The organism is Streptomyces sp. NPDC021080 (assembly GCF_044333225.1).
In the GTDB taxonomy this organism is placed as follows: Bacteria; Actinomycetota; Actinomycetes; order Streptomycetales; family Streptomycetaceae; genus Streptomyces.
Map to the genome: position 1 here is coordinate 1 of NZ_JBIRQM010000018.1, position 57379 is coordinate 57379.

A 57379-nucleotide genomic window follows, 5' to 3' on the forward strand; every position below is an offset into this window, starting at 1 on the left:
CTTCGGTCTTGCGTTTCCGACTCTATCAGACCGTTTCCGTATCCGATTTCCTCGGTGCTTTCCAGGTTCCCGCTTCCGCGTTTCCCTTTCCGGCGGCTCCGACTCTATCAGATCCTTTCGGGCCTGACTCCCAGTCAGCGGGATTTGCCTTCCGGCCTTTCGGCGCTTTCGCGTTTCGGGCCTTTCGACATTCACTACGTTAGCCGATTCCCTCGGCGACTCATAATCGAGTTCCACGGGTTCGAATTCGGACATGCAGGCATGCCGAATAAACCCCCGCTGCGGGGAAGTCGTAGGTAGTGGGTTGGCCGCTCTCGGCTGCTGGCTGAACGCCGTAACCGGTTCAAGCGGCTCGGGCTACATTACGGATCCCCCAGGGGCGCGTCAAGTTGAACGGCGGCGGGGCGCGGGGGTCTATAAGGACCCGCTGTCGGGTCGTCGGCGATCCGGAAACGCCGGGGGTGGACGCCTCCGTCGCCGGACACCCTGGCACTCGGACCGTTGCGTACCTGGTCGGAGGGCACGGGAGTGCTCCTCAGCAGGGTCAGGGGCGAGCCTCGGGGCGGCAGGTGTCCGCTCCGTCGAGCGACCGGTCCACCCCCAGGGCCGTCACGAGGCACGCCGGCCCTTTGGCCAGTTCCTTGTCGTATCAGGCCGAGAGTCGACGTTTGCGGGCGAGATCCGTGTCCTCGGTGACCTCGCCGACCCGGATCGGGACTCCAGCGGCTCAGGCTCCGCCGGGCTGCTCGGCTCTGGGACTCAGCCGGTACGCCGAGACCGTCGGATCACCGGCGAGGTAGAAGCGGTACTGCCAGTCGTGGGCTCTGCTCACTCCCACCCGAGGGCCGACCCGGATGAGGGCGGCGGGTACCGGCTCGCCTTCGGACAGAGCGACCGAGTCGCTCGTCAGCAGGTTCGTGCCGTTGTGCTCTGCCGTGATGCCGAGCGCCTGGCAGAAGTTCCCCGGACCCCGCGCAAGGCGTGGACTCTCGACGTTCGCGCCTCTCCGCTCGCGTGCCAGGTCTTCCCCTTGGACGACCCTGCCCGCGCGGATGAGCACGGCCGAGGCGATGCCGTCTGTTCCGGTGACGATATTGGCGCACCAGTGGAGGCCGTGGGACCGGTAGACGTACAGGTGTCCCGCAGGTCCGAACATGACCGCGTTCCGGGGTGTCCTGCCTCGGTAGGCGTGGGAGGCGGGGTCGGCCGTACCGGAATAGGCCTCGGTCTCCGTGATGGCGATGCTGACGGTTCCCTCGGGTGTCTCGTGGGTGAGGACGGCGCCGAGCAGCTTGGGGGCGACCTTTTCGGCAGGGTGAGCGAGATACGTGACGTTCATGCCGACCTACCTGACACGGTGCAGGTGAAGTAGACGTGCACACGACCGGGCGGACCGTCCGAGGTGAGGCGGGCGAGGAGGCGTTCCGGCAGGTCGGGGGCGGCCTCCAGGACAGGGCGGTCGAAGAGGTCCCGCGTCAGGGGCGTACGGTCAGGGGCCGCGATCATGGCGTACGAGCGTAGTCCCTCCGGCCTCACCCGCGCGGTGGAGCCCGGAACCGTTCGGAGCGGTCCGGACGGATGCGTGCCCGCGGGGTGGTCAGGGGTCCTCTCCCTTGTAAGGGTGAGGACGCGGAACCGGTCGGGGCCGGATCGCGTTTGTAGGGATCAAGGGATCCAGACAGGCAGAGACGAACAGGCATTGCCTGGGGAGGAAGTGACGACATGGGGTTCAAGCGGCTGCTTGCGAGCCTGGGGGCCGGTGGGGCTTCGGTGGAGACGGTGCTGACCGAGGCCAACACCGTTCCGGGCGGCGTCGTCCAGGGTGAGGTGCGGATCCAGGGTGGTTCGGTCGACCAGGCGATCGAGGGTCTGTCGGTCGGCCTGCAGGCCAGGGTCGAGGTCGAGGGCCACGACGACCAGGAGTACAAGCAGGACATCGAGTTCACGAAGCTGCGGCTCGGCGGGGCGTTCCACCTGCAGGCGGGTGCCGTGCACACGGTCCCGTTCGGCCTGGAGATTCCGTGGGAGACGCCGATCACCATGATCGACGGGCAGAGCCTGCGCGGGATGAACATCGGTGTGACCACCGAGCTGGAGATCGCCCGCGCCATCGACTCGGGAGACCTCGACCCGATCAACGTGCACCCGCTGCCGGCGCAGAAGGCGATTCTCGACGCCTTCATCCAGCTGGGCTTCCGCTTCAAGAACGCGGACATGGAGAAGGGCCACATCCGGAACACCCGTCAGCGGCTGCCGTTCTACCAGGAGATCGAGTTCTACCCGCCGTCGCAGTACCGCGGGCTGAACCAGGTGGAGCTGAGCTTCGTCGCGGACGACCGCGCGATGGACGTCATCCTGGAGATGGACAAGAAGCCGGGCATCTTCAGCGAGGGCAGCGACTCGTACCGCTCCTTCGAGGTGGGTCTGCACGACTTCCACGGCACCGACTGGGCCGGATACCTGAACCACTGGCTGTCGGAGGTCGGCAGCAAGCGCAGCTGGTTCTAGGCTCGACGCACGGATTCCGCCGTTCAGGAGGTACTGACGTGACCGAGCTCAAGAGGCCGCCGCTCCCGCACGACTTCCATCCGCCGGTGCCGGCGTTCACCCTCGCCAGCGAGGATGTCGAGCCGGGCGCGGTGCTGAAGGACGCGCAGGTCTACGCGGCCGGGAACACCTCGCCGCAGCTGAGCTGGGAGGGCTTTCCGCCGGAGACCAAGAGCTTCGCCGTGACGTGCTTCGATCCGGACGCCCCGACGGGGAGCGGATTCTGGCACTGGGTGCTGTTCGACGTCCCGGCCTCGGTGACGGAGCTGCCCACGGGCGCCGGCAGCGGCAAGTTCGAGGGTCTGCCCGACGGCGCCGTCCAGGTGCGCAACGACTACGGGTCCCGGGACTTCGGCGGCGCCGCGCCGCCGGCCGGGGATCCCGCGCACCGGTACGTCTTCACGGTGTACGCCGTGGACCAGGAGAAGCTCGGTCCCGACGCGGAGGTGTCGCCCGCCGTGGTGGGCTTCAATCTGCGGTTCCACACGCTGGCGCGCGCCCAGTTGATCGGTGAGTACGCCGCTCCCGCCGCAGACTGACGTTCGCCGAACGTTTGCCCGCCCCTGGTCATGGAATTGATCAGGGGCGGGCACTTTTTTATTGCGTTGTCCATCTCGGCGTGCCCGGCCAGAGTTGATCCCAGCCCGCCGCAGGTGGGCCGGTGCGCAATAGGAGGTGGGCTGGATGCGGGACACGCTGGTACTGAACGCGAGCTTCGAGCCGTTGTCGACGGTGACGTTGAACCGAGCCGTCGTTCTGGTGCTGCAGGACAAGGCCGTCGTTGAGCAGGCCCACCCCGAACTGCGCATGCGCGGTGCCGCGCTGGACATACCCGTGCCCCGGGTGATCAGGCTCTGCCGGTACGTCCGGGTGCCGTTCCGAAGACAAGCACCGTGGTCGAGGCGGGGTGTGCTGGTACGCGACCGGCACCGGTGCGCCTACTGCGGGCGCAGGGCCACGACCGTGGACCACGTGGTACCGCGTGCTCAGGGCGGTCAGGACTCCTGGCTGAACACCGTGGCCTCCTGCGCCGAGGACAATCACCGCAAGGCCGACCGTACCCCGGAGCAGGCCCAGATGCCCTTGCTGCGGCAGCCGTTCGAGCCGACGCCCGCGGACGCCATGCTGCTCGCGCTCGGCCAGGACGACTTCGACGCGCTGCCGGAGTGGCTGGCCCAGCCGGCCGCGTAGTCCGTACGACGATGGGGCCCGTCTCCCGTGGGAGACGGGCCCCATCGTCGTACGCCTTCGATCCAGGCCTCAGTCCGTGATGGACGGCTTCTCGCGGCGCTGGTTGCCGCCGCCGGAGCCTCCCGAGGAACCGCCGTTGCCCGAACCGCCGCCCAGGCCGCCGAAGTTGCCCATGGCTCCGCTGAGGCCCTTGAGTGCGTCGCCGATCTCGCTGGGCACGATCCAGAGCTTGTTGGCGTCGCCCTCGGCGATCTTCGGGAGCATCTGGAGGTACTGGTACGACAGGAGCTTCTGGTCCGGGTCTCCGGCGTGGATGGCCTCGAAGACCGTACGGACGGCCTGGGCCTCGCCCTCGGCGCGCAGGGCCGCGGCCTTGGCCTCACCCTCGGCGCGCAGGATCGCGGACTGCTTCTCGCCCTCGGCGGTGAGGATCTGGGACTGGCGGATGCCTTCGGCCGTGAGGATCGCGGCGCGCTTGTCGCGGTCGGCGCGCATCTGCTTCTCCATCGAGTCCTGGATGGAGGTGGGCGGTTCGATCGCCTTGAGCTCGACGCGGTTGACGCGGATGCCCCACTTGCCGGTGGCCTCGTCGAGGACTCCGCGCAGGGCCGCGTTGATCTCCTCGCGGGAGGTCAGGGTCCGCTCCAGGTCCATGCCGCCGATGATGTTGCGCAGTGTGGTGACGGTGAGCTGCTCGATCGCCTGGATGTAGCTGGCGACCTCGTACGTCGCGGCTCGCGCGTCGGTGACCTGGTAGTAGATGACCGTGTCGATGTTGACGACCAGGTTGTCCTGGGTGATCACCGGCTGCGGCGGGAACGGTACGACCTGTTCACGCAGGTCGATGCGGTTGCGGATCGAGTCTATGAACGGGACGACGATGTTGAGGCCGGCGTTCAGCGTGCGCGTGTAGCGGCCGAACCGCTCGACGATGGCCGCGCTGGCCTGCGGGATGACCTGGATGGTCTTGATCAGGGCGATGAAGACCAGCACCACCAGAATGATCAGGACGATGATGATCGGTTCCATCGATGCTCCCCGTACCCTTCTCCACTCGGCAATTCCGAAAGATCTTATGGGTGTTGAAGATCTTGCTGGACGAGTCTGACAGAACGTCGCCTGCCACGTGGGGCGTTCGGTTCACTTGCGTTGTACGAGGTCACATCACGATCGCCGTGGCTCCGTCGATGTCCACGACATCCACTTCCTGGCCCACCTCGTAGGCCTGTGCGCCGTCGAGGGCGCGCGCGGACCAGATCTCTCCGCCGAGCTTGATGCGGCCGCCGCCCGAACTGTCCACGCGCTCAAGGACGATGGCCTGCTTGCCCTTCAACGCCTCTATTCCGGTGGCGAGTTCGGGGCGTTGGGCACGGTGCCGGGCCGCGATGGGGCGTACGACGGCGATGAGCGCGACCGACACGACCGCGAAGACGAGCACCTGGAGGACGACACCGCCGCCGAGGCCCGCGGCGACCGCCGCGGCGACGGCGCCGACGGAGAGCATGCCGAACTCCGGCATCGCGGTCACGACGAGCGGGATGCCGAGTCCGGCCGCCCCGATCAGCCACCACACCCATCCGTTGATGTCGTTCACACGGTCATGGTAGGACCGCGCTCCCCCCGGCGGACAGAGCGCGCGATCAAGTCGGGTACGCCGGGTGACGGGGGTGCGTCCGCGCGCCGTGCCGGTTTCAGGCCATCGGGAGGCCCTGCGCGGTCCAGCGGTCGCCGACCTGCTCGACGACGAGGGGGAGGCCGAAGCAGAGGGAGAGGTTGCGCGAGGTGAGCTCGAGCTCGAGCGGGCCGGCGGCGAGCACCTTGCCCTGGCGGATCATCAGGACGTGGGTGAAGCCGGGGGCGATCTCCTCGACGTGGTGCGTGACCATGATCATGGAAGGGGCGATCGGGTCGCGGGCGAGCCGGCCGAGGCGGCGTACGAGGTCCTCGCGGCCGCCGAGGTCGAGGCCGGCCGCGGGCTCGTCGAGGAGCAGCAGCTCGGGGTCGGTCATCAGGGCGCGGGCGATCAGGGTGCGCTTGCGCTCGCCCTCGGAGAGGGTGCCGAACCTGCGCTCCAGGTAGTCGCTCATGCCGAGGCGGTCGAGGAAGGCGCGGGCGCGCTGCTCGTCGATGTCCTCGTAGTCCTCGTGCCAGCCGGCGGTCATGCCGTACGCGGCGGTGAGGACCGTCTGCAGGACGGTCTGGCCCTTGGGGAGCTTCTCGGCCATCGCGATACCGGCGATGCCGATCCGCGGGCGCAGCTCGAAGACGTCGACGTGGCCGAGGGTCTCACCGAGGATCGTGGCGGTGCCCGCACTGGGGAAGAGGTAGCTGGAGGCGACGTTCAGGAGGGTCGTCTTCCCGGCGCCGTTGGGGCCGAGGATGACCCAGCGCTCCCCCTCCTTGACCGACCAGGAGACCTGGTCCACCAGAGCCCGGCCCTCGCGGACCACTGATACGTCCACCAGTTCCAGCACATCGCTCATGAGCGCGTTGTCTCCCATTGCAGTCTTGGTCGTCGCTTACGTCTGTGGACGAAGCCCCCAGGGAAAACCTACGCCACCGGTCGGCCACACCGACCCATCGGCCGGTCCTTAGGGTGGGGGCATGCTCTCGGAACCACGCTCAGGACAGCTGGCAGCATGGGGAAATGCCCTATTGGCCGGACTTGTTTCTCCGGATGACGCCGTGCTCGCCGTCGTCGGGGACGACGCGGTGCACCGGGTCGAGGGGTTGCCCGGCGAGTCGGGGCCCGTCGGGCTGACGCTCGCCCTCGGCCGACTGCGCAGACTCGGGGTGACCGGACTGCGGGTCGCGCTGCCCGCGCCCGGGCATCCGCTCGGGCTCAGCGGGCCGCCCGAGTTCAACGCGCGCGCCCTCGACGCCGAGGAGGCCGTGGTGTGCCACGGCGCGGCGCTGGGGCTCGTGCCCGAGGTGCACGAGGCCGGACCCGCCGGTGATGTCCACGTCGAGGTCGTCTGGCACTGCCTCGCCGTGCGCGAGGCGCCGCCCGCCGACGTGCCCTCGCTCGGGGAGGCCGAGCGGGAGCTGGCGGAGGCGCTCCACGAGGCGACACAGGTGCTGTCACGGCTGGACGTCGCCGGGTCGGGGCCGGTCGCGGCGGCGGCGATCGACGCGTACCGGGCGCGGGCGGAGCGGGGGCGGGAGGTGCTGGCTCCCGGGTACCCGCCGCGCGCGGTACGCGTGCTGGAGCTGGCTCAGCGGGTCGGGACGCTGATCTCGGTGGCGTACGAGAGCGGGCACGGCGGCGCGGTGAGCGCGTCGGAGATGGCCGCTCGGGCCGAGGCCCTGCGGCCGGTGGAGCGGACGGCCCGGCGGGCGCAGGTGGCCGCGTACAACGCGTTCGTGGAGGAACGCGAACGCGGGACGCGCTGAGGTTGCGCGGGGTGCACTGAGGTTACGCGGGGCGCGGGGGCGCTCGCGCCGGCGTCACCGGGTTCGGTCCGGTTCGGGTCCGGTGGGTGGGTCGGGGCCGTGCCGGTACATCCGCCCGTCGCCGTTGGACGAGAGGTGACCGTCGGTGGCGACGGGCATGTGATGTACCGGCACGGCCCCTCCCGCGCGTACCCGGCTGCGGGTGCATCGGTGGTGGCGGAGAGGGCGGCCCCCGGCACATGGGTGCGTACCCGGCTGTGGGTGATTCGGTGGTCGCGGAGAAGGCGGCCCCTGACACGTGGATGCGTGCCCGGCTGTGGGTGATTCGGTGGTGGCGGAGAGGGCGGCCCCCGGCACGTGGATGCATGTCTGGCTGCGGGTGGGTCGTGGTCGGTGTCATGGCCCTCTCGCGGCCTTCCGGTCGCGCGCGTCTCAGTCCCGGCCGGGGAAAGTTCAGCCCCTCCGGCGTTTGAGGAGCGGGGTCCGGGGCGGAGCCCCGGGATTCGGGTCGGGTAGGGGCGGAGGGGGCGAAAACGCTTGGGCTGGGGGGCGCTCCGGCCTCGGGAGCGTTCGGGGCAGGCGGGCGGTGCCGGGAAATGCGGAAGGGCCCCGCGAAACGTTTCCGTTCGCGGGGCCCTTCCGGGTGGGGTGGCTCAGCCGTTGACGCCCGTGTTGCCGAACGTCGGGTTCAGAAGGCCGGCGAGGTTGGCGGTGTTGCCCACGACGTTGACGGGGACGTGGACGGGGATCTGCGCGACGTTGCCCGAGCCGACGCCCGGCGAGTGCGCCGCCGCGCCTTCGGCGCCCGAGTCGGCGACAGCTGCACCGGCACAAGCGCCCGCGGCGATTCCGGCGACGGTGACGGCCAGGGCGGCCTTCTTGGCGATGTTCATGGAAAGTGTTCCTCCTGCGTTCACGGATCCGACCCTGCCGCGGGTCGCACGCTGAGCAACGCCGGGGAGCCGTGGACGGCACGGGGAGGCCGTACCGATTGCCCCGTCCGGTTCAGTCCGCGGACGATCCGACAAGCCGACCGGCCCCCCGGAAACTCCCTGGAGGGCCGGTGGTCGCGATCGCCGCGACGGGGACCTCAGTGGTTGAGGCCGAGGTTGCCGAAGGCCGGGTTCAGGGCGCCGATGACGTTCACGCTGTTGCCGACCACGTTCACCGGGACGTCGACCGGGGCCTGGACGAGGTTGCCGGAGACGACGCCCGGGGAGCCCACGGCCTTGCCGCCCGCCGACGCGCCGTCCGCCGCCGAGGCCATCCCCGCGCCGGCGGCGACGAGGCCGCCCGCCACCATCGCGACAGCCGTGAACTTCTTCAGGTTCTTCACTTGCGAAACCCCTCCTCGCGAACACCGCGGCGGACCGCCGCGGCGCACTGGAGAACGGCCCGGTCCCCCGAAGGATGCGCCATCCGGGTGACATACACACGACGGTATGAATCTCATCCCGGAGTCGAACCCTCCGAGTTGACGGTCAGTCCGCGATCCCGTGCCGTACGGCCCAGAGGGCAGCCTGGGTGCGGTCGGCGAGGTCGAGCTTCATCAGGATGTTCGAGACGTGGGTCTTCACCGTCTTCTCGGACAGGACGAGGGCGCGGGCGATCTCCCGGTTGGACCGTCCGTCCGCGATCAGGCCGAGCACCTCCCGCTCCCGTTCCGTGAGCGAAACGCCTCTCGACTGGACCGAGTTGGCCTCTTCCTGGGACAACAGGGCGTTCGCCACCTCGGACTGCAGGACGACGTGCCCCGCGTGGACCGAACGGATGGCTCCGGCCAGCGCGTCCGGGTCCACGTCCTTGTAGACGTACCCGGCGGCGCCCGCGCGCAGTGCCGGCACCACCGTGCGCTGCTCGGTGAAGCTGGTGACGATCAGCACGCGGGCGGGGTTGGCGAGTTCGCGGAGCTTGCGCAGCGCGTCGATGCCGTCCATCCCCGGCATCTTGACGTCCATGAGGACGATGTCCGGCTTCAGTTCCTCGGCGCGGGCGACGCCTTCGGACCCGTCGGACGCCTCGCCGACGACCTCGATGTCGTCCTGCACCTCGAGGAAGGTACGCAGTCCCCGGCGGACGACCTGGTGGTCGTCGACGAGCAGCACCTTGATTGCGTCAGCCACCAGGGACCTCCATCTCGATCACGGTGCCCTTCCCGGGCGCCGACTCCACGGTGAGTGTGCCGCCGACCCCGCTCGCCCGGTCCCGCATGGACACCAGGCCGAGATGGCGGCCGGCGCTGCGTATCGCGGTGGGGTCGAAGCCGCCGCCGTCGTCGCGGACGTGCAGGACGGCGCCGGGGCCGCGCCGGTCCAGGGTGACGTCGACGCGGGTGGCGCCGGAGTGCCGCAGCGCGTTGTGCAGGGCCTCCTGGGAGACCCGCAGCACGGCCTCCTCCTGGGAGGCGGGCAGGGCCCGTACGCCGTGGCTGGAGAAGGTCACGCGCGCGGAGTGGGCGCGGTCGAGGACCTGGATCTGGGTGCGCAGGGTGGCGACGAGACCGTCCTCGTCGAGGGCCGCGGGGCGCAACTCGACGACGGCGGCGCGCAGTTCCTCGGTGGCCTCCGCGGCGAGCGCGGCCACGTGCTGGAGTTCGCCCTTGGCGCGGGAGGGGTCGCGGTCGACGAGGGTGGCGGCGGCCTGCGCGGTCAGGCGCAGGGAGAACAGCTTCTGGCTGACGGCGTCGTGCAGTTCGTGCGCGAGCCGGGAGCGTTCCTCGGCGATGGTGAGTTCGCGGCTGCGTTCGTAGAGCCGGGCGTTGGTCAGGGCGATCGCCGCGTGCTGGGCGAGGATGGTGAGGAGTTCCTCGTCGTCCTCGGTGAAGCCGCAGCGACCGTCCGGCCGGGGACACGGCGGTTCCCCCTCGGGCCGCATCTTGTTCGCGAGGAAGAGGGCGCCGATGATCTCGTCGCCGTCGCGGATGGGCAGGCCGAGGAAGTCGGACATGTCGGGGTGGGCCGCGGGCCAGCCCTCGAAGCGGGGGTCCGTGCGCACGTCGGCCAGGCGCTCGGGTCGGGCCTCGCGCAGCATCGCGGCGAGGATGCCGTGCTGGCGCGGGAGCGGTCCGATGGCCTTCCACTGCGCGTCGCTGACCCCGTCGACGACGAACTGGGCGAAGCCTCCGTGGTCGTCGGGCACGCCCAGGGCCGCGTACTGCGCGTCGAGCAGTTCGCGGGCCGAAGCGACGATCGTCTTGAGGACGTCGCGCACTTCGAGATGCCTGCTCATGGCCAGCAGCGCGGAGCTCACCGCGTACAGGCCCGACCGGGGTCCGTGACTCATGGACCCAAACTACCGGTGGGGTGTGACAGCGCGTATCGGCCGCCGGCCCCGCTCGCCGGGCCATTGGGCCTAGGACGAAGGGCCCCTGATCATTGCGGCCCGCGCACGAGGCGCCCGGGCGGGCCGCGTTCCTACGGTGAGGGCAGCCGCCGGGAAGGCGGTCCGAGCGAGGGGACGGTTGTCATGCCGGTAGCGATCATCACAGGGGCCTCGAAGGGACTGGGGAGGGCACTCGGCGCGGCGCTGGCCGGGCGCGGCTGGGATCTGGTGCTCGACGCCAGGACGGCCGGGGTGCTGGAGGAGACCGCGGCGGCACTCTCCGCGTACGGGACACGGGTGGAGGCGCTGCCCGGGGACGTGACGGACGCCGGGCATCGTGCGGAGCTGGTGGCGGCGGCCCGGAAGCTGGGTGGTGTCGATCTGCTCGTGAACAACGCGAGCGCGTTGGGCGCGGAGCCGCTGGTGCGCCTGGAGGAGCTGGGGCTGGAGGGTCTGCGGCGGGCCCTGGAGGTCAATGTGGTCGCCGCACTGGGTCTGGTTCAGGAGGCGCTGCCGCTGCTGAGGGCGGCCCGGGCGGGCGCGGTCGTCTGCGTCAGTTCGGACGCCGCCGCCGAGGCGTACGAGACCTGGGGCGGCTACGGGGCCTCGAAAGCCGCGCTCGACCAGCTCTCGGCGGTGCTCGGTGAGGAGGAGCCCGGTCTGCGGGTGTGGGCGGTGGACCCGGGGGACATGGCGACGGACCTCTATACGGCGGCCGTACCGGAGGACGACGGTCCGCGGCCGGCGCCGGACCACGCGGCTTCGGCCTTCCTGCGGCTGCTCGACGAGCGGCCGGCCGGCGGGCGCTACACGGCTTCGGACCTGCTGGAGGAGCGGTGACCACGGCGACGGGGGTTTCCCGGGCCGGGCGCCGCAGGGAGTGGGGAAGCGTTCCGGAGGAGCTGTCGGCACGGGTGCCCGCCGAACAGCGCGGTCCCGGCCGGGACCGGGATTCCGTACGGCTGCTGGTGTCGCGCGGGACCGAGGTGTCGCATCACGCGTTCGTGGAGCTGCCCCGGCTGCTGAAGGCCGGGGACCTGCTGATCGTGAACACCTCACCCACGCTGGCGGCGGCCGTGGACGGACGGATCGGGCACGCGCGCGTGGTGGTGCACTTCTCCACGCACGGGGACGACGGCCGGTGGGCGGTCGAGCTGCGGGACCCCGACGGAAGGGGAACCACGCGCGCGCGCGCGGGCGGACCCGCGGGGGTGGTGGTGCGCCTGCCCGGTGACGTGCGCCTCGTCCTGGAGGAGCCGCTGACCCCGCGGGGGCCCCGGCTGTGGTGGGGGCGGGCGCCGGACGCGGACGTGCCGGGGCTGCTGCGGCGGTACGGGCGGCCCATCCGCTACTCCTACACCGAGCGGGACCAGCCGCTGTCGGTGTACCAGACGGTGTTCGCGCTGCCGTCGGACGACGGGGCGGGGAGCGCGGAGATGCCGAGCGCGGCGCGCCCCTTCACCCCGCGCCTGGTGGCGGAGCTGGTGAGCCGGGGTGTGCAGTTCGCGCCGGTCACCCTGCACACGGGGGTGGCCTCGGCCGAGGCGCACGAGCCTCCTTGCCCGGAGCGGTACGAGGTTCCGGCGGTGTCGGCCCGGCTCATCAACGCGGCGCGGGCCGGCGGAGGCCGGATCGTCGCGGTCGGTACGACGGCGGTGCGGGCCGTGGAGTCCGCGGCCGGGGAGGACGGGCTGGTCGCGGCGGCGAAGGGATGGACCGGACTCGTGGTGACGCCGGAGCGGGGTGTGCGGGCCGTCGACGGACTGCTGACCGGGCTGCACGAACCGGAGGCCTCGCATCTGCTGATGCTGGAGGCGGTCGCGGGAGAGGCGGCGGTGGACCGGGGCTACGCCGAGGCCCTGCGCAGGCGCTACCTCTGGCACGAGTTCGGCGACGTGCACCTCATCCTCCCCGGGAACGAACCTCACTCTGAGCATTGCGTCAGCAACTCCACGTCAGAATGATCAAGGGCCCCTGTGAGCCCTCGCATAGGGTCCAGGTCACGTACGAAGGTGCATAGGAGATAAAAGGGACAAGATGACCAGGGAAGACGTGCCAGTCTGCCCCGATTTGCCCCATCTGTGTCTACTGCCTGACTTCGTAGGTCACACCTTTGCCAGAGCATTTTGCGACCGCTAAGAATTGCTCATGTCGCTCAGCGCCTCGGGTTCTCCCCCGAGGCGTTTGTTCCGGAAACACAGTCCCCCACCGGGACGAAGAGCGACCTCCGCGCTATTCGAAGAGGTCTATCAGTCATGCTCAAGAACATTGCCGCTCGTGGTCGTAGTCCGAAGCTGACGAAGGTCCACAAGCTCTCGGTCGCCGGTGTGGCCACCCTCGGTGCCGCCACCCTCGCGTTCTCCCTCGCGCCCGGCGGCTCCCACACCACCACCGACGCCGCCGCCAACGCGGCGCCGGTCGCCTACACCGGGCAGCAGATCAAGGGCGTCGAGGCCGGCGTCGCCGGTACCAGCGGCGCCGAGCTGAAGGCGCAGACGATCGCCGCCGAGCACAAGGCGGCGGACTCCGCGGCTGCGGCGAAGGCCGCGGCGAAGAAGAAGGCCGCCAACGCGGCGGCCGCCGCCAAGAAGAAGGCCGCCGCCCAGGCCGCCGCGAAGAAGAAGGCCGCCGCGTCGCGCGCCAAGGCCGCCGCCGCGAGCCGCTCCACGCAGCGCATCAAGATGCAGACCGTCGCCGCGAAGACGTACGCCAACAACCTCGACGGCTGGATCCGCCAGTCCCTCGACATCATGAAGGCGCACGGCATCCCGGGCACCTACCACGGGCTGCACAAGAACATCATGCGTGAGTCCTCGGGCAACCCGATGGCCATCAACGACTGGGACATCAACGCCATCAACGGCATCCCCTCGAAGGGCCTGCTCCAGGTCATCCCGCCGACGTTCAAGGCCTACCACGTGGCCGGCACCTCGTGGGACATCTACAACCCCGTCGCCAACATCACCGCCGCCGCCAACTACGCGGCCGACAAGTACGGTTCCATGGACAACGTGAACAGCGCGTACTGAGGACTCAGCGCGGAGTTCCCACACAGACGCCGAAGGGCGGCACCCCGGTCGGGGGTGCCGCCCTCGCGTCGTTCCCGGGCGTCTACTTGCGCATGACCTCGGGCTCGTGGCGGCGCAGGAAGCGGGCCACGAAGATGCCGCAGACGACACCGAGGACGACCAGCGCGATCATGTCTACGGTCCAGGCCCCGGCCGTGTGGTTCCACAGCGGGTCCGTGCTCGTCGGATCGTCCTGGTTCGGGAAGATGTTGTTCAGGTCCAGCGTCGCCCCGGACGCGGCCACCGCCCAGCGGGCCGGCATCAGGTACGAGAACTGGTTGACACCCACCGTGCCGTTCAGGATGAACAGACAGCCGGTGAAGACCACCTGGACGATCGCGAACATGACCAGGAGCGGCATGGTCTTCTCCGCGGTCTTCACCAGCGAAGAGATGATCAGGCCGAACATCATCGACACGAAGCCCAGAGCCATGATCGGCAGCGTGAGCTCGACCTTGGGCAGGCTCTTGAGGATCAGTCCCTCGGAGGGGACCTCGCGGCTGCCGAAGCCGATGGCACCGACCAGCGCGCCCTGCAGCATGGTGATCACGCCGAGGACGATCACCTTGGACATCAGGTACGCCGAGCGCGACAGGCCCGTCGCCCGCTCCCGCTCGTAGATCACCCGCTCCTTGATCAGCTCACGGACCGAGTTGGCGGCACCCGCGAAGCAGGCGCCGACCGCGAGGATCAGCAGCACGGTCGTGGCGGTGCCGTTCGGGACGTGTACCCCGCTCCTCGGGTTCACCGGGTTGACCAGCAGCGTCTTGTCCGGATCGATGAGCAGGCTCACCGCGCCGAGCACCGCCGGCAGGATCACCGTCAGCGCGAGGAAGCCCTTGTCGGACGCGATGACCGACACGTACCGCCGGATGAGAGTGACGAGCTGGGAACCCCAGCCCTGCGGCTTCGGCGGCTTCATCGCCTGCGGGGGCGGCATCTGCGTCGACTGCGGAGCCACCGCGTCGATGTCCGCCGCGTACATCTGGTAGTGCTGCGAGCCCTTCCAGCGGCCCGCCCAGTCGTAGTCGCGGTAGTTCTCGAACGCGGAGAACACGTCGGCCCAGGTCTCGTAGCCGAAGAAGTTCAGCGCCTCCTCCGGCGGACCGAAGTAGGCGACGGCGCCGCCGGGCGCCATCACGAGGAGCTTGTCGCAGATCGCGAGCTCCGCCACCGAGTGCGTGACGACCAGGACCGTACGGCCGTCGTCGGCGAGGCCGCGCAGCAGCTGCATGACGTCGCGGTCCATGCCCGGGTCGAGGCCGGAGGTCGGCTCGTCCAGGAAGATCAGCGACGGCTTGGTGAGCAGCTCCAGAGCCACCGAGACGCGCTTGCGCTGGCCACCGGAGAGGGAGGTGACCTTCTTCTCCTTGTGGATGTCCAGCTTCAGCTCGCGCAGCACCTCGTCTATCCGCGCATCGCGCTCCTCGCCCGTGGTGTCGGCGGGGAAGCGCAGCTTGGCCGCGTACTTGAGGGCCTTCTTGACGGTCAGCTCCTTGTGCAGGATGTCGTCCTGCGGGACCAGACCGATGCGCTGGCGCAGCTCGGCGAACTGCTTGTAGAGGTTGCGGTTGTCGTAGAGGACGTCGCCCTGGTTGGCGGGGCGGTAGCCCGTGAGCGCCTTCAGGAGCGTCGACTTGCCGGAACCCGACGGGCCGATGACCGCGACGAGCGACTTCTCGGGCACGCCGAAGGAGACGTCCTTGAGGATCTGCTTGCCGCCGTCGACGGTGACCGTCAGGTGGCGGGCCGAGAACGAGACCTCACCGGTGTCGACGAACTCCTCGAGCCGGTCGCCGACCAGGCGGAACGTCGAGTGACCGACACCGACGATGTCGTGCGGGCCGAGCAGCGCGGAGCCGCCCTTGGCGATCGGCATACCGTTGACGTACGTGCCGTTGTGCGAGCCGAGATCGCGGATCTCGAACCGGCCGTCCGGCGTCGCGTGGAACTCGGCGTGGTGGCGCGAGACCTGGAGGTCGGAGACCACCAGCTCGTTCTCCAGCGCACGGCCGATCCGCATCACGCGGCCCAGCGAGAACTGGTGGAACGTCGTCGGGCTGCGATCGCCGTAGACCGGCGGTGCCCCCGCGCCGCCACCGGGTCCCTGCTGCTGCGGAATGCCGCCCGAATGCTGCGCGCCCTGCGGGGTCTCCGACGCCTGCGGCGTCGGCGGCTGGGCCCAGCCGGGGCCGGCGCCCTGCGCCGCGTACGGCTGCTGCGCCACCGGGGCCGCGGCACCGGCCACGCTCAGACGCGGACCGTCGGTCGCGTTCCCGAGATGCACGGCCGAACCGGGACCGATCTCCAACTGGTGGATCCGCTGACCCTGTACGAACGTGCCGTTGGTGCTCCCATGGTCGTCGATGACCCAACTGCGGCCGTTCCAGCTGATCGTGGCGTGGCGCCAGGAGACCCTGGCGTCATCGAGCACGATGTCCCCCTGCGGATCACGTCCGAGGGTGTGAGGCCTGGACGCGTCGAGCGTCCAGGTCCGTCCATTCAATTCCAGTACGAGTTCCGGCACTCCAGCCCCACTGAGTTGTCCCCCGAGTTACCCCCATCACAGGGAGTCTAGGGATGTCGAACATCGTGGGGAACTATTTCAGTTCAGGCCCCCTGACCGAAAGTCGGGCCTTGTGAACGATGACAACAGGCGGGTTGTCCGCATCCGTTGACGGGGTTGAAAACGGCCCGGAGAGTGGTAATCCCACACGAGGGGGACATTCGCGGGAACACCGCGGCGCGGATCGGGGGGTCTGGCGATGAGCATCGGGACCACGCACCACGGCGGCGGCACCGGGAGCGTGCCGTGGGGGGATGTGCTGTTGTCCGCGATCGCCTCCGTGAGCTGGGCGTTGATCGGGATGGCGGGTACCGCCGCGCTCGGTCTGCACCTGCTCGGGGCGGACGCGGCGGCCTCGCTCGGCCCCATGACCGCCGCCGTCGTGGCTCTCGGGGCGGGCGGCTCGGTGACACCGTCCGGCAACGTCTCCGCCTTCGGGCTGCAGGGAGCCCAGGCGCACACCGCCATCCAGATCACGCCGCTGGGTGTCTCCCTGGTCGGCGCCCTGCTGCTGTCGTGGTTCTTTCTACGCTCCCTGCGCGGGGCGGGAGTTGCCGTCACGCCGGCCGAACTCCTGGCGCGGGCAGGCGCGGTCGTCGGCCTGTTCGTGGCGACACTGGGCGGGCTCGCCTGGGCCGGACACGACGTCATCACGATCGACGGCGACAAGCTGGGGCTCGGCAAGGGCACGGGCGGTGGCGGCGGGCTCGGTTCCATCACGGACAAACTCCCGGGCGGTCTCGGGGACCTCGGCGGGCTGCTGCCCGACAAGATCGGAAACCTGGTGAAGGCGAAGGCCGCCGTGGGGTTCTCCGTCGACACCGTGCCGACCCTGCTCGGCGGAGCCGCGTGGGCCGCCTCGGTCCTGCTCATCGCGCTGCTGGCCTCCCGGCGCACGCCGTTGCCGCACGGCTGGGACGCCGTGCACCGCGCGGTCCGCCCCGCCGTCTCCTCGCTCGTCGCCGTCCTGCTGGTCGCCGTTCTCGCCGGGTTCGCGGCGGCCGCGTACGCGTCGGTCGGTGACGCCCACCCGAAGCGGATCGCGGGCGCGGCGCTGCTCGGCGCGCCCAACGGGGTGTGGCTCGCCGTCCCGCTCGGGCTCTTCGTCCCCTGGGACGGCAAGGCCACCGGAGAGCTCGCCAAACTGCTGCCCGACCCCCTCGACAAGCTGCTGACCGTCGACGCCTCCCGGCCCGTCACCCTCGGGCGGCTCGCCGAACTCGACGGCCGTGTATGGCTGTTGGCGCTCGCCGCCGCCCTGATGATGCTGTACGCGGGTGTCCTGACGGCCGCGCGTACGCCATTCGTACGGGGTGGGAGTGCAGCGGCAGGCGGAGTGCCGGGGGCCCCGGACGTACGGGGCGACAGTGCTCTGCGGTTCGCCGGGCGCTGCGCGCTTCGGCTGGGGGTTGTGACCGCGCTGGCCCTGCCGCTGCTCGCGTGGCTGACGGAGGTGTCGGTGGACGCCTCGCTGTCCGTGCTCGGATTCGACGCGTTCGGAGCGGGGATCGAGTTGCGGGGGCGCCTGGGGGTGGCGCTGGTGCTGGGTGCGCTGTGGGGGGTGGGGGCCGGGGGTGTGGGGGCACTGCTGGCTTGGGTCTGCGGGGCTGCGGGGGTGCGGGTTGCGGGGGCGGGCCGTGTGGGGGTGGGCGGTGCGGGGGTGGGGGCTGCTGGAGTGGCACGGGGTGACGTGCGGGGTTCGGGGCCGGGGGCTCATGTGGGGGTTGGGGCCGGTGACGGTGGGGCCGGTGACGGTGGGGCGGCCGGGCCGTATCGGCCTCGGGGGTCGTACCGGGCGCCGAATCCTGACACCAATCCGTATCTGAAGGTGCCGGACGAGGTGCGCGAGCCGGAGGACCGGAGGGCGGGGCCGGGTGGGGCTCGTCCTGGGGCCCCGGGTGATGTGTACGGGGCTCCCACCATGGTGGGGCCGATCGGGCCGTCGTCGAAGCGGAGGCCGGACGGGCCGCCGCCGTTGCCTCCTCCCCCGCCGCCGGTTCCGCCCTCGCCGGGCGAGGGGCCGCCTTCTCCGCGTCGGCCTCGGCGCTGAGGGTGCAGTGCGGTTCGGTTCCTGCCGGTGGGTGAGTCGGGGCCGTGCCGGTACATCCGCCCGCATCCGAACGGATCCCACCGGCGTCGAGACATGGACGCGGGTTCCGATCCGTCCGGCCTGCGGGCATCTGATGTACCGGCACGGCCCCTCCCGCGCGTGCCCGACCGCGGGTGCATCGGGGTGGCCGGTCAGCCGCCTTCGCCGGATCCCGGCTGCGGGTGCAATTTTCGACCCCTCCGGCGTTCGAGGAGCGGGGGCTGGGGCGGAGCCCCAGGGGTGATGGGGGTCCCCCCTGGTCGAGCGAAGCCGAGACCTTGGGGGAGGGTAGGGGCGGAGGGGGCGAAGAGCAGGTTGGGGGCGTGCGCGGCACGTGGGCGGGGGCGAACCGAAGGGTGCGGTGCGGGGGTGGTGGCCGTCCCCGGCCGGTGGGGTGGACGTTCGTCACCTCCGGGTCCCCGGGGCGTCACCCAGTGTTCCGTGTCCGCCAGGCGGACCGGGCGGGCGGGAGGCACTGGGTGCCGGATACGGTGGGAAATACCATGAGCGCTTCACATACCCCTGATGTGCCCACTCTTCTTGTCAAGATCTTCGGCAAGGACCGGCCGGGCATCACCGCCGGACTCTTCGACACCCTCGCCGCCTACTCCGTCGACGTGGTCGACATCGAGCAGGTCGTCACCCGCGGCCGGATGGTGCTGTGCGCGCTCGTGACCGAGCCGCCCGCAGGCCTCGAAGGTGATCTTCGGTCGACCGTCCACAGCTGGGCGGAATCGATGAAGATGCAGGCGGAGATCATCTCCGGCCTCGGCGACAACCGTCCGCGCGGCCTGGGACGTTCGCTGGTCACGGTGCTCGGACATCCCCTCACCGCGGAGTCGACGGCCGCCATCGCCGCGCGGATCACCAAGACCGGCGGCAACATCGACCGCATCTTCCGCCTGGCCAAGTACCCGGTGACCGCGGTCGAGTTCGCGGTGTCCGGTACGGAGACCGAGGAGCTGCGCACCGCGCTGGTGACCGAGGCCTCGGCACTCGGTGTCGACATCGCGGTCGTGGCCGCGGGCCTGCACCGGCGGGCCCAGCGTCTGGTCGTGATGGACGTGGACTCCACGCTCATCCAGGACGAGGTGATCGAGCTCTTCGCCGCGCACGCCGGGTGCGAGGCCGAGGTCGCGGAGGTCACGGCGGCCGCGATGCGCGGTGAGCTGGACTTCGAGCAGTCCCTGCACGCGCGTGTGGCGCTCCTCGAAGGGCTGGACGCGTCGGTGGTGCACAAGGTGCGCGAGGAGGTGCGGCTGACGCCGGGCGCGCGGACCCTGATCCGTACGCTGAAGCGGCTCGGCTTCCAAGTCGGTGTCGTCTCCGGCGGGTTCACCCAGGTCACCGACGATCTGAAGGAGCGGCTCGGGCTCGACTTCGCCCAGGCCAACACGCTGGAGATCGTCGACGGGAAGCTGACCGGCCGGGTCACCGGCGAGATCGTGGACCGGGCGGGCAAGGCGCGGCTGCTGCGCCGGTTCGCCGCCGAGGCCGGGGTTCCGCTGGCCCAGACCGTGGCGATCGGCGACGGCGCCAACGACCTCGACATGCTGAACGCCGCCGGCCTCGGGGTCGCCTTCAACGCCAAGCCGGTCGTACGGCAGGCCGCGCACACCGCGGTGAACTTCCCGTTCCTGGACACGGTCCTCTATCTGCTGGGCGTCACCCGTGAAGAGGTCGAGGCCGCCGACATGCACGAGGACGACGGCCCCCGCTGAGGGACGGTCCCGTGACGGACGGGGGCCCGGCACCGCCACGGTGCCGGGCCCCCGTCCGTCGTCGGAGCGGGTTCACTCGGTCGGCGCCCAGTAGTCGGTCAGGTCGGCCGTTCCGGGCTCCAGGGACTTCCAGGGGCCGTCGAAGGAGAGGACCGCGAAGGCGGCGGTGTGGAAGCCGTGGGCGTTCATCCGGGACCGGGTGTCGCCCTCGGCGCTGCCCGCCAGAACTTCGGTCAGGCCGTGCACGCCCGGGTTGTGACCGATCAGGATCACGCTGTGCGCGTCGTCCGGGATTTCGTTGAGCAGGGCGATCAGCTCGCCGGGCGAGGCTTCGTAGATCCGCTCCTCGTAGACCGTTTTCGGCCGGTGCGGGAGTTCCTGGACAGCGTGCTTCCATGTCTCTCGGGTCCGGATCGCGGTGGAGCAGAGGGCCAGGTCCAGGGGGATGCCACTGTCGGCCAGCCTGCGTCCGGCGACGGCGGCGTCCATGCGGCCCCGGTCGGCGAGCGGCCGCTCATGGTCGGACATCTGTGGCCAGTCGGCTTTCGCATGCCGGAAGAGGACGATCCTGCGGGGTTCTGCGACGCTCATGCGTCCCAGCTTCGCACGAAACATGCCATGGGGCGCAGGGAGTTGATGCGGTCCCCCGACGGGGGTGACGCCCTGCCCCGTCAGGGGTGATGGCGTCCGCCTCGGGGGTGTGGGGCCGGGCTCCCGGGTGTGCGGCGGCGGGTCGGGCTCCGCGGGTCACGGGGCGTTGTGCAGGACCACTTGCTGGACGCGCTCGAGCACATGGGTGATCGCCGGATCGCCGGTCGCCGCGTGTGCGTCCGCCGGGTTGAGGATCATGAGCAGCAGGGTGACGAAGGCCAGCGTGGGCAGGGCGAGGGCCCACCAGGGCAGCCGGATGTCGACGCGGCCCGTGGTCGCCGGGTGGGGCCGGGTGTGCGTAGGGGCCGACATGCCGCCTCCGTGGGTCTTCGAGTGGTCCCCGGACCGCGGGTCGCGGTCACGATTCGAAGCTACGGAATCCGCCGCCCTCGGCCCATCCGGTGATCCACCCACTTGACCCTGACACTCACCCCCTAGGGGATGGGGGGTTATCCCCACCTCCGGGCCCGAAGGCCCGCCGACGCCGTGGACTGCGGGTCCTGGAGGGGCGTACGGGGTGGGGAACGCACGGTGGGCACCACGCGGTGGAAGGGTGGTCGGCGTGCCGCTCTCGGGTGCGGGGCTTCGCCGGTCACGGGGACACGGGAGGGCAGGCGCGGGCTTCGCCGGTCACGGGGACGGGCGCGCGGCCTCATCGGTCACGGGGACGCCACGGACGCGATGATGCCGATGATCACCGTGATGGCCAGCATCGCGCCGAGCACGATCAGCAGCTTCTTCTGGCCGTTCTGGGGGTTCGGGTCGAGCACAGGCATGCGGCCAGTCTCGCATCCCCCGTCCGCCGTGCCGCCGCCGGGGCCCGTCACCCGGCGGCCTCGTCCTCCACCGTACGGTCGCGGCCCGCCAGGATGCCGACCCCGATCTGCGGGATCATCAGCCCGGCCATCAGCGCGAGCGGCAGGCCCCAGCCTCCGCCGTGCTGGTAGAGCACGCCCACGAGCAGCGGGCCCGGGATCGAGATCAGATAGCCGGTGCTCTGGGCGAACGCCGACAGCTTGGCCACACCCGCGCCGGTCCTGGCCCGCATGCCGACCATGGTCAGTGCCAGCGGGAAGGCGCAGTTGGAGATGCCGAGCAGCAGGGCCCAGGCCCAGGCACCCGCCGCCGGGGCCAGATACAGGCCCGCGTACCCGGCGAGTCCGCACAGGCCGAGGACGACCACGATGGGCCCTTGCCGGGGCAGGCGGGTGGCGAGGCGCGGGATGACGAAGGCCAGCGGCACGCCCATCACCATGGTGACGGCGAGGAGCAGTCCCGCGGTGCCGGCGGCGACGCCCGCGTCGCGGAAGATCTGTGCCATCCAGCCCATCGTGATGTAGGCGGCGGTGGCCTGGAGGCCGAAGAAGAAGGCGAGGGCCCAGGCGGTACGGCTGCGGGTGATGCGCAGGCCGTCGCCGTCGCGTTCGTGACGGGTGACGGCGGCGGCGAACGGCTCCGGGGCACCGGCGGGGGCTGCCGTGGCGGGGGGCACGCGGTCGCCGGTGCGGGGCGTGCCGGACGCGGCCGGTTCACGGTCGCCGGCTCCTCGCACGCGTACCAGCAGGACCCACGGCAGGACGGCGGCCGCCGCGAGGCCCGCCCACACCACGAGGCCGGAACGCCAGTCGCCGCCCAGGGCGTCGGTCATGGGGACGGTCGCCGCGGCGGCGGCCGACGTGCCGAGTGCGAGGGCCATCGAGTAGAGGCCCGTCATCGAGCCGACCTTGTCGGGGAACCAGCGCTTGACGATCACGGGCATCAGGACGTTGCTGACGGCGATGCCCATGAGGGCGAGCGCGCTGGCGGCCAGGAAACCGGCCGTACCGCCGATGTACGGGCGCACGGCCAGGCCCGCCGTGATGGCCGCCATGCCCGCGCAGACGACGGCGGCGGGCCCGAAGCGGCGGGCGAGCCGCGGTGCCGTCACGCCGAAGACGGCGAAGCACAGGGGCGGTACGGAGGTGAGCAGTCCGGCGACGCTGCCGCTCATGCCCAGGCCGTCGCGCACCTCTTCGAGGAGGGCGCCGAGGCTGGTGATGGCCGGGCGCAGGTTGAGGGCGGCCAGGACGATGCCGGCGACCACGAGCCGGGTCGTCCACGCGCGCGTGGCGGGCGTTTCGGGTGCCGTGCTCCCGGTGGAGCGGTCTGCCGGCAAGGACGGCGTCGGCGTGCGGGTTTCCTCGGGAGCCATGAGCCCCATCATAGAATCATGGGATGATTGGCTGTCCAATCCTGCTGCGTTAATCTCCGGAATCTCCGGCCCCGCGCGAACGATCACACCCGGGCCCGTACGAAGGACCGTCATGCCGCTGAGCCATCCCCGCCGTTCGGCCCTGTCCGAGCAGGTCATCGCCGAGCTGCGGAACCAGATCACCTCGGGCGAGTGGCCGGTGGGCTCCCGGATCCCCACCGAGCCGGAACTCGTCGACCAGCTCGGCGTCGCCCGCAACACCGTGCGCGAGGCGGTCCGGGCGCTCGCCCACAACGGGCTGCTGGACATCCGGCAGGGGTCGGGAACGTACGTCGTGGCGACCAGCGAGCTGGCGGGCGTGATGCACCGCCGGTTCGCGGACGCCGACCCGCGGCACATCGCCGAGCTGCGGTCCACGCTGGAGTCGAGCGCCGCGCGACTGGCCGCCGAGCGGCGCACCGAGCGTGATCTCAAGCAGTTGGAGGCGCTCCTCGTCCGCCGGGAGGAGGCCTGGGAGTCGGGCGACGCGGAGGCCTTCGTGACCGCCGACGCGACCTTCCACCTGGCGGTGGTGGCCGCGTCCCGCAACGACGTCATGACGGCGATGTACGCGGACCTGGGCGAGGTGCTGCGCGACTGGCTGCGCGTGGACGTCGGCAAGGAGCTGACGCCGGAGTCGTACATGGACCATGCCCTGCTCGTCGACGCGATCAGGGCGGGCGACGCGGACGCGGCGGCCGCGGAGGCGGCGAGCTATCCCTTCCAGTGCCGGCCCGGGCCGGGGACCGGCCGGGAGCAGGAGTGAGGTCCGCGGCCCGGGCCGCGGACCTCACTCCTCGTGGGTGATCCAGGCCGCGCGGACCTCCTTCCAGCAGCGGCCGGTCAGCCGGACCGTCATCGCCGGTCCGACCTCGATCGGGGCGCTGTCGCTGTCGATGTCCCACCAGCGGGCGCATTCGACGTGCAGAGCGACGCGGTCGGTGCCCACATAGGGGTTGTGGCAGTACGCGGTGACATGGGAGCCGGTGACCGTGGTCCGGCACTCTGCGCCGAACGGCTGGGGTACGGCGGGCAGCCGCGCCGTGTCGCTCCCGGCCGGCCGGGAGCCTCCGCTCACGCCCTCCGTGCGCGGGTGCGGCATCGCGTCGTGCGGAACGGCCATGACCAGGGCGACAGCGGCGAACACCGGAGCAAAGCGGCGGGACAGGCGCACAAGGGGACCTCCTCGGCCGTACGGCTGCGGGGCGGGCGGTGCGTACTCACAGCGTGCCGTGCGCGGGGTCCGGGCCGCCCGGCCGACTGGGCCGAACGGGCGACGCCCCGCTCCCCGCGCGCTGCGGGGAACGGGGCGTCGAAAGCGGCGTCGAGCGTTACGCGCCGATGGCGTGCAGGCCGCCGTCCACGTGGATGATCTCGCCCGTGGTCTTCGGGAACCAGTCGCTCAGGAGGGCGACGACGCCCTTGCCGGCGGGCTCCGGGTCCTTCAGGTCCCACTCCAGCGGGGCGCGGGTGTCCCACACGGAGGCCAGCTCGCCGAAGCCCGGGATGGACTTGGCGGCCATGGAGCCGATCGGACCGGCGGAGATGAGGTTGCAGCGGATGTTCTGCTTGCCCAGGTCTCGGGCCATGTAGCGGCTGGTGGCCTCCAGGGCGGCCTTGGCCGGGCCCATCCAGTCGTACTGCGGCCAGGCGTACTGCGCGTCGAAGGTGAGGCCGACGACGGAGCCGCCGTTCTGCATCAGCGGCAGGCAGGCCATCGTCAGCGACTTCAGGGAGAACGCCGAGACGTGCATGGCCGTGGCGACCGACTCGAACGGCGTGTTCAGGAAGTTGCCGCCGAGGGCGTCCTGCGGCGCGAAGCCGATGGAGTGCACGACGCCGTCGAGGCCGCCGAGCTCCTCGCCGACGACATCGGCGAGCCGCCCCAGGTGCTCCTCGTTCGTGACGTCGAGCTCGATGACCTTGGTGGGCTTCGGCAGCTTCTTGGCGATGCGCTCGGTCAGCGTGGGCCGCGGGAACGCGGTCAGGATGATCTCGGCACCCTGCTCCTGGGCCAGCTTGGCGGTGTGGAAGGCGATGGAGGACTCCATCAGCACACCGGTGATCAGGACGCGCTTGCCCTCGAGAATTCCGCTCATGGTGATCAGTGACCCATTCCCAGTCCGCCGTCAACCGGGATGACGGCTCCAGTGATGTACGAGGCGTCGTCCGAGGCGAGGAACCGCACCGTCGCGGCGATCTCCTCGGGCTGCGCGTAACGGCCCAGCGGCACCTGCGACACGATGTTCGCGCGCTGCTCCTCGGTGAGCGCCTGCGTCATGTCGGTGTCGACGAAGCCGGGCGCGACGACGTTGAAGGTGAGGTTGCGCGAGCCGAGCTCGCGGGCGAGCGAGCGTGCGAAGCCGACAAGGGCGGCCTTGGACGCGGCGTAGTTCGCCTGTCCCGCCGAGCCGAGCAGCCCGACGACCGAGGAGATCAGCACGACGCGGCCCTTCTTGGCCCGCAGCATGCCGCGGTTGGCGCGCTTGACGACGCGGAAGGTGCCGGTGAGGTTCGTGTCGATGACCGAGGTGAAGTCCTCCTCGGACATGCGCATCAGCAGCTGGTCCTTGGTGACGCCGGCGTTGGCGATCAGGACCTCGACCGGGCCGTGCGCGGCCTCGATCTCCTTGTAGGCCTGCTCCACCTGCTCGGTGTCGGTGATGTCGCACTTGACCGCCAGGAAGCCGGCCGGCGGCTCACCGGACCGGTACGTGATCGCGACCTTGTCGCCTGCGTCGGCGAATGCTCGGGCGATGGCGAGGCCGATGCCCCGGTTGCCTCCGGTGACGAGAACCGAGCGGCTCAACGGATCACCCTTTCGTTAGCGGACTGAAACCCCTGCAGTACAGGCGCCTTCCTCGAAAACCTATCGGTCCGCCGGGCCTCCGAGGGAATCGGGCACCGACAGTGGCGCACCGTGGCTCCTGTCAGGTTCCTACAGTCGGTGCGACCCCTGGTCAGTCCGCCAGTCCGGGGGCATGAGCGGACAGACCTTCGGCGCGAGCCGTCTCGAGCATCCTGCGGTCATACGTCACCAGCGCGGTCAGGTCCTCCCCCAGCGACAGCGCACTGGCCACGTGGATCGCGTCCAGTGTCCTCAGACGCCCGACCAGCAGGGCGGCCCCGTCACGCACCTCCCGGGTGAGGAGGACCTCGGTGATCCGGGCGTCCAGATCCTCCATCGCCTTCGGGAAGTGCCCCATGAGGTCCAGGGTCCGTACGGTCTCCACGAAGCCGAGCGTGCTGGTGGCCAGCGGCTCCGTGAGCCGGTGCTGGAGGAAAGCGTCCAGCTCAGCCCAATGGCTACGGCGGGTCATCCACGTGACCAGCGCCGACGTGTCCATGTAGATCAACGGTCGTCCTCTTCGCGCTCGGCCAGGAGCAGCGCCACGGGATCGACGTCGTCGGGTACCGCATAGTGCGGCATGCTGTGCCGCTCGGCGGCGGTGACCGGCTTCAGCTTGATCTTCCCCTGCGCCACCAGGTGTGCGTACCGCTCCATGGGGCCGCCGGCCGGCGACAGTATGGCGATCACGTTGCCGTGCCGGGTGACCTGGATCGCCTCACCCTTCTCGACACGGGCGAAGACGGCGCTGGGGTTGTACGAGAACTCGCGGACGGAGATGGTGCTCATGAGGTCTCCCGTCGGGAAAGCCACGATGTGTACCTACATTTCTTCGAGAGTACCCACTTTCTCGGCAGCCGGTGAAAGGACCACAGCGGCCCCTACGTCCTCGGTTCCAGGACGGCTTGGGCAAGATCTTCGATGCTCTGTTCCAGTTCCCGTCGCGGCCGACTCAGGTCCAGCACGTGGCGGTGCAGTCTGACCTCGCTGTCGACCACCGGCACGCGTACGACATTCGCACGGCCGGCTGCGTACACCAGATGACCGTCCGTGAGACCGAGGCGTACGCAGTACGCGAGCATCTGGTACAGGTCGTCGCGCTGGAAGCCACGTTTGTACTTGGCGTCGACCACCGCCGCGGCCCGCCGCCCGCCGGAGGCCAGCGGGAGGTAGTGGACCAGATCGGGTTCGAGAACGTACTTCCGGGGCGTCGCCAGGAAGTGGTCGCGGTCCTGCGCTTTGTACATGCCGCCTGCCCTGCGGGTCAGCGCCTCTCCCAGCGCGCGGGCGAGGAAGGCTTCGTAGACCTGCCACATCCGGAACATCACGCCGTCCACGGTGACGGACCGCCCGTCCTCAAGTTCGTACGACGCCCCACCAAGGATGAGTTCGGCGAGGGCGAGCGGCCGGTGATAGCGGACGTTCAGCCGGTCTCGCCGCCAGCGCGGAAGCGGGGCTCCGGGAACGGGCGGCACCACTCCGTCCAGGCGGGCGGCCAGTGCGTGAAGTGCCGTGCGCTGCGGCCCGTCGACTCCTGGTACACGCAGCAGCCGTCGTGCAGCACCCAGCAGCAGTTGGTTCTCCGGAATGTCGGCGGTGTGCTCGTCGTAGGCGACTTCGAGCGGCAGTACAAGGCCGGGGCGGCGGCTCATCTGCGCCGCTGTACGGAGTCTGCCGCGCAGGACGGGCTGGGTTGCCTCGGTCTCCCGGTAACCGAGCAGCACGCCTTGCCGCAGGGCTCTCTGCGCGGCTCGCGTGTAGGCACGGGCTACGGCAGGCAGGAGATCGGTGCGGGTCGCGGCCTCGACCGGCCCTCCGTCGTACAGCCACTTCTCCTCGGCGTATCCGAGGAGGTAGAGGAGCCTGTCCACCGTCACTTTGGGTTTGACGGAGAGCCGGACCTGCGCCGACCCGCGACCGACCCGTGCGGCACCGACCCGGTCACGGGCCTTCAAGCGGCACCAGCCGGAGCGGCGGGAGGGCCGGACCTGGACGTGTTCACTGTCGTCGAGGGCGACGATCTGTTCGGGGGTGAGCTGCCATTCGCTCCAGTCGTCGCCTTCCCTCAGCCGGACCGGCGGCGCCGCGTCGGTCACTGGGCACCGCCGCTGCCGTCGGTGGTCCCGGTGCCCTGCGTGCCTTCCTCGCTGATCCCCAAATGGCGGAGCAGTTCGTCGAGTGCGTACTCGGCCGCGACGTCGGTGTTGTCCCCCCAGTGGAACTCGGTGAGCAGCGGGATGATCTGGGTCCGCCACAGCCGTGCGAGCGCGGCGTGCCCGCCATGTGCGAGCGGCTGCATGAAGTACGACGGGCCGATACGGAATCCCTGGTCGCCCGAGGGGCTTTCCCCGATACGCCGGTTGAGCTCGGCAAGGAGCTTGGCCGCGTCCTGGGGCCAGCCCTCGCCATCGAGCCAGCGTTCCAGCATGCCTTCCAGCGGCTCGACCTCGGGGTGCAGTTCCACGAAGGAGAAGCGGCGCCGCATCGCCGCGTCCATGAGGGAGACACTGCGGTCGGTGGTGTTCATCGTGCCGAGGATGAACAGGTTGGGCGGCAGCCGAAAGCCGTTGCCGTCGTCCGAGCCGTACTGGAGGTGGATGTACTGCTTGCGGTATTCGAGCAGGAAGTACAGCTCTCCGAAGACCTTGGCGAGGTTGCCACGTGTCATCTCGTCGATGACCAGGACGAAAATCTCGGCGGGCCTGAGTTCGGCAGCGTCGGCGAGCCTGCGCAGCGGGCCCTTCGCAAGGTGGAAGGTCACACCGGAGCTGCCGTCCGGACCGGTGTCGGCGCCCTGCTTGGCGAGTCTGGGCCGAATGCCCTCGAAAAAGTCCTCGTAGGAGTAGGCGGGGTGGAACTGCACCAGCCGTACGTTGCCGGGGTTTCCGCCCGTCAGGTGGCGGGCGAGCGCGAGGGCGGTGAAGGTCTTGCCGGTGCCGGGCGGGCCGTGGAAAACCAACTGCGGTTTCGCTCTGAGCAGTTCGACGCACTCCTGGAGCCAGGCCGCGTTCTCCTGGGTGAGTTCCGTGACCAGTGTCTCGGTGATGTCGGGCAGTTGGGGCTCGATGTCGGCGGGCGGCGCCTCCTGTACGGGGTCCGGCCCGATGAGCACTTCGAGGCGGGGGGCGAACTCGCTGATGTCGACGATTCGGGCGTCGGCGTCCCCCAGCCGACCCAGCAGTGCGTGGCCAAGGTCCTTGGCGATGTCGAGGGGCTCGTCGAGGTTGCGCCAGTCGACCTTGCGCCGGTAGGCACCCGTGGTGCCCGGCTCGTAGACGGCCGGGCCACCCACCACTCCGAGGTAGCCCTTGGCGCCGTCCGTGCACACCACGATGTCGCCGTCCTGTATCCGGGCGACGAAGGTGTGGACCTCCTTGGCCAGCTCCTCTCGGCGGCCTATCGACAGTGACTCGTACGCGTCGTCCACGGCCTTGCGCACACGCTGCGGACCGGCACCGGTCGGCAGTGGCGACATGCGCCCGGCGCTGAGAGTGACCACGGACTCATCGCGCCAGAGGGTACGGATGAGGCTCGCGCCGCCCTCGTCGGTGCCGCGCAGCACCCAGACCCGGCGGGGCCGCTCGGGCAGGACGGGGTCGTCAGCCGGTTCGCCGAGGACGAGGGCGGTGATCTCCTCGCGGCTCAGCTTCCTTTCCGGCAGAGCGCGTAAGACGTCCGCACTGGAGGTGTGTTCGTTGAGGAGGTTGTCCTCGATGAGCAGGTGCCGCCAGGTGTCGATCTCGTTCGTCAGCAGTGTGATGCCCATGCCGACCGTTGTGCCCTCGGCGTCGAGGGCAAGGTGCCAGCCATCGGGACGGGTGCCCTGAAAGACCGAGGCGAGTGTGTACGCGTCGACCTCGTACTCGGCAGCGAGGTCCTCGATGTCTACCCACCGGCCGTCGGGAAGGAGCTGAAGCAGTGCGGCGGCCGCGTCGAACGCGTCGCGGTCCCTGCGCCAGTCCATGTAACGGTCGCCCGCCTCGCTGAGGAAGTCGACCGGCTTGGGGTACGCGGCGAGAGCCTCGACCCCGAGCCCGGTCAGCCGCCACACCGGACGCTTGCGGCATAGCCACCCGGCCTTGACCAGGCTGGTGGCGGTGTAACCGAGGCTGACGTCGACGCCCCTCACGGCACCCGGTGCGACAGCCCTGAAGTCGGATTCCAGGTCAGGGTCGGCTGCCCGGACGAGTGGCCACAGCTGCCTAAAGGGAAGGCCGTCCTGGGCATGGTTGACAAGGATCGTCGCCGCCTGGTGGACCGCTCTGGCACTTACCTCGAAAGGCGTGGTCACGGGTTCCCTCCGTCCGGAGCCGGCCTTCAGCTCCCCCATCGGAGAGACTAACTCCGAGCGCTGACAATCACCGGTGCGCGCCACCCGTGGTTCCCTACGGCAATCCGGCTTCCACTACGGCCAGTTGGCTCCGTCGAGGTCCCGGGACAACAGGCAGCGGACCTGTTTTCCGACAGGCGTGTCCACCACCTGCCAGCCGGGCGCGAGCAGGTCCATGAGCGGCAGCCCGCGCCCCGACTCGGCCTCCGCGTCGTCGAGCCGGGCCCCGGGCACACGGCGTGGCTGGCGACGCGCATCGGGATCGTGGAGCCGCACCCACACCCCGGCCGGTACGGCCTCCACCTCGGCGACGAGCAGCACATGGTCACCGCAGGCGCGCACCGCGTTCCCGTACAGCTCGCAGAGGACCAGTTGCGCTGCGTCGACCAGATCGGGTCCGGTGCCGACGCCGAGCAGGGCATGGGCGGTGAGACCGCGGACGGCTCGGAGGTTTCCCGGGGAGGCCGACATGTGGAGGGTGAAGCCGGTGGGAGTGGGGGTGAGGTAGTGGCCCGGGGAGGCGGTGGGAGTGAAGGGGTACGGGAGAGGGTGGGGAGTGAGGGGCACGGGGGCTCCTTGCGGTTCGCTGGCCAACTTGGCTCGGTTGCGGCCAGGTTGAGCGTGACGCCATTCCTTGATCAATTGCAACATTGTCACCCGAAATGGTTGACCGAACCTTCGTTCCTCTGGACGTTCAACGGGTTGCGCTGGAAGGCTCGACTTATGCCAAATGTGCGCCCTGTACCCACTGTTCGACGACGACGGCTCGGCGAGGCACTACGCCGGTACCGCAACGCCACGGGAATGAGCCTTGGCACCGCATCCGCCCAACTGGGCTGGATGGGACCGAAACTCTCCCGAATCGAGACCGCCAACGCGCACATCCGCCCGAGCGAAGTCGCGGACCTGTTGAAGGCGTACGGGGTCGACGACCCGGAAGTCGTGAGCGCGCTGGAAGGGCTGGCCAAGGACGCCCGCAAACAGGGGTGGTGGCAGACCTACAGCGGAATCGTCGCCCCTGCGTATGCCGACTACATCTCCTTGGAGTCGGATGCCGAGAGCGTGTATGCCTACGAACCCCTGATCATCCCCGGGCTGTTGCAGACAGCCGGCTACGCTCGTGAAGTCGTGGCAGCGAACGCCACCACTCGCACTGCCGAGGAGGTGGCCGCCCTTGCGGAGGTGCGCATGGCCCGGCAAGCCGTGCTCACGCAGCCCGAGCGGCCCTTGAAGTTCTGGGCCGTGATCCACGAAGCTGTGCTCCACCAACGGTTCGCGGTCCGCCCCAACACCATGCGTGACCAGCTGCGCCGCCTTCTCGATGTCGCGGAACTGCCCAACGTCACGCTTCAGATCATGCCCCTCGCGGCCACTCCGCACCCTGGCGGCGCAGGCGGCTTCAACCTCGTCGGTTTCCCGGGCCCCATGCCTGACGTAGTACTACTGGAAAACCTCATCGGTGCGACCTACGTTGAGGGGGTCGACGAGGTCAAGGTCTTCGCCGACGCCTTCGAGCGCATCGTCGCGACAGCACTTCCCGTCGATGATTCGATGGCACTCATCGCACGGATGGAAGAGGAAAGACGCACGTGAAGGACCCGAAGGCAGAGCTGTACGCGTACGACCTCTCTGCCGCGACCTGGCGCAAAGCATCTGCCAGCGCCGGAGAGAACAACTGCGTCGAGATAGCCGAACTACCCGGCGGCGGCCGGGCCGTACGGGACTCGAAGAACCCGGAGCGGGAGCCGCTGTGCTTCACCGCGTCGGAATGGGCGGCGTTCCGGGCGGGTGTGTTCGCCGACGAGCTCTGATCGTTCGGCGAGCAGTACGCGGATGGCCGCCGCCCGGAAGGTTCGGGGCGGCGGCCACTCTTGCGCGTGCGGGAACGAGGCTTACTCGTCGCCGGAGGAGAAGATGTCGAGCTGTATGTCCACTCCCTCAACCTCGTTCAGGCCGAACAGGCCACCACCCAACTGATCGGCCTCGGACGCCTTCTTGGCCTTCCTGACCGGAACCGCCTTCTTCGGCTGAGTCGGCTGGGCGGCCGTCGGGGCAAGCGGTGACGGCGGGGCCACTCGGGTCAGGGGGCTGGTGCCGGGGTCGTGGCGGGGGCCCTGGCCTGGGGGCGGGGTGAGGGGCGTGACATAGGGGGTGTCAGACGCCATCTCCTCATAGACACGGATGATCTCGTTCTTGGTGCGCTCGAAGAGTTCAGGCTGCTTGTTACGGAAGGCGCGGAAGTTGTCCATGACGAGGTCGAGGTCTGCGCGCTCGATGCCATACAGGTGGAAGTAGGCAGCGTCCAACTCGGCGCGCATGAGGAAACGGCGGTCCTCATCCCAGACAAAAGGCGGACCCTCGTCACCGAGGTACTGGGCCCAGGAGACCATCTCGTAGGAGGTGTAGGTGAGTTCGAGGACGCGGAAGCGGATCCAGGACTCGGGGCATTGGTTCCCAAGCCAGCGAACGGGCTTGGCGTACGTGGCCGGGGGAAGTACCGGGAGCTGTTCGAGGTAGGTATACGTGACATGTGAGCCCTGGATCTTCTGACGTGCCGCAAAATCAAGAGCGATGACTGACAGGTTGGCAAGTAGAGCGTGCACCGGAAAACCAAGGTTCCTGGGCACGATAAACGGCTCAGTGTGACCTACAGCTGTACGTGGAAGTACAGACGGGATGACCGTACGCTGGTTCGCCGTAGGAGCCACATCTCGCCAGCCCAGCAACCAACCGTGCGGCCAGTTGACCCCTGGGGCACCTGGCTCAGGAGCCAGCCATGTCTCCACCTCATCCACGGAAATCCAGTGGCGCGGCAGCGGCAACTTTGCGGGGTCACGGTGGCCATCAAGGCCGAAGCGAGGCAGCGTACCCTTATTGATCTGCGCTTGGGTAGCGCCTTCGAATGTCGCAAAGCGAGGATCGAAGTGGTGCGTGAACTTCCCTTCATAGAGCGGGAGAAAACAGGACTCCCCCTTGACGAAGACTGATCCCTGGAGCGTCCACCCATCCCTCACAAGAGAGTCCAGGCTGCGAAATCGATCAGAGTCATCCGACATATGGAACATGCGGATGAGGAGAAGATTCCATGGATTCCCCTGTTCGTCGCTCTTGTCCCAAAGAACTGACGACTTTTGATGCATCTCGTCAAGAATCCGATAGTGATCAGGCCCCTCACACACCGGTGACGTCAGACTGTTCGGGTTGATGCGGCGAAGCGCCTTCGCGTCCATGGGGAACTCCCGCGCGTCCAGCTGATCCGGCCTCCGTGCCCGGAACGCCAGCCGAACCCTCGCGTATTCCAGGGCGGGACCGCCGAACGTGAACAGGCAGAAGCGGTATTTGTTCGTAACGTCCGCGAACAGCTTCTCCTCGTTCTCCAGGTCCAGGACGGTGGCCAGCTGCCGCCGCTCCACCAGATCCGCGAAGAACACCGACGTCGTCTTGTCCGTCGCGATCCCGGTCGGCAGGACCAGCCCCGCCATCCCCTCGGCCGAGAGCAGCATCCGGGACTTCTCCGCGAAGACCGCGTACGTGTTGACGTCGCCCTTGCCCGTCAGCGGGAAGATGCCCGAGTCCCGGAGCATGTTGGTGGTGCCCTTGGACTCGCGCTGAGCGGTGAGGTATTCGCGGTGCAGCTTGCGGTCGGCCTCGATGGCCTGGCCGTGTTCGTCTACGGTGCTGAGCAGCTCACCGATGCGTGCCTCGCGCTCGTTCGCCGTGGCCGCGTCCGCCACGTACGGGTTCTGGGCGGCGAACCACTCCTTCTTCTGGATCTTCACCCGCTCCCACGGCGGATTCCCCAGCACCACGTCGAAGCCCCCCTGCCACCCCGTCGCCGGGTTGACGTCCTTCGCGTCCCGCTCCTCGACCCGGAACACCCGAGGGAACTCCAGGTGCCAGTGGAAGAAGCGGTTGCGGGAGACGATGTCGCGCAGTTCGCGCTCGCCTGCGCGCTCCCGCCATTCCACCTCCTCGTCCGTCTCCTCGACGGGCTGCTCGCCCATCTTCGGCTCGGGCTTCGGGATGCCCTCGAGCGTCAGGCCCTGTTCCAGCTTGGCCAGTGTTCCCGTCGTGATCGGTGTCGGCGCGTCCTTGCGCTTGGGCCAGATGAACGCCGCACACCATGCATCGGCGACCCGCTTGAGCCGCTTCAGCTCCGGGTCGCGCTCGAACTCCCGGTGCCGCTTGGCCAGTTCACGGATGGCCGCGAGGCCCTTGCCCGCCGGGCGCTTGGCGGCCTCCTCGGCGGCCACACGTACCGTCGCCGTGCCGGCGTGGGCCGCGGGCTCGCCGAGCTGGGTCTGGACCCAGATCTTGACACCCTTGAGCTCCTTGCGGTTGCGGTCCCGGGCATCGGTGACCGCCTTGGCCTCGTCGCCCTCCAGTTTCTTGAACGCGGTCTCGGGGATCCCGGACTCCAGGAGCAGCGGTGTCGTACCGAGGAGCGCGTTGCCGACCTTGATGCGGTCGTCGAGGTAGGCCAGTGGTTCGCCCGGGGTGAGGGATTCCAGCCACAGCGACACCTTGGCGATCTCCGCGGCCAGGGGGTTGATGTCCACGCCGTGGACACAGTTCCGTACGACCTTGGACATCGCCTCGCGGATCCGCTCCGGCGCCGGTTCCAGCTCGCCGTCGCGCATCTGGGCGTAGCGCAGCGCGATGCGGCGGGCCGCGGCGACCAAGACGTGTCCCGATCCACAGGACGGGTCCACGAAGCGGATCCTGAGCAGGTCGTCGGGGATGCCGGATGCCGTGTGCTTCTCTATGACCGGGTCGAGGGCGTTGTCCAGGAGTTTCTCGATCAGGACGGACGGTGTGTAGTACGAGCCGGTGGTCTTGCGCTTGTTGCCGGCCACCAGGTCCTGGAGCCAGAACTCCTCCTTCGCCGGGTTGTGGCGCGGGATGAGTTCTAGGAGGGACTCGTAGACGCTGCCGAGTTCGTCGGCGCCCAGGTGGCGGTAGTCGACACGGCTGGGGCGGCCCTGGCGGTCGTACACGCGGGAGAGCAGTTTGACCGCGGCGAGGAGGCTCTCGTTCGGCAGGTCGGCCGCGCGCAGTGGCTCGGGGCTGCCAGGGAGCAACGCCGCCCACTCAGGGTCGTCCTCCTCTATGCGGAAGTACAGGCCGCCGAGTTCGGGGAGGGCGAGCGCTTCGAGGCCGCCTTCCTCGCCGAGGGCGTCGAGGACGGTGCGCAGACCGGCCCACAGGTCGGTGTTGCGGTCACCGGGTCTGCGGGAGGCGATGCGGCGCAGGCGGGCCGTGGAGAAGTAGCGGGTGTAGAGAGCCCGGGCCTGCTCCAGGGCTTCGGCCTCCTCGGGAGAGGTGTCGTTCTGGGGACGCAGCAGGAGGGCGTCACGGTCCTCCGCCACGAAGAGGAACACCAACTGGTAGGCCAGGCGCAGGAGTTCGTGGTGGAAGTCGTCCAGAGCCGCCTTGCCGCCCCGGATGAGGGCTTCGCCGAGACGGGGGTTGGCCGTGAGGAAGCCGCTGCCGAGGATACCGAGAGCCGCTTTGACCTGGTTGCGCAGGCGGTCACGGGCGCGGATGCCGGTCTCGATGGCAAAGGTGCGCCACCATTCGATGCGGCAGTCGGCGGGGGTGAGTTCGATGTCGTCGGCGGCGGTCGCCGCTTCGTCGAGCGTTCCCTCCTCCGCCTCGTCCTCCGCCTCGTCGGTGACGGCCGCCGCCCGGCGCCGCTTCTCCGGCTTCGCGGTGAGCTCGAAGCGGGAGGCGTGGAGCATCGCATAGAGGAGCTGGAAGTCGGCGAACTGGTCGCCGCCGAAGATCGCATCGAGGTCGAACTCGACGTACGCGGAACCGACGAGAGCGGTGGAGTCCCGCAGGACACGGAGCACCCTGCCGTTGGAGAGCAGGGCCCACAGGTGCTTGTCGGAGACGTTGAGAAGCTCCTGGAGCATCGACTGGGGGGCTCGGTCATTGCCGATGCCTCGGTCGAGGTCGGTGTCCCAGCGCAGGAGGTGGACGGGCAGATGGTTCTGCCAGAGGTGGCTGACGCGGTACGAGCCAGGGTCCCGGCCGGGGACCTCGATGCCGGACCGTTTGGGCACGGCGGTGCGGCCCGCGTAGCCCAGTTCGTCCAAGAGGATGCGCAGCCATTCCCGGTAGGTGAGCTTCGCCGGGTCGGCGTCGGGGCCGAGCTCCGCGAGCTGCTCACAGAAGGAGGCGTACGTGGCCTTGAGGTACTCCCATTTGCGGCTGGCGGCGTCTTCCACGCGTACGCCGCGCGGCAGGCCGTAGTCGGCGGGGGCCGCGCCCGGGAGTTCCCGGTCGCCGAAACGGATCTTGTTGATCAGGTCGGCGGAGAGCAGGGCTCCTTCCACGCGGACCGCCGTGCTCGCCGGGAGGTGATCGGGGGCGAGAGTCGTCACCTGGAGCCTCCGGGGCGCTTGACGTACACGTAGACACCGAGCAGGTCGGGGTCGCCCGCCGGATGGGCGGTGATACCGCGGACCGCGGCGGCTCCGCGGGCCCGGCCGCGTTCGCCGGCGGCCTCGCGCACCCGCTTGTGGGCGGCCTCAAGGCGTTCCGCCACCTCGCGGCCGTGGGCTTCGAGGCGCTGTTCGACTTCGGGCTCGTCGAGTTCGTCGAGGGCACGGCCGATCTGCTGCTCCCGCATGGAGGGGATGGTGTTGCGGTCGGGAGTAGCGCGCAGCAGAAGCGCGATCTCGTCGTCGGTGAGCCATTCGCGGGTGCCGTCCTCGGTGGCGCGCCAGGCCAGCAACTGGGCGTCCTCCGCCACCAGTTCGTGAGGTCTGCCCTTGCTCGGGCCGGTACGGCGAGGCGGCAGGGTCAGCCGGAACCGGTAGCGGGCCAGGAGCAGCACGGTGCGTGCCTCGACGGCGGTGGTGCGGATGACGCCGAGCCGTCGGGCCGGGCGGTCGTGCTCGCTGAGTTTCGGGTCGAGAGCCGAGTCCAGGACGTAGCGGGCCACGGCGCGTACAGCCGGATCGCCGCGGAAGAGAGCGTGCTGTCCCGCCGCGACCGGCAGGTCCTGCCGGAACACCAGCTCCGGTGGGGTCGCCGCGATGCGGGGCCGGCCCTTGGCTGCCGTGCGCGCGGGCGCCTGGGCCGCCCCGGGGCCTTCGCCCAGGTCCGGGTCCTCGTAGATGCCGAGCCCGTGGCGCAGACCCCGTGGCAGCGGCCCCACCGGCGCGGTGAATCCCGTGGAGCGTGTGTCGGGACGTACGGCCGAGCCCAGTGCCTTCAGCGTTTCCCGGGTGAAGTCGGCGATGTCGGCGGGCTCGCCCAGCGCCTGCCCCAGTGCTTCGAGTTCGGCCTGGACCTCGTCAGGCCGCAGGCCGCTGTGGGCGAACTTGGTCAGGACCTTCGACTCCCGGTCGGCCGCGCTGTCCCACTCCTTGTAGAGCCGTTCCCTGGCCTGGCTGAACAGTTCGTCGGTACCGAAGTCGAGGGTGAGCTGCTCCTCGACGCCCTGTCCGCGTACCAGGAGACTGTTGGCGAGCGCGCGCAGTACGCCGTCGCCACCGTCCGGGACGGGGACGACTACACCGATCTGCTGGGCGATGTCCCGGTGCTTGCGGATGAGGACGTCCAGGACGAGGCCGTCGATGCCGGTGTCGGTGTCGTACAGGGTGACGGCACGGACGTTCTCACGCGACTGTCCGAAGCGATCGACGCGGCCCTCGCGCTGCTCGTGCCGGGTCGGGTTCCAGGACAGGTCGTAGTGGAGGACTGCGCCGAAGTCGTCCTGGAGGTTCACGCCCTCGGAGAGGCAGTCGGTGGCGACCAGGACATGCCGGCCGCGCTTGGCGGTGAGTTCGTCGATACGGGCCTGGCGGGCGTCCGGGTGCAACTTGCCGGTCACCGCGTCGACGTGGGCGCTGCGGCCGAGGGCATCGGCCAGGTGCCGGGCGACGTACTCGGCCGTGGGGATGAAGCGGCAGAAGACGATTGGGTCGTAGCCGTCGACGAGGAGACCCTTCACCTCGTCGACGAGGGTGCGCAGCTTCATATCGGCGTCCGGGCCCGCCAAGGCCTCGGCCCGGGCGGCGAACGACTTCAGCTTGCGCCTGCTCCGGACTCCGTCACCGATGTCGTCCGTGTCGAGGAGGGAGCCGTGGACGGCGTCCATTCCCTCGGTGGTCTCGTCGTCGATGAGCTCCAGCGCTGCCGCACGACCGATTCGAACGGCCTCCTCCTCGCTGCGGGCAGCGGCGATCGAGGCACGTGTGGTCAGCGTCTCGACGGCGGCTGCGGGCGAGGACAGCACACAGCGCAGCAGGTTCAGTACGGACCACCAGGTGAGGCGCTGCTTGTGGGAGCCGTCGGGGCGACGGACCTGCTCGCGGGCGTAGGTGATGATGTCCCGGACGAACTGGGCGTATTCCGAGCCCAGTTGGTAGGGCACTTCACGCAGCTTGCGGTCGCTGGGGAACGGGGTGTCCTGGTCGAGGTAGTGCCTGATGTCGCGGCGGCGACGCTGTACGAAGTGGCGGGCGAGGCGGTCGCGGTGCGCGGGCAGTGAGGGGTCGAGGCCCTTCAGGCCGGGGTCGAGCAGGCCGGTGAGCTTGGCGAAGGCGTGGGCGTCGCCGCTGTGCGGGGTCGCGGTGACGAGGATCAGGTGGCGGTCCTCGTCCTGGGCGAGGGAGCTGAGGAGCTCGTACCGCTGCTGGTGCCCGGTGCCCGCACCGACACAGGTGTGCGCCTCGTCGACGATCAGCAGGTCGGGGCAGGTGCGGCGGAACGTCTCTCGACGATCGGACTGCTTGATGAAGTCGGTGGACACCACTGTGCAGGGGTAGCGCTGGAAGAGCGTCTGCCCCTGCTCCACCCCCTTCTGGAGCCTGGCCACGGTGGAGGGCAGCACCAGCTCCGCCTCCATGCCGAACTTTTCCCGCAGTTCGCTCTGCCACTGCTCGGCGAGCGACGGCGAGCAGAGCACCACCATTCCGTTGGCCGAGCCCTGCTCGATCAGCTCCTTGCCGATCAGAGCCGCTTCGACGGTCTTGCCGATACCGACGTCGTCGCCGATGAGGAGCCGTACGGTGTCCATGCGCAACGCCATCATCAGCGGCACCAGCTGGTACTGGCGGGGCTGCACCGAGATGGACGCCAGCGAGCGGAAAGGCCCCGCTCCGTGGCTCGCTGCAATCCGCAGCGCGGTGCGCAACAGTCCGGCCGAGGCGAAGTCGCCGACTTCGCCGGGGACGGCCCTGGGCCTGCCGAAGCCGGGTTCCTGGATCTCGTGCGGGAAGAGGGCGGTGACGAACTCGCGGTCCCCGTCGAGGGGTTGCGCAATCACCAGGCCGTCGGGCTCGCCGAGCCCGTGGGGCTGCACCACCCAGTCGCGGCCACGGGCGGAGACAAGGTCGCCGGGCGCGCGGCGAAACGTCGGCGACTGTGTGGAGGTGGCGTCGGGAAGCGTCATCGGATGCTCCGTCCGGGGCCGAAGACGTCCGGATGTGCACGCACTGCGTTCTCCCACTCCTTGGTGTCCGCGCCGGCCCGGATGACCAGCCAGCCGTCGTCGATCAGCCGGAACTCGGCCTGTCGGTCGAGATGCCAGCCGCCCGGTTCGTCCACATAGACGGCGACGTCGGCGCCCGGCAGGCGATAGACGACATCGGGGCGGGTCGAGTCACCGGACCGCTCCGGGTGCGTCTCGTCGGGGAGGCGGTGGCCCGAGCGGCCCAGCCACTCTACAAACTCGGCGACCGGTCCCTGCGCCTGCTCCGTGGCCAGGGCGAGCGCCCGGGCCCGCTGAGCGGCGGGTGTCACCTGTCGCTCACCCTGAGTGGTCGAGGCGGCCAACCGCATCAGGAGGGGTACGACGACAAGCCGGTCGATGCGGGTGTGGAAGCCCTGGTTGCCGTACGTGAGCAGACAGTCGTAGCAGCCTCGCTCACAGCGCTCCACGGCACCGGGGGCCCGGTCCAGGTCACGACCGTCGTCCGGGTCGACATGAATGATCCGGAGAGCCTCCCGAGCGACCTCGGCAAGGGCTTCGGGATCGTCGTGAAGGAGCCTGAGCACGCCCGCGCCGCCTTCGGCACCCTCGATGAGGAGCATCCGACCGCGCTGTTCATCGTCCGGGAGGTCCTGGCTGTCCAGCTCGGAGTCCTCCAGCTGGTAGCGAGCCTCGATGCCGCGCTCCAGGGCGTAGCGGAGCGTGACGGCAAGCGTTTCGTTCTCGACAGGCTCGGCAAGACGCAGCACGGCGATGTTCTTGCGGTCCTCGACATAGGGAATGACCTGCACTGTGCGGTCCGCTGAGGCGAACGGGCTCAGCGCCTCGTCCTCGGCCGATGCCTCCTGGATCTCCCCCGCCTTCTTGGCGCTGAGCCACCGGCCCTGGATCGGGTCGAGCCAGAAGCCACGGTCGGCGGAGTGCTTGCGCTTGCGGCGGCCGATGTTGAAGACGCGGACCCGTGCCGTGTCGCCGTAACCGACGGTCAGCACCGGACCGTCGTCGTCCGCGGCCGTGGCATCCAGCCGTCCACCACCTTGGGAGAACTGGTAGCCCGTGAGCAGCTCGAAGCCGGACCTGAGACGTTCTTCCTCGTCGGAGGAGATCCGGCGCACCGGCGAGGCATGGACCGTGGACAGGAGCATGGTCCGGCCCAGTGTGAGAGAGAGCGGCACCCCGCAGTCGTCACACCGGTCGACGCCGTCCGAACGGTCGTACCAGGTGCCGCAGGTGGAACAGATCCGCACATCGCTGGTGGCGACCTGCCCCGGGGTGGCGCCCATGGGGACCTGCACTCGGTCGACGGCGTATCGCTGGCCCTCGTGATAGATCAGCGCCCCCGGGCCGAACTCGGAGATCGCGATGAAGCGGGGGCGCTGGATGTACGCGCCGTTCTTCTGCCCGAGCCGTCCTTCGCCCCGCTGCCCGGGAATGTAAGCAGCGAGCGGCAGGCGGGGGAAGGAGTAGCCGGGAAGGAATCCCTCGGAGGCGAAGTAGCGGTAGGTGTAGAAGTCGCTGAAGGACTCCTCGCTGTCCTCGTTGCGCAGCAGCTTCAGCTGGTTCTCGGCCTCGGCTCGGCGTGCCTGCGCGATGCGGCGGTTCCTGGGGTCGACGGAGAGGTCCCCCGCGATGCGGTGCTGCTCCTCGCGTTCGGCGAGCGCCGCGCGGTACAGGCGGCGCCAGCGCTCGCAGTCGTCGTCGAAGCGGCGCAGCGCGGTGCGCACGACGTCCTCGATCCAGCCGTCGTACCACCAGGAGGTGCGCGCCCGGAGGTCGTCGAGGAGCGGTTCGAGCACGGCGGTGGCGCGGTCGATGGCGCGGCGGCGGGCCGCCTCGCTGTCGAGCTGGGTGCGCATGGCCTCGGTGAGCCGGAGCGGAACCGGCTCACCGGGCGTCTGTGCGACGGCCTCGGCGTCGATGACCTCGGTCATGCGCCGGCCGAGAGCGGCTCCCGTCTCGGCCAACCAGATCGCGTGGACGTGGCTGCGCAGCAGTTCCTCGTTGGCCAGGTCGAGGCGGGGAGGCGTGACACTGCCCGCGACCATCAGCTCCGGACGGCGGAAGTAGTACTGGTCGTGGGCGCTGCCCGTGGAGCAGTACGTGGTGACCAGCGCGGGCTGCCCGGAACGACCGGCCCGGCCCGATCGCTGGGCGTAGTTGGCCGGGGTGGGCGGGGCATTGCGCATGGCCACCGCGTTCAAGGTGGCGATGTCGACGCCGAGTTCCATGGTCGGCGAGCAGTACAGCAGGCTGAGGTCGCCGTCACGGAACGCCTTCTCGCGCTTCTCCCTCAGGTCGGAAGGAACCTGGGCGGTGTGTTCCCTGGCTTCGAGACCCACCAGCTGCGACGCGGTGTCCCGGTAGAGGTCCCTGAAGTAGGTGTTGACGTGTGGCTCGGCGCCCGGGTCGCTGACCTTGCGCAGAGGGTCGGGCTCGGGAGCGATCCCGTCGCCCGGCAGCCAGCGCAGGGCGGCGGCCCTGACCTGATGGCCGAGCGAGCCGTCCCGCTCCTCGCGCACGATCGCGACCAGACCATGGGTCTCCAGGACGCGCAGCAGACCGCGAATCACCAAGTCTGCGTCTGCGACCGGCATCCGTTTACCGGCCAGCCCGGGGATCTGCCGGAACTGGTCGGGGCGGCGCAGGAAGCGTCCGTACGCGCCGAGACCGCTGAGGTAGATGGCCTCGCCGGACGGGGCACCCTTGGGGCCCGACCCGGGAAAAGCGACCCGTGAGGGAACACGGGGCTCCTTCGGAGGCAGGGCCCAGACGCCGAGCAGATGGGCGTCGGACTGGCGCTGGAGCTGGTCGAACCCGTCCTGCGTCAGCAGGGGCTCGTCGACCGCGAGTGAGCGGCGGAGCTCGTCCAGGAGGACCCGGGCAAGGTACTCCCGGTGTTCGGGAGAGTCGTCGGTGAGCGCCATCGGGGCGCCCTGCCAGCACTCCTGGTCGGCCGCGATCTCCCGCAGGTCGGTGTACTCGAAGCGCAGCAGTCCGGTCTGGGTGAGGTTGGGCATGGTGATGCGCCAGCCGCGTTCGAGGTCGGCGTTGACCCGGTAGCCGAGGACGGCTCGCAGGGCCGAGCGGGCGGACTCCCGCTGGCTGTACTTGGCTCCGGGGTTGCGAGCGAAGTCCTCCATGGGCAGGCCCAGCGCTTCCTGGACGGCCTGCGGCAGCACGTCATGGCGCAACCCTGCCGGGCCCGCGGCGGCGAGTGCCCGGTAGAGGGCGCCACGGATCTGGGTGACCTGGGCGAAGTCGTTGAAGTGCCCGGCCTGGAGACTGGCGTCCTGGCGGTTGTCGACGAAGGTGAGGAGCTTGCGTGCCCGCTCGTCGATGTCCTGTTGGCCGCGCAGGGAGCGCACCACGCTGGAGCTGATGAGGGAGACCGCCGAGCTGCGTCCCTCGGCCGCGAAGGTGGCGAGTTTCGCGAAATCGCGGGCGCGCAGCTGTTCGTGGCTGACGCGGCAGCGCAAGCAGAAGCGGAAGGGAGCGGAGATCCACCAGGCGCGCAGCCCTTCCCCTGTTCCGGCAAGGGCCACCCCGTCCGGAGCGATCCATACCTCTCGCGGGACGTCACCGCTTCGTGCCTGCACGATGAAGCGGGTCCCGTCATCGGCGGTCTCGACCCAGCTGTCCGGAAGTCTTCCCAGGATGTCGTCGGACGCGGTGGGCCAGGGCCGTTCCTCGCTCACATAGAGGTAGCCGTCGCCATCCTCGGCCGGGGCCTCGGGGTCCCGGCGCGCGACGAAGCGTGGCCCGGTGACACCGTCCTCGCGGGTCACCACCAGATATTCGTGTCCGCAGTCCCGGCAGAACGAGAGCGGGATGAGCGGCTTGTCCCGCTGTGCGGGCACGCTGACCTGGTACTGGCTGGTCAGGTGGCGCTGACCTGCCGGTTCGAGGCTGGCGTAGACAGTGTCGCCCTTGGAGAGGAACTGATGCAGCCTAAATGCGAACAGCGGGCGCTCGTGCTGCGGGTGCAGCGCCTTCGCGCCAGCTCTGAGAATCGCCTCGATCGCGGTGCAGCACACCTCCTGGCTCTCGCCACAGTCCCCACTGAGCACGGCCGCCGCGGCCGGAACGGTTACAGGCGTCCTGCGCACCAGCCGCCCGGCGGCCTTCTCGTCCTCGGCCAGGCCGAAGGAATCCTCCACCCAGACGGCGAGAGGGTCGGTTTTCAACATCGAGTAGTCCTGCGGCAGCGCAAGCGGTTCCCGCTCAGCTCTGCAGACAGCCGCGGCAAGCGCCGCCCTGCGTTCGGCGACGGACAGCGCCAGAAAGGCCCCCGGGTCGGTGGACCGTTCCAGGGTCTCGCCGATGACCCGACCGGGCCGGACCAAAGTACCGAACAGCCGGGTGGCGACATCGGCGACCTTCTCCTGAGCGTCCTCGAACGTGGCGGCGCTGGCCATGGTGGCGGACGTACCGATGCACTGAAGGCCGGGGGCAGCGCAGGCATCGCGAAGCCTGCGCACCAGGAAAGCGACATCCGCTCCCTGTCTACCCCGATAGGTGTGAAGTTCATCGAGGGCCAGAAACCTGAGGCCCTGGGCTGCCCCGATGAGTTCCTCCCGCTCATGGGGGCGTGTGAGGAGGTACTCCAGCATCACGTAGTTCGTCAGCAGGATGTCCGGCTTGGAACGCAGCACGGCCGCCTTGCCCTCGGCATCCTCCTGGCCGGTGTACCGGGCAAAAGACACCCGGCGGTTCGCCTCGGGAATCCCCCACTTCAGATAGCGGGCAAGCTCGTATTCCTGGCTGTTGGCGAGTGCATTCATAGGGTAAACGACGATCGCCGAAATACCCTTGGAGTTCGGGTGGCGCAGCACCTCGTTGACGATGGGAACGATGTAGGCGAGGCTCTTTCCGGAGCCAGTGCCGGTGGTGAGGACATAGGAGTCCCGGCGAGCCGCCGCATCGATCGCTTCCCGCTGATGACGGTGGAGCGTCAGGGTCCGGGAACCAGGGTCGTGCTCGTGTTCCTTCACCCGGAAATAGTCGCGGCACATGGGATGCAAAACACCGGCATCAACTAGTTCGGCAACAGTGCCACCGCTGCGAAAATTTGGATTGAGCGAAATGCGAGGATCAGGCCAGCGGGCCTTGCGTGCACGCTCCTCGTCAAGATGCTGCCGAATATCCCTATCTCGGACGGATACCAGCGAACTCGTGAAGGCACCGTAATCATTGATGAGATTCTGGTGGACCCCGAAGACGTCCATCGTGGCCTGTGCTCCCCTTGCTGCTGTGACGGCTCCGTCGACACCATTGCCCGGACAACGCCCCCCGGCCGCCGACGGTTCATCAGCCTACTGCCCGGAACACTCCAAGGACCGTGAAACAGGTGGCCGCCCGCAGGCAGCACACGGCATGGTTCACTGCGGACATCCGCAGACCTGACGGGGAGAGCTTCATGGTCCATAAAATCGACGAGACATTTCTGGCCCTGCCCCTCAGGGCACTCGCCGACGCAGCGCTCGCGCGGGCGCGGGCGCTGGGCGCCGATCACGCGGACTTCCGGTTCGAGCGGGTGCGCAGCGCGTCCTGGCGGTTGCGCGACGCCAAGCCGGCCGGATCGTCGGACACCACGGACCTGGGGTACGCGGTACGGGTCGTGCACGGCGGGACCTGGGGGTTCGCCTCGGGCGTCGACCTGACCATGGACGCGGCCGCGAAGGTCGCCTCGCAGGCCGTGGCGATGGCGAAGCTGTCGGCCCAGGTGATCAAGGCGGCGGGGTCGGACGAGAGGGTGGAGCTGGCCCGGGAGCCGGTGCACGCCGAGAAGACGTGGGTCTCGTCGTACGAGATCGATCCCTTCTCCGTGCCGGACGAGGAGAAGGCGGGGCTGCTGGCCGACTGGAGCGCGCGGCTGCTGGCGGCCGACGGCGTCAACCACGTCGACGCGTCCCTGCTGACCGTCCACGAGAACAAGTTCTACGCGGACACCGCCGGGACCGTGACCACGCAGCAGCGGGTGCGGCTGCACCCGCAGCTGACCGCGGTGGCCGTCGACGAGTCCAGCGGCGAGTTCGACTCGATGCGGACGATCGCGCCGCCGGTCGGGCGCGGCTGGGAGTACCTGCTGGGCACCGGCTGGGACTGGGACGCGGAGCTGGAGCGGATTCCCGGGCTGCTCGCGGAGAAGATGCGGGCGCCGAGCGTGGAGGCGGGGGTGTACGACCTCGTGGTCGACCCGTCCAACCTGTGGCTGACCATCCACGAGTCCATCGGGCACGCCACCGAACTGGACCGCGCGCTCGGCTACGAGGCCGCGTACGCCGGGACCTCCTTCGCCACCTTCGACCAGCTCGGCAAGCTCAGGTACGGCTCCGACCTGATGAACGTGACCGGTGACCGCACCGCCGAGCACGGTCTGGCGACCATCGGGTACGACGACGAGGGTGTCGAGGGCCAGTCCTGGGACCTCGTGAAGGGGGGCACGCTCGTCGGCTACCAGCTGGACCGGCGGATCGCGAGCCTGACCGGCTTCGAGCGCTCCAACGGCTGCGCGTACGCCGACTCCCCCCGGCACGTGCCCGTGCAGCGCATGGCCAACGTCTCGCTGCGGCCGGACCCCGGCGGGCTGTCCACCGAGGATCTGATCGGGGGCGTCGACCGCGGCATCTACGTCGTCGGCGACCGGTCCTGGTCCATCGACATGCAGCGCTACAACTTCCAGTTCACCGGCCAGCGCTTCTTCAGGATCGAGAACGGCCGGATCACGGGCCAGCTCCGTGATGTCGCCTACCAGGCGACGACCACCGACTTCTGGGGTTCGATGGCGGCCGTCGGCGGTCCCCAGACGTACGTCCTCGGCGGTGCGTTCAACTGCGGCAAGGCCCAGCCGGGCCAGGTCGCCGCGGTGTCGCACGGCTGCCCCTCCGCCCTCTTCAAGGGCGTCAACATCCTGAACACCACGTCGGAGGCCGGTCGATGAGCGCCCGTACGAGCAAGCCGCACGAGGTCGTCGAGCGCGCCCTCGAACTGTCCCGGGCCGACGGCTGTGTGGTGATCGCCGACGAGCAGTCCACCGCGAACCTGCGCTGGGCGGGCAACGCGCTCACCACGAACGGGGTCACCCGCGGGCGCACGCTCACCGTGATCGCCACCGTCGACGGCCGCGAGGGCACCTCGTCCGGTGTGGTCTCGCGCTCGGCCGTGACCGCCGACGAGCTGGAGCCCCTGGTGCGGGCGGCCGAGGCGGCGGCGCGCGGCGCCGGTCCCGCCGAGGACGGCCGGCCACTGGTGACGGGCGTGCCGGAGTCCCCCGACTTCACGGACGCACCCGCCGAGACCTCCTCCACCGTGTTCGCCGACTTCGCGCCGGCGCTCGGCGAGTCCTTCGCACGCGCGCGTGCGGGCGGCCGTGAGTTGTACGGCTTCGCCAACCACGAGCTGGTCTCCAGCTACCTCGGCACCTCGACGGGGCTGCGGCTGCGGCACGACCAGCCGAACGGCACGCTGGAGCTCAACGCCAAGTCCCCGGACCGTACGCGTTCGGCGTGGGCGGGACGCTCGACGCGGGACTTCAAGGACGTCGACCCGGCCACGCTGGACGCGGAGCTGGCGCTGCGGCTCGGCTGGGCCGAGCGGCGCGTCGAGCTGCCCGCCGGGCGCTACGAGACGCTGCTGCCGCCGACCGCGGTCGCGGACCTGCTGATCTACCAGATGTGGTCGGCCGCCGCCCGGGACGCGGCCGAGGGCCGGACGGTCTTCAGCAAGCCCGGGGGCGGCACCCGCATCGGCGAGCGGCTCAGCGAACTGCCGCTGACGCTGCGCAGCGACCCGAACGAGCCGGGCCTGGAGTGCGCCCCCTTCGTGCTCGCGCACTCCTCGGGCGACGACGCCTCCGTGTTCGACAACGGGCTGCCGCTGAAGGCCACGGACTGGATCCGGGAGGGCGAGCTGCGGCATCTGTCCACCACCCGGCACAGCGCCGGTCTGACCGGGCTGCCGGTGACGCCCTCGATCGGGAACCTCGTCCTCGACGGCGGCGAGGACCGCTCCCTGGAGGAGATGGTCGCCGCCACGGAGCGCGGTCTGCTGCTGACGTGCCTGTGGTACATCCGCGAGGTCGACCCGGCGACCCTGCTGCTGACCGGGCTCACCCGGGACGGCGTGTACCTCGTCGAGGACGGCGAGGTCGTGGGCGAGGTGAACAACTTCCGGTTCAACGAGTCGCCGGTGGGCCTGCTGGGGCGGGCCACGGAGGCGGGCCGGACGGAGAAGACGCTGCCCCGGGAGTGGAGCGACTGGTTCACCCGGGCCGCGATGCCCGCGCTGCGGGTGCCGGATTTCAATATGAGTTCTGTCAGCCAGGGCGTATAACCTCGTACCTGATTCACGAGACCACCCGAGGAGATACGAGAACCGTGACGGACATCGTCGACGAGCTGAAGTGGCGGGGCCTGTTCTCCCTGTCCACCGACGAAGAGGCTTTGCGCAAGGCGCTCGCGGACGGTCCCGTCACGTTCTATTGCGGCTTCGACCCGACCGCGCCCAGCCTGCACGTCGGCCACCTGGTGCAGGTGCTCACGATGCGCCGGCTGCAGCGGGCGGGGCTGCGGCCGCTCGCCCTGGTGGGCGGGGCGACGGGCCAGATCGGTGACCCCCGCCCGACGGCGGAGCGCACCCTGAACGACCCGGAGACGGTCGCGAACTGGGTGACGCGGCTGCGTTCGCAGATCGAGCCGTTCCTGTCCTTCGAGGGCGAGAACGCCGCGGTCATGGTGAACAACCTCGACTGGACGGCCGGGCTGTCGGCCATCGAGTTCCTGCGGGACATCGGCAAGCACTTCCGGGTCAACAAGATGCTGACCAAGGACTCCGTGGCCCGCCGCCTGGAGTCCGAGGAGGGCATCAGCTACACGGAGTTCAGCTACCAGCTGCTGCAGGGCATGGACTTCCTGGAGCTGTACCGCCGGTACGGCTGCACCCTGCAGCAGGGCGGCAGCGACCAGTGGGGCAACCTCACGGCGGGCCTGGACCTGATCCACCGCCTGGAGCCGGCGGCCCATGTGCACGCGCTGGCGACCCCGCTGATGGTCAAGGCGGACGGCACCAAGTTCGGCAAGACCGAGGGCGGCGCCGTCTGGCTCGACCCCGAGATGACGACGCCGTACGCGTTCTACCAGTTCTGGCTGAACGTGGACGACCGGGACGTCTCGACGTACATGCGCATCCTGTCCTTCCGGTCCCCCGAGGAGCTGGAGGAGCTGGAGAAGCAGACCCAGGAGCGTCCGCAGGCCCGTGCCGCGCAGCGCGCGCTGGCCGAGGAGCTGACGACGCTGGTGCACGGCGCCGACCAGACGGCCGCCGTGATCGCCGCGTCCAAGGCCCTCTTCGGGCAGGGCGAGCTGACCGACCTGGACGAGCGCACGCTGGCCGCGGCCCTGTCCGAGGTGCCGCACGTCCAGGTCGCCGAGGCGGGCCTGGTCGTGGACCTGTTCGCCGAGGTCGGGCTGGTGGCGAGCAAGTCCGCCGCGCGCCGCACGGTCAAGGAGGGCGGGGCGTACGTGAACAACGTGAAGGTCGCCGCCGAGGACGCGGTGCCCGCCGCGGAGGACCTGCTGCACGGGCGCTGGCTCGTGCTGCGCCGGGGCAAGAAGAGCCTGGCCGCGGTCGAGGTCACGGGCGGCTGAGCGTTCCGACGACAGCGAGGGCGCGGGCCGCTTCCCGGATCGGGAAGCGGCCCGCGCCCTTCGTCCGTTCGGGCGGTGTCACGCCCGCTGCTGCATCTTCTTGTTCCCCCACAGGGCCATGTACGCCATGTCGCCCAGCGCCACGATGACGATCGCGGCGATCAGCTGGAACGCATGGCGGGTCCAGTCGATGCCGGACGTCGCCTCGACGCCGAAGGCGCGCGCGAGGGCGTTGCCGACGATGGCGCCGAGCATGCCGAAGATGGTGGTCAGCCAGAGCGGGCTGTGCTGCTTCCCCGGGATGATCAACTTGGCGATCAGGCCCAGCACGAATCCGACGATGATCGCCCATAGCCAGCCCATGTCCGCCTCCTCGTACCGCTCCGGGTGAGCCGTAGGGTCAGTGTCCGGCTGTCCGCCATACGGCGCATGTCGGGCGGGCCGTACGCGCTGCGGCGCACCGGATCCGCCCGGACAGGACGTGCCCCGGTCTCGAAGGCGGCGCAGCCGCGGCGTAACGTGGAAGCCGTCCGGGCCCGCTTCCTCGACGGGTTCGCGCCGGGTACGGACCGGGGAGTGTCCGACACAGGCAGGTGGTGGAGTGTGATCAGGAAGCAGAGCAACGCCCAGGTCTTCCGGATCACCGGAGCCAGACAGAGCCTGGACGACGACGTGCGCGGCCGGCAGCGCCGCTACGTCATCTCGATGTCCGTCCGTACGGTGTCGGTGATCCTGGCGGCCGCCCTGTGGAACGTCGAACGGCCCGTCGCCCTGGTCGCTCTGGTCCTCGGGATCCTCCTCCCGTACATCGCGGTGGTCATCGCGAACGCCGGACGGGAGAACGCGCCCTCGCTCCCCTCGACCTTCGTCAGCGCTCCGCTGCGTCCGATGATCACGGCGCCCCGGAAGGACGACCCCGAGGAGCCGTTCGCGAAGGACGCGCCGACCGGTCCCGCGGCGCGTTCGGGGGCCGAGCCGCACGAGTCGGACTGAGGCCGGACCGGAGCCTGAACGCACGCGAACTCGCCCTGGGGCAAAGCCGGTTCAGCTCCGGACGGACGCCCGCGCATTGACCGAAAACGGAATGCCATCGCGCGGACAAGCTCAAGAAAAGCTCAGATCAATCATGTTGTTCCGGTGCCGGGCGACGGGTCACCCGTGACATACTTCGTACGCGCTCCGCATCCCCCGTCGGAGCGACGGACCGACGCCGGGCAGCTCCCCCCGTGGCTGCTCGGCGTCGCCTTTGTGCGCACTCGGAGCGCGGCCCGCGAACGGTCCGCCGACCGCGCGGAGCACGTGCCACGAGGCCTCGGCTAGGGTCGGCAGGGTGATGTCGAACGCCCCCGGTTCCAGTCCCGCCTCCCCCGTCTGCTCGGCCAAGGCCTGCCGCGCGGACGCCGTGTGGGTGCTCGCCTGGAACAACCCGAAGCTGCACACGCCCGAGCGCCGCAAGACCTGGCTCGCGTGCGAGGAGCACCGCGAGCACCTGTCGCAGTTCCTCGCGGTGCGCGGGTTCCTCAAGGACGTCGTGTCCCTCGACGCGTGGGAGGCCTCCCGGCCGGCGGAGCCCGGCGGGCGGTAGTCGCCCCGGTCAGCCGCCGATCGCGGACATCGGGCGGTCGGGCTGCACGAACGACGGGTCGTCCAGGCCCGCGCCCGCCTTCTTGCCCCACATCGCGGTGCGCCAGATGGCGGCGATCTCCTCGTCGGGCGCGCCCGAGCGCAGTGCGCCCCGCAGATCGGTCTCCTCCGTGGCGAACAGGCAGGTGCGCACCTGGCCGTCGGCGGTGAGGCGGGTGCGGTCGCAGGCCGCGCAGAACGGGCGGGTGACGGAGGCGATCACCCCGACGCGGTGCGGGCCGCCGTCGACGATCCAGCGCTCGGCGGGTGCGGAGCCCCGTTCGCCGGCGCTTTCCTCGGTGAGGCGGAAGCGGGTGCGCAGCGAGGCGAGGATGTCGGCGGCGGTGACCATGCCGTCGCGCTTCCAGCCGTGCTGGGCGTCCAGGGGCATCTGCTCGATGAAGCGGAGTTCGTAGCCGTGCTCCATGGACCAGGCCAGCAGGTCCGGGGCTTCGTCGGCGTTCAGGCCCGGCATCAGGACCGAGTTGATCTTGACGGGGGTCAGGCCGGCCGCGTGGGCGGCTTCGAGGCCCTCGAGGACGTCCTTGTGCCGGTCGCGGCGGGTGAGGGTCTTGAAGACGTCGGGCCGCAGGGTGTCGAGCGAGACGTTCACCCGGTCGAGGCCGGCGGCCTTCAGGGCGGCCGCGGTGCGCCTGAGGCCGATGCCGTTGGTCGTGAGCGACATCTGCGGGCGGGGCGCGAGGGCCGCGACCCGTTCGACGATGCCGGGCAGACCGGGGCGCAGCAGGGGTTCGCCGCCGGTGAAGCGGACCTCTTCGATGCCGAGGCGGGTGACGGCGATCTCTATCAGGCGGACGATCTCGTCGTCGGTGAGCAGGTCGGGCTTGGCGAGCCACTGCAGGCCCTCTTCGGGCATGCAGTACGTGCAGCGGAGGTTGCACCGGTCCGTCAGTGAGACACGCAGGTCGGTGGCCACCCGGCCGTAGGTGTCGATGAGCACGTGGGCCCCCTCCCTCGTCGCCGGTCTCTTTCTCCGGATACCTGCGAGCCTACGTGACGGGGTGGGCGGGGACAGCGGCCCGATCCCACGAGATGCGGCGCGGGCCCGTCGTAGGGACCTACCGGTGGTGATCCGCCGGTGGCCCCCGACGGGCCCGCGCGATGCCGGTGTCTAGTGGGCTCCGGTGCCGGTCAGGGCGCGGACCTCCAGCTCCGCGTACTTGCCGGCGTCCGGTTCCTCCTTGGACAGGAGGGTGCCGAGCCAGCCCAGCAGGAAGCCGACCGGGATGGAGATCAGGCCCGGGTTCTCCAGCGGGAACCAGTGGAAGTCGACGTCCGGGAACATCGAGGCGGGCTTGCCCGAGACGACCGGGGAGAACAGCACCAGGCCGACCGCCGTGACCAGGCCGCCGTAGATCGACCAGAGCGCGCCCGCGGTGGTGAACTTCTTCCAGAACAGGCTGTAGAGGATCGTCGGCAGGTTGGCGGAGGCGGCGACCGCGAAGGCGAGGGCGACCAGACCGGCGACGTTGAGGTCGCGGGCGAGCGCGCCCAGCAGGATGGACACGGCGCCGATGCCCACCGTCGCGTACCGGGCGGCCTTCATCTCCTCCTTCTCCGACGCCTGCCCCTTCTTGATCACGTTCGCGTAGATGTCGTGCGCGAAGGAGGAGGACGAGGCGAGCGTCAGTCCCGCGACGACCGCGAGGATCGTGGCGAAGGCGACGGCGGAGATGGTGGCGAGCAGGATCGCGCCCCAGTCGGAGTCCACGCCGCCGAGGTGCAGGGCGAGCAGCGGTGCCGCCGTGTTGCCCGCCTTGTTGGAGGCGATGATCTCGTCCGGCTTGATGAGCGCGGCAGCGCCGAAGCCGAGGGCCAGGGTCATCAGGTAGAAGGCGCCGATGAGGCCGATCGCCCAGTTGACGGACTTCCGCGCGGTCTTGGCGGTGGGCACGGTGTAGAAACGGATCAGGATGTGCGGCAGGCCCGCGGTACCGAGGACCAGTGCCATGCCGAGGGAGATGAAGTCCAGCTTGGTGGTCGAGGTGGCGCCGTACTTGAGCCCTGGTTCCAGGAAGGGCGAGCCCTTGCCGCTGTTCTCGGCCGCCCTGCCGAGCAGGTCGGAGATGTTGAAGTGGAACTTCAGCAGGACCAGGAAGGTGAGCAGGACGGCGCCGGCGATGAGCAGGACCGCCTTGACCATCTGCACCCAGGTGGTGCCCTTCATACCGCCGATGGTGACGTACACGATCATCAGGAGGCCGACGAGCGCGACGATGCCGATCTTGCCGCCGTCGCTGGTGATGCCGAGGAGCAGCGAGACGAGGACGCCCGCGCCCGCCATCTGGGCCAGCAGGTAGAAGATCGACACGACGATGGTGGAGGTGCCGGCCGCGGTACGGACGGGACGCTGGCGCATGCGGTAGGCGAGGACGTCGCCCATCGTGTACCGGCCGGAGTTGCGCAGGGGTTCGGCGACCAGGAGCAGGGCCACGAGCCAGGCGACCAGGAAGCCGATGGAGTAGAGGAAGCCGTCGTAGCCGAAGAGGGCGATCGCGCCGGCGATGCCGAGGAAGGACGCGGCGGACATGTAGTCGCCGGAGACGGCGAGTCCGTTCTGGAAGCCGGTGAACTGGCGTCCGCCCGCGTAGAAGTCGGCGGCGTCCTTGGTCTGGCGGCCGGCCCAGACGGTGATGACGAGGGTCGCGGCGACGAACACCGCGAACAGGGTGATGATCAGCGGGCGGTGCTCGCTCGCCTCGCCCGCGGCCAGCACGGTCCGGTGCGCGGTGGTCCGTACGGGGCTCATGCGCCGCCCTCCATCCGGGACTTGATGGCGTCGGCCTTGGGGTCGAGTCGAGCGGCCGCGTGCCGCGAGTACCACCAGGCGATGAGGAAGGTGGTGAGGAACTGGGCGAGGCCGAGCACCAGGGCGACGTTGACGTTGCCGAACAGCTTGGTGCCCATGAAGCCGCCCGCGTAGTTCGACAGCAGCACGTACAGCAGGTACCAGAGGATGAATCCGACGGTCAGCGGGAAGGCGAAGGAGCGGTGGGAGCTGCGGAGTTCACCGAACTCGGCGCTCTGCTGCATCTCGACGAACTTCTCGGTGGACGGGAGCTGGGTTCCGGTGTGCGCGGGGGGTGGTGCGTCGGTGGCCACGGTGTCTCCTCGCGTTGCGGGTGCGGTTGCGACGGCGGGCGGGGGATGGTCGGGGCCCGCGGACGGGGACGGTTCGGGTACGGACATGGGACTTCGACCTCACATCGGCATGCGTCACGTGACGGGCTGCGACCGTTCGCATCCTTTCCGTGTTCAGGACGGGGGCTCGATCGTCCACGGGCTCCCTGCCCGAGGTCACGGCGCCACGCGTGGACCGGTTCAACTCGCCCGGGTTCTTTCGGAAGTCGTCGACGTGAGCCCCCGGGTTCTTTCGGAAGTCGTCGACGTGAGCCCCCGGGTTCTTTCGGAAGTCGTCGACGTAAGTCATTGCTGGCCCGGGCGGCGGGAGGATAGCTTCTGCCTGCGCCATTCCGTCATGTACCTGCCCGATCACCACCCGTGTTCGGGCAGCTCCGTTTTCCGGATGATGTGGAGATCCCATGGCTCATCTGCGTTCCAGACACCGTCTCGCGCTCGCCGTGCCGGTCGTTCTGTCGCTCACCGCCTCGCTCGGCTTCCTGCCGGGCGCCGCCTCGGCCACACCGCTCACCGCCCCCGCCGTGACGACCGCGGACGGGCCGAACCTCTCCTACGTGGTCAACACGACGACGGACCACCGCACGATCGAGTCGGTGAAGCGGGCGATCGCAGCGGCCGGCGGCAGTGTCGTCATCGCCTACGAGCAGATCGGCGTGATCGTCGTCCACTCCGCGAACCCGGACTTCGGCCGGCAGATCCGGACGGTGCGCGGGGTGCAGTCGGCCGGTGCCACCCGCACCTCGCCGCTGAAGGCCGCGGGCACGACGGACGAGGGCGCGGTACAGGTGCTGTCCGCCGCCGAGGCCGCCAAGGTCGCGAAGACCGCCGACGCGGGCCAGGAGCCCCTCGAGGCCGACCAGTGGGACCTGCGCGCGATAGGCGCCGACAAGGCGGCCACGATCGACCCCGGCAGCAAGAAGGTGACCGTCGCGGTCATCGACGTCGGCGTCGACGACACGCACCCCGACATCGCGCCGAACTTCTCCCCCTCGCAGTCGGCGAACTGCGTGGGCGGCAAGCCGGACACGACGTACGGTTCCTGGCGCCCGGTGGACGCGGACCACTACCACGGCACGCACGTCGCGGGCGAGATCGCCGCGGCCCGCAACGGCATCGGCGTCGCCGGGGTCGCGCCGGGCGTGAAGGTCTCGGGCATCACGGTGGCCGAGCCCGACTCCACCCAGCTGTTCTACCCGGAGAGCGTCGTGTGCGCCTTCGTGTTCGCCGCCGACCACGGCGTCGAGATCACCAACAACAGCTACTACGTGGACCCGTGGCTGTACAACTGCCTCGACGACCCCGACCAGAAGGCCATCGTCGACGCCGTGAACCGCGCCCAGCTCTACGCCCAGCGGAAGGGCACGCTGAACGTCGCCGCGGCGGGCAACTCCAACGACGACCTCGACTCGAACGCGCTCACCGACGCGTCCAGCCCCGACGACTCGACGGCCACGACACGGACGGTCGACCCGCACAAGTGCTATGACATCCCGACCCAGTTGCCCGGTGTCGTCACGGTCTCCTCGACCGGCGTCAAGGGCGCCAAGTCGTACTTCTCCAGCTACGGCGACGGCGTCATCGACGTCGCGGCGCCCGGCGGCGACCGCTACCAGATCCCGGACACGCCCTCGGCGAACGGCCGCATCCTCTCCACGCTGCCGAACAACACGTACGGCTTCCTGCAGGGCACCTCGATGGCGACGCCGCACGTCGCCGGCGTGGCCGCGCTGCTGAAGTCCACGCACCCCTGGGCGACGCCCGCTCAGCTCCAGCTCCTCCTCAAGGCCGAGGCGGACAACCCCGGTTGCCCGACCGAGCCCTACGACGGCAACGGCGACGGCGTCGTCGACGCGACCTGCGTGGGCGGCAAGCACGTGAACGGCTTCTACGGATCCGGCATCGTCAACGCCCTGCGCGCGGTCAAGTAGCGCCCTCCGTAACCCCCGTGGCCCCGGCCGCCGCCCTGTGCGGCAGCCGGGGCCACGCGCCGTCGGGGCCGCCTCCCGTGTTGATCGCGTCCACACCGCATAGTGCCGGTATGACGCATACACCGATGGCCGCTGTGTGGAAGGACCTGGGCGGAGACCCTGCGCTGCTCTCCGGGGTCTCGACCGTGGCGCGGGCGGGCGCACTGGAAGCCGCCCTGCCCGTGAGGGAGTTGGCACGCACCTGCGTGGGCGCCTGCGCGCTGGCCGCCGCCGAGCTGGGGGCCCGGCGGGCCGGGCTCGCACGGGTGCCGCGGGTGAGCGTGGACGACGGGGCCGTCGCGACCGCCTTCGTCAGCGAACGGCATCTGCGGATCGACGGGCGGGCGCCGGTCGGTTTCGCTCCGCTGTCGCGGTTCTGGCGGACCGCGGACGGCTGGGTGCGGACGCACGCGAACTATCCGCATCACCGGGCCCGGCTGCTGGACGCGCTGGGGGCGGCGGACGACGCGAGCGTCGAGGACGTGGCCGCCCTGCTCGCGGGACGGTCCGCGCGGGAGGTCGAGGAGAGCGTGTACGGCGCCGGCGGGCTCGCCGTCGCACTGCGCACGCCGAAGGAGTGGGCGGCGCACGAGCAGGGCCTCGCGCTGGCGCGGCGGCCGCTGATCGAGCGGGACGGGCCCTCAGGAGGGGGCGGGCCGTCCGGTCGGGGCGGGCCGTCCGGGGACCGCCCTCGCGTCCTCTCCCCGCTGCCCGGCGACGGCCCGCTGCTGCCCGCCTCCGGGGTGCGCGTCCTGGACCTGACCCGGGTCATCGCGGGCCCGGTCGCCACGCGCACGCTGGCCCTGCTGGGCGCCGACGTGCTCCGCGTGGACGGGCCGCAGCTGCCCGAGGACCCGGACGCGCACGCCGACACGGGCTTCGGCAAGCGCTCGACGGTCCTGGACCTGGCGGCCGACCGGCGCGTCCTCGACGAGCTGCTGGCGTCGGCGGACGTGGTCGTCACCGGGTACCGGCCCGGCTCCCTGGACCGCTTCGGGCTCTCCCCCGAGGCGCTGGCCGAACGTGATCCGGGCCTGGTGGTGGCGCAGGTGTCGGCGTGGGGGACGTACGGGCCCTGGGGCGGGCGGCGGGGCTTCGACAGCCTGGTGCAGGTGGCGACCGGGATCGCGGTGACGGAGGGATCACCGCAGCGGCCGGGCGCGCTGCCGGCGCAGGCCCTCGACCACGGCACCGGGTATCTGCTGGCGGCGGCCGTCCTGCGGGCGCTGACCGAGCGGGCGGAGTCGGGCCACGGCCGCGTCGTACGACTGGCGCTGGCCCGCACGGCGATGTGGCTGACGGACGGGATCGGGCACCAGGAGGCGCCCGGCACGGCACCGGACCCCTCTGCGGGGGAACCGTACGGCCGTCCCGACGTCTGGCTGTCCGAGCGGACCGGCCCCGTCGGGCGCCTCGGCCACGCCCTGCCCCCCGTCTCCTTCACGGGCGGCCCCACCGACTGGGCCCGCCCGCCGGGCCGCTGGGGGACGGACGCCGCGCGGTGGGCGTAGGAGTCCGCGACGTACGGCGGCCCCGAGGATCCTCCTCGGGGCCGCCGTACGGAGCTCGTGTCAGCCGGT

48 protein-coding genes are annotated in these 57379 nt (G+C 70.0%); 19 read left to right on the forward strand and 29 right to left on the reverse strand.

Annotated features, from left to right (window positions below; all coding sequences use genetic code 11):
• Nucleotides 1-727: 727 nt before the first annotated feature.
• Nucleotides 728-1339: a DNA-3-methyladenine glycosylase gene (locus ACH4S8_RS35415; protein ID WP_398401581.1), complete on the reverse strand. Its 612-nt coding sequence runs from the start codon at nucleotides 1337-1339 to the stop codon at nucleotides 728-730.
• A complete protein-coding gene (locus tag ACH4S8_RS35420) occupies nucleotides 1336-1506 on the reverse strand; it encodes a 3-methyladenine DNA glycosylase (RefSeq protein WP_398401583.1) in 171 nt (56 codons plus the stop codon). Before ACH4S8_RS35420 ends, ACH4S8_RS35415 begins: the two co-directional genes overlap by 4 nt.
• 216 nt (nucleotides 1507-1722) lie before the next feature.
• Between ACH4S8_RS35420 and ACH4S8_RS35425 the strand changes: the two genes are divergently transcribed.
• The 3 genes from ACH4S8_RS35425 (at nucleotide 1723) to ACH4S8_RS35435 (ending at nucleotide 3738) form a co-directional block, all read left to right on the forward strand.
• On the forward strand, nucleotides 1723-2508 hold the full coding sequence (locus ACH4S8_RS35425; RefSeq protein WP_398401585.1) for a sporulation protein: 786 nt from the start codon (nucleotides 1723-1725) through the stop codon (nucleotides 2506-2508).
• A gap of 38 nt (nucleotides 2509-2546) precedes the next feature.
• The gene (locus ACH4S8_RS35430) at nucleotides 2547-3086 is read left to right on the forward strand and encodes a YbhB/YbcL family Raf kinase inhibitor-like protein (protein WP_398401587.1); all 540 of its coding nucleotides are present in this window, start codon (nucleotides 2547-2549) and stop codon (nucleotides 3084-3086) included.
• Nucleotides 3087-3231: 145 nt separating this feature from the next.
• Nucleotides 3232-3738: an HNH endonuclease gene (locus tag ACH4S8_RS35435; RefSeq protein WP_261703218.1), complete on the forward strand. Its 507-nt coding sequence runs from the start codon at nucleotides 3232-3234 to the stop codon at nucleotides 3736-3738.
• Nucleotides 3739-3807: 69 nt separating this feature from the next.
• On the opposite strand, the gene ACH4S8_RS35440 is transcribed toward ACH4S8_RS35435, so the two are convergent.
• The 3 genes from ACH4S8_RS35440 to ACH4S8_RS35450 all read right to left on the reverse strand — a co-directional run bounded on the left by ACH4S8_RS35440 (nucleotide 3808) and on the right by ACH4S8_RS35450 (nucleotide 6221).
• Entirely contained in the window at nucleotides 3808-4767 is a 960-nt protein-coding gene (locus ACH4S8_RS35440; protein ID WP_398401589.1) for an SPFH domain-containing protein, read from the reverse strand.
• Between the two features lie 130 nt (nucleotides 4768-4897).
• On the reverse strand, nucleotides 4898-5332 hold the full coding sequence (locus ACH4S8_RS35445; RefSeq protein ID WP_398401591.1) for an NfeD family protein: 435 nt from the start codon (nucleotides 5330-5332) through the stop codon (nucleotides 4898-4900).
• Nucleotides 5333-5429: 97 nt separating this feature from the next.
• A complete protein-coding gene (locus ACH4S8_RS35450) occupies nucleotides 5430-6221 on the reverse strand; it encodes an ABC transporter ATP-binding protein (RefSeq protein WP_398401593.1) in 792 nt (263 codons plus the stop codon).
• Nucleotides 6222-6342: 121 nt separating this feature from the next.
• On the opposite strand from ACH4S8_RS35450, the gene ACH4S8_RS35455 reads away from it, so the two are divergent.
• Complete coding sequence (locus tag ACH4S8_RS35455) at nucleotides 6343-7131, forward strand: hypothetical protein (RefSeq protein ID WP_398401595.1); 789 nt, start codon at nucleotides 6343-6345, stop codon at nucleotides 7129-7131.
• A 653-nt stretch (nucleotides 7132-7784) separates the two neighbouring features.
• Here ACH4S8_RS35455 and ACH4S8_RS35460 read toward each other — a convergent pair.
• The 4 genes from ACH4S8_RS35460 to ACH4S8_RS35475 all read right to left on the reverse strand — a co-directional run bounded on the left by ACH4S8_RS35460 (nucleotide 7785) and on the right by ACH4S8_RS35475 (nucleotide 10413).
• Nucleotides 7785-8024 (reverse strand): chaplin, encoded by a 240-nt coding sequence (locus ACH4S8_RS35460; protein ID WP_398401597.1) that lies wholly within the window; start codon nucleotides 8022-8024, stop codon nucleotides 7785-7787.
• 197 nt (nucleotides 8025-8221) lie between these two features.
• Nucleotides 8222-8467: a chaplin gene (locus tag ACH4S8_RS35465; protein ID WP_328668069.1), complete on the reverse strand. Its 246-nt coding sequence runs from the start codon at nucleotides 8465-8467 to the stop codon at nucleotides 8222-8224.
• A 145-nt stretch (nucleotides 8468-8612) separates the two neighbouring features.
• Nucleotides 8613-9254 carry a response regulator gene (locus ACH4S8_RS35470; protein WP_398401599.1) on the reverse strand — a complete coding sequence of 214 codons (642 nt, stop codon included), beginning with the start codon at nucleotides 9252-9254 and terminating at the stop codon, nucleotides 8613-8615.
• Nucleotides 9247-10413: a GAF domain-containing sensor histidine kinase gene (locus tag ACH4S8_RS35475; RefSeq protein ID WP_398401601.1), complete on the reverse strand. Its 1167-nt coding sequence runs from the start codon at nucleotides 10411-10413 to the stop codon at nucleotides 9247-9249. Before ACH4S8_RS35475 ends, ACH4S8_RS35470 begins: the two co-directional genes overlap by 8 nt.
• A gap of 183 nt (nucleotides 10414-10596) precedes the next feature.
• Between ACH4S8_RS35475 and ACH4S8_RS35480 the strand changes: the two genes are divergently transcribed.
• The 3 genes from ACH4S8_RS35480 to ACH4S8_RS35490 all read left to right on the forward strand — a co-directional run bounded on the left by ACH4S8_RS35480 (nucleotide 10597) and on the right by ACH4S8_RS35490 (nucleotide 13481).
• Nucleotides 10597-11292: an SDR family NAD(P)-dependent oxidoreductase gene (locus ACH4S8_RS35480; protein ID WP_398401603.1), complete on the forward strand. Its 696-nt coding sequence runs from the start codon at nucleotides 10597-10599 to the stop codon at nucleotides 11290-11292.
• Nucleotides 11289-12416, forward strand: coding sequence for an S-adenosylmethionine:tRNA ribosyltransferase-isomerase (locus tag ACH4S8_RS35485; RefSeq protein ID WP_398401605.1), 1128 nt, complete (start codon nucleotides 11289-11291; stop codon nucleotides 12414-12416). The genes ACH4S8_RS35480 and ACH4S8_RS35485 overlap by 4 nt, the downstream gene beginning before the upstream one ends.
• A 291-nt stretch (nucleotides 12417-12707) precedes the next feature.
• The gene (locus ACH4S8_RS35490) at nucleotides 12708-13481 is read left to right on the forward strand and encodes a transglycosylase SLT domain-containing protein (RefSeq protein WP_398401607.1); all 774 of its coding nucleotides are present in this window, start codon (nucleotides 12708-12710) and stop codon (nucleotides 13479-13481) included.
• 82 nt (nucleotides 13482-13563) lie between these two features.
• Here the strand turns inward: ACH4S8_RS35490 and ACH4S8_RS35495 are convergent, their stop codons facing one another.
• Nucleotides 13564-16047: an FHA domain-containing protein gene (locus ACH4S8_RS35495; protein ID WP_398401609.1), complete on the reverse strand. Its 2484-nt coding sequence runs from the start codon at nucleotides 16045-16047 to the stop codon at nucleotides 13564-13566.
• Between the two features lie 238 nt (nucleotides 16048-16285).
• Here ACH4S8_RS35495 and ACH4S8_RS35500 point away from each other — a divergent pair, with 238 nt between their 5' ends.
• Together ACH4S8_RS35500 and serB are read left to right on the forward strand one after the other, a co-directional pair.
• The gene (locus ACH4S8_RS35500; RefSeq protein WP_398401611.1) at nucleotides 16286-18136 is read left to right on the forward strand and encodes a streptophobe family protein; all 1851 of its coding nucleotides are present in this window, start codon (nucleotides 16286-16288) and stop codon (nucleotides 18134-18136) included.
• Between the two features lie 542 nt (nucleotides 18137-18678).
• Nucleotides 18679-19896: a phosphoserine phosphatase SerB gene (gene serB, locus ACH4S8_RS35505; protein ID WP_398401613.1), complete on the forward strand. Its 1218-nt coding sequence runs from the start codon at nucleotides 18679-18681 to the stop codon at nucleotides 19894-19896.
• Nucleotides 19897-19968: 72 nt separating this feature from the next.
• Here the strand turns inward: serB and ACH4S8_RS35510 are convergent, their stop codons facing one another.
• From ACH4S8_RS35510 to ACH4S8_RS35525, 4 genes are all read right to left on the reverse strand, one after another.
• A complete protein-coding gene (locus ACH4S8_RS35510; RefSeq protein WP_398401615.1) occupies nucleotides 19969-20487 on the reverse strand; it encodes a SixA phosphatase family protein in 519 nt (172 codons plus the stop codon).
• A gap of 156 nt (nucleotides 20488-20643) precedes the next feature.
• A complete protein-coding gene (locus ACH4S8_RS35515) occupies nucleotides 20644-20859 on the reverse strand; it encodes a hypothetical protein (protein WP_398401617.1) in 216 nt (71 codons plus the stop codon).
• 347 nt (nucleotides 20860-21206) lie between these two features.
• Nucleotides 21207-21323, reverse strand: a complete 117-nt coding sequence (locus ACH4S8_RS35520) for an SGM_5486 family transporter-associated protein (RefSeq protein ID WP_107065829.1) — start codon at nucleotides 21321-21323, stop codon at nucleotides 21207-21209.
• A 47-nt stretch (nucleotides 21324-21370) separates the two neighbouring features.
• A complete protein-coding gene (locus ACH4S8_RS35525) occupies nucleotides 21371-22750 on the reverse strand; it encodes a CynX/NimT family MFS transporter (protein WP_398401620.1) in 1380 nt (459 codons plus the stop codon).
• A gap of 100 nt (nucleotides 22751-22850) precedes the next feature.
• Between ACH4S8_RS35525 and ACH4S8_RS35530 the strand changes: the two genes are divergently transcribed.
• Nucleotides 22851-23543 (forward strand): FadR/GntR family transcriptional regulator, encoded by a 693-nt coding sequence (locus tag ACH4S8_RS35530; protein WP_398401622.1) that lies wholly within the window; start codon nucleotides 22851-22853, stop codon nucleotides 23541-23543.
• Nucleotides 23544-23567: 24 nt separating this feature from the next.
• Here ACH4S8_RS35530 and ACH4S8_RS35535 read toward each other — a convergent pair whose 3' ends face one another.
• From ACH4S8_RS35535 to ACH4S8_RS35570, 8 genes are all read right to left on the reverse strand, one after another.
• A complete protein-coding gene (locus ACH4S8_RS35535; protein ID WP_398401624.1) occupies nucleotides 23568-23951 on the reverse strand; it encodes a hypothetical protein in 384 nt (127 codons plus the stop codon).
• Between the two features lie 157 nt (nucleotides 23952-24108).
• On the reverse strand, nucleotides 24109-24876 hold the full coding sequence (gene fabI, locus ACH4S8_RS35540) for an enoyl-ACP reductase FabI (RefSeq protein ID WP_037623747.1): 768 nt from the start codon (nucleotides 24874-24876) through the stop codon (nucleotides 24109-24111).
• Nucleotides 24877-24881: 5 nt separating this feature from the next.
• A complete protein-coding gene (gene fabG / locus ACH4S8_RS35545) occupies nucleotides 24882-25586 on the reverse strand; it encodes a 3-oxoacyl-[acyl-carrier-protein] reductase (protein ID WP_398401626.1) in 705 nt (234 codons plus the stop codon).
• Between the two features lie 151 nt (nucleotides 25587-25737).
• Nucleotides 25738-26124: a type II toxin-antitoxin system VapC family toxin gene (locus tag ACH4S8_RS35550; RefSeq protein ID WP_398401889.1), complete on the reverse strand. Its 387-nt coding sequence runs from the start codon at nucleotides 26122-26124 to the stop codon at nucleotides 25738-25740.
• Nucleotides 26125-26129: 5 nt separating this feature from the next.
• Nucleotides 26130-26414, reverse strand: a complete 285-nt coding sequence (locus tag ACH4S8_RS35555; protein WP_398401628.1) for a type II toxin-antitoxin system Phd/YefM family antitoxin — start codon at nucleotides 26412-26414, stop codon at nucleotides 26130-26132.
• A 92-nt stretch (nucleotides 26415-26506) separates the two neighbouring features.
• Complete coding sequence (locus tag ACH4S8_RS35560) at nucleotides 26507-27721, reverse strand: McrC family protein (RefSeq protein ID WP_398401630.1); 1215 nt, start codon at nucleotides 27719-27721, stop codon at nucleotides 26507-26509.
• Nucleotides 27718-29916 (reverse strand): AAA family ATPase, encoded by a 2199-nt coding sequence (locus tag ACH4S8_RS35565; protein ID WP_398401632.1) that lies wholly within the window; start codon nucleotides 29914-29916, stop codon nucleotides 27718-27720. Before ACH4S8_RS35565 ends, ACH4S8_RS35560 begins: the two co-directional genes overlap by 4 nt.
• A gap of 114 nt (nucleotides 29917-30030) precedes the next feature.
• Nucleotides 30031-30522, reverse strand: a complete 492-nt coding sequence (locus ACH4S8_RS35570) for an ATP-binding protein (RefSeq protein WP_398401634.1) — start codon at nucleotides 30520-30522, stop codon at nucleotides 30031-30033.
• A 156-nt stretch (nucleotides 30523-30678) separates the two neighbouring features.
• On the opposite strand from ACH4S8_RS35570, the gene ACH4S8_RS35575 reads away from it, so the two are divergent.
• Both ACH4S8_RS35575 and ACH4S8_RS35580 read left to right on the forward strand, forming a co-directional pair.
• The gene (locus ACH4S8_RS35575; RefSeq protein WP_398401891.1) at nucleotides 30679-31548 is read left to right on the forward strand and encodes a helix-turn-helix domain-containing protein; all 870 of its coding nucleotides are present in this window, start codon (nucleotides 30679-30681) and stop codon (nucleotides 31546-31548) included.
• A complete protein-coding gene (locus ACH4S8_RS35580; RefSeq protein WP_398401636.1) occupies nucleotides 31545-31766 on the forward strand; it encodes a DUF397 domain-containing protein in 222 nt (73 codons plus the stop codon). Before ACH4S8_RS35575 ends, ACH4S8_RS35580 begins: the two co-directional genes overlap by 4 nt.
• A gap of 81 nt (nucleotides 31767-31847) precedes the next feature.
• Here ACH4S8_RS35580 and ACH4S8_RS35585 read toward each other — a convergent pair whose 3' ends face one another.
• Genes ACH4S8_RS35585 through ACH4S8_RS35595 form a run of 3 tightly spaced genes read right to left on the reverse strand, consistent with a single transcriptional unit; the run spans nucleotide 31848 to nucleotide 44394 of the window.
• Complete coding sequence (locus tag ACH4S8_RS35585) at nucleotides 31848-36344, reverse strand: Eco57I restriction-modification methylase domain-containing protein (protein ID WP_398401638.1); 4497 nt, start codon at nucleotides 36342-36344, stop codon at nucleotides 31848-31850.
• On the reverse strand, nucleotides 36341-39364 hold the full coding sequence (locus ACH4S8_RS35590; RefSeq protein ID WP_398401640.1) for a helicase-related protein: 3024 nt from the start codon (nucleotides 39362-39364) through the stop codon (nucleotides 36341-36343). The genes ACH4S8_RS35585 and ACH4S8_RS35590 overlap by 4 nt, the downstream gene beginning before the upstream one ends.
• Nucleotides 39361-44394, reverse strand: a complete 5034-nt coding sequence (locus tag ACH4S8_RS35595; RefSeq protein WP_398401642.1) for a DEAD/DEAH box helicase — start codon at nucleotides 44392-44394, stop codon at nucleotides 39361-39363. Before ACH4S8_RS35595 ends, ACH4S8_RS35590 begins: the two co-directional genes overlap by 4 nt.
• A gap of 425 nt (nucleotides 44395-44819) precedes the next feature.
• Between ACH4S8_RS35595 and ACH4S8_RS35600 the strand changes: the two genes are divergently transcribed.
• From ACH4S8_RS35600 to tyrS, 3 genes are read left to right on the forward strand one after another with little or no spacing between them, the layout of a single operon-like run.
• On the forward strand, nucleotides 44820-46343 hold the full coding sequence (locus ACH4S8_RS35600; protein ID WP_398401893.1) for a TldD/PmbA family protein: 1524 nt from the start codon (nucleotides 44820-44822) through the stop codon (nucleotides 46341-46343).
• Entirely contained in the window at nucleotides 46340-47734 is a 1395-nt protein-coding gene (locus tag ACH4S8_RS35605) for a metallopeptidase TldD-related protein (protein WP_398401644.1), read from the forward strand. The genes ACH4S8_RS35600 and ACH4S8_RS35605 overlap by 4 nt, the downstream gene beginning before the upstream one ends.
• Before the next feature lie 44 nt (nucleotides 47735-47778).
• Nucleotides 47779-49047, forward strand: a complete 1269-nt coding sequence (gene tyrS / locus ACH4S8_RS35610; protein WP_398401646.1) for a tyrosine--tRNA ligase — start codon at nucleotides 47779-47781, stop codon at nucleotides 49045-49047.
• Nucleotides 49048-49125: 78 nt separating this feature from the next.
• Here tyrS and ACH4S8_RS35615 read toward each other — a convergent pair whose 3' ends face one another.
• Entirely contained in the window at nucleotides 49126-49410 is a 285-nt protein-coding gene (locus ACH4S8_RS35615; protein WP_398401648.1) for a GlsB/YeaQ/YmgE family stress response membrane protein, read from the reverse strand.
• A gap of 243 nt (nucleotides 49411-49653) precedes the next feature.
• Between ACH4S8_RS35615 and ACH4S8_RS35620 the strand changes: the two genes are divergently transcribed.
• Together ACH4S8_RS35620 and ACH4S8_RS35625 are read left to right on the forward strand one after the other, a co-directional pair.
• Nucleotides 49654-50040 (forward strand): DUF3099 domain-containing protein, encoded by a 387-nt coding sequence (locus ACH4S8_RS35620; protein ID WP_398401894.1) that lies wholly within the window; start codon nucleotides 49654-49656, stop codon nucleotides 50038-50040.
• A 340-nt stretch (nucleotides 50041-50380) separates the two neighbouring features.
• Nucleotides 50381-50632, forward strand: a complete 252-nt coding sequence (locus tag ACH4S8_RS35625; RefSeq protein WP_398401650.1) for a hypothetical protein — start codon at nucleotides 50381-50383, stop codon at nucleotides 50630-50632.
• Between the two features lie 9 nt (nucleotides 50633-50641).
• Here ACH4S8_RS35625 and moaA read toward each other — a convergent pair whose 3' ends face one another.
• The 3 genes from moaA to ACH4S8_RS35640 form a co-directional block, all read right to left on the reverse strand.
• Nucleotides 50642-51631: a GTP 3',8-cyclase MoaA gene (gene moaA / locus ACH4S8_RS35630; RefSeq protein ID WP_398401652.1), complete on the reverse strand. Its 990-nt coding sequence runs from the start codon at nucleotides 51629-51631 to the stop codon at nucleotides 50642-50644.
• 171 nt (nucleotides 51632-51802) lie between these two features.
• On the reverse strand, nucleotides 51803-53440 hold the full coding sequence (locus ACH4S8_RS35635) for a cation acetate symporter (protein ID WP_398401653.1): 1638 nt from the start codon (nucleotides 53438-53440) through the stop codon (nucleotides 51803-51805).
• Complete coding sequence (locus ACH4S8_RS35640; protein WP_398401654.1) at nucleotides 53437-53793, reverse strand: DUF485 domain-containing protein; 357 nt, start codon at nucleotides 53791-53793, stop codon at nucleotides 53437-53439. Before ACH4S8_RS35640 ends, ACH4S8_RS35635 begins: the two co-directional genes overlap by 4 nt.
• 440 nt (nucleotides 53794-54233) lie before the next feature.
• Between ACH4S8_RS35640 and ACH4S8_RS35645 the strand changes: the two genes are divergently transcribed.
• Nucleotides 54234-55760, forward strand: coding sequence for a S8 family serine peptidase (locus ACH4S8_RS35645; protein WP_398401656.1), 1527 nt, complete (start codon nucleotides 54234-54236; stop codon nucleotides 55758-55760).
• Between the two features lie 110 nt (nucleotides 55761-55870).
• Nucleotides 55871-57310 (forward strand): CoA transferase, encoded by a 1440-nt coding sequence (locus ACH4S8_RS35650; RefSeq protein ID WP_398401658.1) that lies wholly within the window; start codon nucleotides 55871-55873, stop codon nucleotides 57308-57310.
• Nucleotides 57311-57379 lie beyond the last annotated feature (69 nt).

Coding starts and splice junctions, on each gene's coding strand:
- ACH4S8_RS35415 (WP_398401581.1), bottom strand. CDS start 1,339: ATGAACGTCACGTATCTCGCTCACCCTGCCGAAAAGGTCGCCCCCAAG.
- ACH4S8_RS35420 (WP_398401583.1), bottom strand. CDS start 1,506: ATGATCGCGGCCCCTGACCGTACGCCCCTGACGCGGGACCTCTTCGAC.
- ACH4S8_RS35425 (WP_398401585.1), top strand. CDS start 1,723: ATGGGGTTCAAGCGGCTGCTTGCGAGCCTGGGGGCCGGTGGGGCTTCG.
- ACH4S8_RS35435 (WP_261703218.1), top strand. CDS start 3,232: ATGCGGGACACGCTGGTACTGAACGCGAGCTTCGAGCCGTTGTCGACG.
- ACH4S8_RS35440 (WP_398401589.1), bottom strand. CDS start 4,767: ATGGAACCGATCATCATCGTCCTGATCATTCTGGTGGTGCTGGTCTTC.
- ACH4S8_RS35450 (WP_398401593.1), bottom strand. CDS start 6,221: ATGAGCGATGTGCTGGAACTGGTGGACGTATCAGTGGTCCGCGAGGGC.
- ACH4S8_RS35455 (WP_398401595.1), top strand. CDS start 6,343: ATGCTCTCGGAACCACGCTCAGGACAGCTGGCAGCATGGGGAAATGCC.
- ACH4S8_RS35460 (WP_398401597.1), bottom strand. CDS start 8,024: ATGAACATCGCCAAGAAGGCCGCCCTGGCCGTCACCGTCGCCGGAATC.
- ACH4S8_RS35475 (WP_398401601.1), bottom strand. CDS start 10,413: ATGAGTCACGGACCCCGGTCGGGCCTGTACGCGGTGAGCTCCGCGCTG.
- ACH4S8_RS35480 (WP_398401603.1), top strand. CDS start 10,597: ATGCCGGTAGCGATCATCACAGGGGCCTCGAAGGGACTGGGGAGGGCA.
- ACH4S8_RS35490 (WP_398401607.1), top strand. CDS start 12,708: ATGCTCAAGAACATTGCCGCTCGTGGTCGTAGTCCGAAGCTGACGAAG.
- ACH4S8_RS35500 (WP_398401611.1), top strand. CDS start 16,286: ATGAGCATCGGGACCACGCACCACGGCGGCGGCACCGGGAGCGTGCCG.
- serB (WP_398401613.1), top strand. CDS start 18,679: ATGAGCGCTTCACATACCCCTGATGTGCCCACTCTTCTTGTCAAGATC.
- ACH4S8_RS35510 (WP_398401615.1), bottom strand. CDS start 20,487: ATGAGCGTCGCAGAACCCCGCAGGATCGTCCTCTTCCGGCATGCGAAA.
- ACH4S8_RS35515 (WP_398401617.1), bottom strand. CDS start 20,859: ATGTCGGCCCCTACGCACACCCGGCCCCACCCGGCGACCACGGGCCGC.
- ACH4S8_RS35520 (WP_107065829.1), bottom strand. CDS start 21,323: ATGCCTGTGCTCGACCCGAACCCCCAGAACGGCCAGAAGAAGCTGCTG.
- ACH4S8_RS35525 (WP_398401620.1), bottom strand. CDS start 22,750: ATGATGGGGCTCATGGCTCCCGAGGAAACCCGCACGCCGACGCCGTCC.
- ACH4S8_RS35530 (WP_398401622.1), top strand. CDS start 22,851: ATGCCGCTGAGCCATCCCCGCCGTTCGGCCCTGTCCGAGCAGGTCATC.
- fabI (WP_037623747.1), bottom strand. CDS start 24,876: ATGAGCGGAATTCTCGAGGGCAAGCGCGTCCTGATCACCGGTGTGCTG.
- ACH4S8_RS35550 (WP_398401889.1), bottom strand. CDS start 26,124: ATGGACACGTCGGCGCTGGTCACGTGGATGACCCGCCGTAGCCATTGG.
- ACH4S8_RS35555 (WP_398401628.1), bottom strand. CDS start 26,414: ATGAGCACCATCTCCGTCCGCGAGTTCTCGTACAACCCCAGCGCCGTC.
- ACH4S8_RS35575 (WP_398401891.1), top strand. CDS start 30,679: ATGCCAAATGTGCGCCCTGTACCCACTGTTCGACGACGACGGCTCGGC.
- ACH4S8_RS35590 (WP_398401640.1), bottom strand. CDS start 39,364: ATGACGCTTCCCGACGCCACCTCCACACAGTCGCCGACGTTTCGCCGC.
- ACH4S8_RS35600 (WP_398401893.1), top strand. CDS start 44,820: ATGGTCCATAAAATCGACGAGACATTTCTGGCCCTGCCCCTCAGGGCA.
- ACH4S8_RS35605 (WP_398401644.1), top strand. CDS start 46,340: ATGAGCGCCCGTACGAGCAAGCCGCACGAGGTCGTCGAGCGCGCCCTC.
- ACH4S8_RS35615 (WP_398401648.1), bottom strand. CDS start 49,410: ATGGGCTGGCTATGGGCGATCATCGTCGGATTCGTGCTGGGCCTGATC.
- ACH4S8_RS35625 (WP_398401650.1), top strand. CDS start 50,381: ATGTCGAACGCCCCCGGTTCCAGTCCCGCCTCCCCCGTCTGCTCGGCC.
- ACH4S8_RS35635 (WP_398401653.1), bottom strand. CDS start 53,440: ATGAGCCCCGTACGGACCACCGCGCACCGGACCGTGCTGGCCGCGGGC.
- ACH4S8_RS35645 (WP_398401656.1), top strand. CDS start 54,234: ATGGCTCATCTGCGTTCCAGACACCGTCTCGCGCTCGCCGTGCCGGTC.
- ACH4S8_RS35650 (WP_398401658.1), top strand. CDS start 55,871: ATGACGCATACACCGATGGCCGCTGTGTGGAAGGACCTGGGCGGAGAC.